The organism is Ciceribacter sp. RN22, assembly GCF_024054295.1.
GTDB lineage: Bacteria > Pseudomonadota > Alphaproteobacteria > Rhizobiales > Rhizobiaceae > Allorhizobium > Allorhizobium lividum.
The window spans coordinates 120,204-176,586 of sequence record NZ_JAMXLD010000001.1; the positions used below are offsets into that span (position 1 = coordinate 120,204).

Sequence of the window (56,383 nt, forward strand, 5' to 3'; positions counted from 1 at the left end):
ATGTCGCCGACCTTGAAGACCGCGTCCTGCATGTGCGCCGAGATCACGGCGAGGTCGTCACTGTCGAGAGCGAGAAGCTTGAGATCCGTCATAGCACCGATTCCCGAATGGGCCGGAGACGATCCGGCCCTGCCATCTTCCCTTCCGACATAGGAAGCCGCAATGCAAGAGGCAACGCCCGGAGCGCTGCCGGCAGGCGGTTTTTCAAGGCGTTAATCGCTGATGCGCTCGACGATGGCGCCGCACCGGCCGAGCTTTTCCTCCAGCCGTTCGAAACCGCGATCGAGATGGTAGACGCGGGAGACGAACGTCTCGCCCTCGGCGGCCAGGCCAGCGATGACCAGCGACACCGAGGCACGCAGGTCGGTCGCCATGACCGGTGCGCCACGCAGGCGGTTGACGCCCTCGATCCTGGCCGTCTGGCCCGAAAGCGTGATCTTGGCGCCGAGACGGGCGAGTTCCTGCACATGCATGAAGCGGTTCTCGAAGATGGTCTCGGTGACGTGGGAGACGCCGTCCGCCCGCGTCATCAGCCCCATGAACTGCGCCTGCAGGTCGGTCGGGAAGCCGGGGAAAGGTTCGGTGACGATGTCAACCGGGCGGATGTCGCTGCCGTTGCGCACCACCCGGATACCGTTCTCCACCGGCGTGACGGTCGCACCGGCCCGGCGAATGGCCTCAAGCGCCGTGTCGAGGAGGGCCGCGTCGGTGCCCTCCAGAACGACATCACCGCCGGTCATGGCAACCGCCATGGCGTAGGTTCCGGTCTCGATACGGTCCGGGAGCACACGGTGACGGGCGCCCGAAAGGGCCTCCACGCCTTCGATAACGATGGTCGAGGTGCCGGCGCCGGAGATCTTCGCACCCATGGCATTCAGACAGGCGGCGAGGTCGACGATTTCAGGCTCGCGGGCGGCGTTGTTGATGACGGTCTTGCCGCGGGCGAGCGAAGCCGCCATCAGCATGACGTGCGTCGCACCGACCGACACCTTCGGGAAGGTGTAGGTGCCGCCGACGAGGCCGCCCTTCGGCGCCCGCGCTTCCACATAACCGCCGTCGATCTCGATCATCGCCCCGAGCGCCGTCAGCCCCTCGATGAAGAGGTCGACGGGGCGTGTGCCGATCGCGCAACCGCCGGGCAGCGAGACGCGCGCCCGACCCTCGCGGGCGAGCAGCGGGCCGATGACCCAGAAGCTTGCGCGCATTTTCGAGACCAGCTCGTAGGGAGCCGTCGTGTCAACGATCGTGCGGCAGGTGAAATGGATGGTGCGGGAATAGGAGCCGTTCTGGTGCTCGCGGCGGCCGTTCACGGAGACATCGACGCCATGATTGCCGAGAATGCGCAGAAGAAGCTCGACGTCGGCAAGATGCGGCACGTTTTCGAGCGTCAGCGTGTCGCTCGTCAGCAGCGAGGCGATGATCAGCGGCAGTGCGGCATTTTTCGCGCCGGAAATCGGGATGACCCCATTGAGCGCGTTTCCGCCGACAATCCTGATACGATCCATATGATCCTACGGGCCCCGCCCGCCTTTCTCTCGTTATTCCCGTTCCCGCCTTCGCGAGAGCGTCGCTCTTTAGACGAAAAGAAGACCGCGTTCAATTCGGTCGGGCGGCCGACGCGGTCCGGAACGCACTAAACATCGTCTTTGGTCGATTTTGCGGCAGGCAATCCCTCCGCCTCGTCGGCCGCCCCGGCCCGACGGGCGCGAAGCTGCTGCTTGCGACGACGCAGGTTTTCCTTGAGCTTTTCGGCGGCCCGCGCCTTGCGTTCGTCGGCCCTCGTCGCGGAGGTGCCCTTCGGCCCGGCGTGCCCCTGCGATAATTCGCCGGCGACCGGCGCCTCGCCTCGTGCCCTCGATTCGGTGGTTTCCTTCATCATTGCCGCTTGATAGCGGAAAACCAGGCATTCCAAAAGGGTTCGCGAGACACGGCCCGAAATCTTGCACGCAAGTTCGAATTTGCGGCTTGCGCTCATCGAAAACCTGTGGCAATAGGCCCGCACGCTTCGAACGGCGCACCGCGCCCGACACTGCAAGCTGCTATAGCTCAGGGGTAGAGCACTCCCTTGGTAAGGGAGAGGCCGAGAGTTCAAATCTCTCTAGCAGCACCAGTTTTTCAATTTGATCCCAAGACTTTCCCCCGCATCGCCGTTTCTGCAGGCCTGCCGAAATGCCGCAGGCCAAATGCGCTTGCTCCGTTGGCGAACAGTGCAGCAGCACCTACATTTAGGACGACTGCGCTGAGGCTGCATCGCCTCTTGACGATCTCCGGCCGTTCAGTGGAAAACAGCGTGGTCCCGCGGTCCCGGTTTGCCGGCTGCCGCGGCCGAACCTCTGGTGCCGGGCCCCTCTGGCGAGAGTTTACGGCGCTCTCGTGATGTCGGTACCGCCAGCAAGATGAGCCGGCGGATACAAAAATCATGTCGATTTCGACCATGCCTCACCCGCATGCCTGCGTCGCCAGTGCATGCCTTGGGCAATCCATATTTGATATTCACGGCGGGAGGGCGAGCCGATGAACGCGACCCCTGCCCAAAAGGGAATGCTCGACTACTTCAAGTGGGCCTTCATCATGACGGCTGTCGGCCTGGTGCTCGGCGGCTGGCTCGGCTGGCAATCCAGCGGCACGATCGGCGGAATGGCCACCGTCTTCTTCATCTGCGCCGTGCTCGCCGTGCTCGAAATATCACTTTCCTTCGACAACGCGATCGTCAACGCCAACAAACTCAAGGACATGACGCCCGCCTGGCAGCACCGCTTCCTGACCTGGGGCATCGTGATCGCGGTGTTCGGCATGCGCGTCGTCTTCCCGCTGGCGATCGTGGTGATCGCCGCCGATCTCGGGCCGGTCGAAGCCTTCCTTCTCGCCGCCCGTGAGCCGGCCGAATATGCGCGCATCATGAACGACGCGCATCTGCCGATCGCTGCCTTCGGTGGCACCTTCCTGATGATGGTCGGCCTCACCTACTTCTTCGACCACGAGAAGAACGTGCACTGGATCGACGTCATCGAGAAGCACATGGCGCGCTCGGCGACGATCAAGGGCATCGAAATCGGCCTGGTGCTGCTGATGATCCTGCTCTTCTCCTATCTGCTCGAAGGAGCGGAGGCGGTAACCTTCGTCTACTCGGCGATCTACGGCCTCGTCACCTTCCTCGCCGTCGAGGTGATCGGCGGCCTCCTCGACGCCTCGCAAAGAACGATGGTGGAAGCGGCGAAGGGCGGCCTCGGCGCATTCATCTATCTGGAGGTACTGGACGCGAGTTTCTCGTTCGACGGCGTTATCGGCGCCTTCGCACTGTCGCAGAACCTCTTCGTCATCGCGATCGGGCTCGGCATCGGCGCCATGTATGTCCGCTCGATGACGATCATGCTCGTCGAAAAGGGGACGCTCGCCGAATACCGCTACCTGGAGCACGGTGCCTTCTACGCGATCCTGATCCTCTCGGTGATCATGTATTGCCAGACAATGCTGCACATCCCGGAGGTAATCACCGGGCTCGGCGGCGCAGGACTGATCGGCATCTCGCTATGGTCATCGATCCGCTACAACCGGATGGAACAGCTGCGCGGGCGCGAGGCGGTGGTGGAGAACATCTGAGTCCTGAGATTGCAGGACGGCCGCGCGCGCAGCGGCCGTCCTGTCGCTGATTTCCAATCAGGCCATTCTCAACCGCAGGCGTTGCGGGCATAGACCTTGCGGTCGTCCTGCTTCAGCACCCAGCCGCGGTAGGTCTTCATCTTGACCTCGCACCAGACGGTCGTGCCGTTTTGCTCGACGCAGCCGACGATGTCGACGCATTGCCCTGCCTCGACGCGCCCGAGAACGGCGCCCTCGGTGCCCGGCATGGCGCGAACGTTCATGCGCATCACCATATGGATCGAAGTGATGCCGGCGGCAACGTCAGGCGCGCCGATGTCGTTCGGCTGGGCACAGTCGCCTCCCGCATAAGGCAGGCACCCGGCCCTACCGGCAGCGGGCTCCGGCTTGAGCTCCGGCTGCGGTTCGGCCACATCGGAGTGCACGATCTGCAGCGTCTCCCCGTCCAGCGTCATGCCGACATAGATGCCGGGCTCTTCCTTGTCGGCACGCGCAATCTGTTCGAGACCGGATGCGGTAGAATAGAAGATGATGGTGCCGTCGCCATTGTTCATCGAGTAACCGGAGATCGTCTTCAGGTTTTCCGGGCAGGTGAAATCGTGCTGCGTGACGGCAAAGATGCCCTCGGCTACAGGATCCTGATCAAACGAGATGTGGCAGGATCCTTTCGAAGAGGTCACACTCCACAGGTCGGAAGCGGCGACCGGGGCGGCCATGGCGAGGCAAAGGAGACTGGCGAGAGTCGGGAAGAGGCGCGACATGGGCATCGAGACAATCCTTCTTGAGGCTGCGATCCCGGTTGCCTATGGGGCGCGTCTCCGCCGGTCAACGACGGATGCCGGCGGCGGGCGTATTGGCCCAAACTTGGCCGTTCGCCCAAGGGTGGACGATCGCCGCGGGCACCCTCAACGCGAGGCTGCAGGATGGATATAGGCCACGCGCCCGGTTCCATGCCATAAACGGCCCGATACCGAAGACAGAAGACCCGCATGCCGAATCGCACAAGACGACGAACAAGCCGGAAGGAAGTGGGCGTGAAGCCCGCCCGACCGAAGAGGAGCAGCCATCTCCTTTTCGGTGTCCTCGTCGTCGTCATTCTTTCGGCGATCGCCGCGACCTTCCTGCTGGCCAACGACATGCATCATCTGAGATCGCTGGCACGGCGCTACGGACTGGAGCGCCTGTTTGCGGAGCCGTCAGGGACGGACGCACCCGTTGCCCTCAAGGGCCGGCGACTCGAACCCGTGCCGGTCGACGTTCCCCGATACTTCTTCACTGATTTCATCGAACCCTCGGCCGGCACCTTCGTCCGCGACATCCGCCTCAAGGGGCCGACGCTCTGCAGCGAACTGAGCCGGGCAGGTCTGAAGAATCCCGGCTGGCAGCCGAGTGAGTACGACCGCCGAACCTCCGAATGCCTGTCGGAAACGCGGTTTGCGGCTCCCGACGCCAATGGCGGGGAGACCTCGCTGTTCTTCATTGCCAAAGGCACGCCCGAAGGGGAAGTCCGTTCGATCCGCATGAAGCTCGTCGCCCCCGCCGGCATGCCGGGCGAAACGGCGCAGGCGTGGCTCGTCGAAGCGTTGTCGGAGATCATCGACCGCACGACCTGGCGCGACTTTGCACCCGCAGTCGACGCAGCCCGAAAGCTCACCGACTATTCCGCGATACGCTTCGGGATATCGGTCGAGTTCAGCCGCGACTTCGTGATTACCAACGGTTACAATTTCATCCTCGCCCCAGACGGCCGAAGTCCACTCGTCAGGAGGACCCGCGCCTATTTTTCTCCGGACGGATGGCTGCCGCTCAAACCCGGTGAACCGCGGCTGCCGGCGGCTGCCATCCGTCATTGGCAGATGCCGGCGGCGAGCCCCGCAAAGACGGGACGCCCTGCAGCATCACCACCGTAAGCGCCGGCATTTTGCCGCAACGGCCTCGCTTCCACTTGAATACATATAGATGCAGCTATATTTGTGCTGCGAGACAGCGGACGGGCGCTCTTTCGAGCCAGTTCTCCCGCCGCAACGAATTGAAAGGAAGCCGTATCGTGCATATCCGCCCCCTTACTCAGAATTTTCACGTCTCGGGCCAGCTGAAGCCGAGCGACATCGCCAAGGTCGCGGAAGCCGGCTATGCCGCGGTGATCTGCATGCGCCCTGACGGCGAGGGCTGGGGCCAGCCGAAGTTCTCCGCAATCGAGGAGGCAGCCAAGGCGAGCAACCTTCCCGCCTATTACCTGCCGGTCGGCGGCGGCGTGCCGATGGAGCAGGCAAAGAAACTGCGTTCTCTGCTCAAAGAAACCGGGGGTCCGATTCTTGCCTTCTGCGCATCCGGCGCACGGTGCGCCGGGCTCTACCAGATGGCGCAGCAGATCGGCGGCTGATCTCGCATGGTCGGCCCGTGGCCGGCCTCAGGCGCGTTCGGTCAGCACACGCTGCTGGACTTCACCTCGATCCAGGCGCCGCTCCCAGTCGAGTGCGGTGCGGACAATGAAATCGAGATCGTCGTGGCGCGGCGTCCAGCCGAGAGCCGTGCGCGCAAGCGTCGGATCGGCGACGATGAAGGCGGCGTCGCCGGGGCGCCGCGGCCCATAGGCGACATCGAGCGGTCCGCCATTGCTGCTGCCGGGTTCGCTGCGAACCCGACCGACGGCTTCCAGCACCTCGAGGACCGAGTAGCCTCGTCCGTAGCCGCAATTGGCGGTGAGGGACTCGCCGCCGTTCCTCAGATATTCCAAGGCCTTCAGATGGGCATCGACCAGATCGCTCACATGGATGTAGTCACGGACACCTGTGCCGTCAGGCGTGGGATAATCAGTTCCATAGACGTCGACCTTCTCGCGCTTTCCGAGTGCGGCCTCGCAGGCGACCTTGATCAGGTGGGTCGCCTTGCGAGTCGACTGGCCGGAGCGGCCCGCGGGATCGGCGCCGGCGACGTTGAAATACCGCAGCACCGCGTATTTCAACCCGTGCGCCCGTGCGGTATCGCGCAGCATGATCTCGCTCATCAGCTTTGACTGGCCATAGGGGTTCTCGGGCCGAAGCGGCGCAATCTCGAGAACCGGATCCGGCTTGTCGGGTGTACCGTAAACCGCTGCCGTCGAGGAGAAGACGAAGTGTGGCACGGAAGCCTTGACTGCGGCGGACAGCAGCGCGCGGGTGTTGCCGGTGTTGTTCTCGTAGTAGGAAAGCGGATCGGCGACGGATTCCGGGACGACGATCGAGGCTGCAAAATGAATAATCGCTTCGACCGCATTTTCCGAGAAGATCCGGTCGAGCAGCATCGCATCGCCGACACTGCCTTCGTAAAAGCGGACCTGAGGCGGAATGGCCCAGCGGAAACCCGTCGACAGCCGGTCGATCACCACGACCTCGTAGCCTGCGTCGAGCAGTGCCCAGACCATGTGGCTGCCGATATATCCCGCACCGCCGGTCACCAGTATCGCCATCGTTCCTCTCCCCTCTTGATTCGCAGGAAAACGCTACACGTGGCGGCGACGGCCGCACAAGCACCCGCACCGGACGATGTCCGTTCGTAGAGGCAATTCTGTACCTAACTTTGACGAAGGCGACGTTCTTTCCGCAGCCGCAAAAGCGGAGTAGGTCCCCGCGGCAATCAACGACCGAGAATGTAGTCGCAGAGCCTGCCGGCTGCATCCTCGATCTGGCGCGGATCACGCAGGAAACAGGCCCGGAGGAAGGCTTCGCCGCCTTTGCCGAAAGCGGTTCCGGGTGCAAGGCCGACTCCGGTCTTGTCGACGATGTCGAGCGCCGCAGCGCGGCTGTCGCTCACCCCGTCGATCTTCAGGAAGGCGTAGAGCGCCCCTTCCGGCTTCAGGGTCTCGACCCGGTTGGTGGCGATCAGGGCATCGCAGAGCAGGTCGCGCGAGCGGGCCGCACGCTCGAAATTGGCGCGGACGAAGTCGTGACCGTGGTCGAGCGCGGCGACTGCGCCGCGCTGTATGAACTGGGCGACACCGGATGTCGAATACTGGATGAGGTTTTCGAAGACCTGCCCCGTCTCCGGAGGCGCGACGATCCAGCCGACACGCCAGCCGGTCATCGACCAGTTCTTCGAGAATGAATTCACGAAGATGATGCGGTCGTCGGCATCCTTGACGTCGAGAAACGAGGGGGCACGCACGGCCGCGCCATAGTAGTAGAGCGCGTAGATTTCATCGGCGAGGATCCAGATACCGTGCTTGCGGGCAAGGTGGAGGATTACCGTCAGATCCTCTCTATTGGCTGTCCAGCCCGTGGGGTTCGACGGGGTGTTGATGAAGATCGCCTTGGTCTTCGGCGTGATCGCGGCTTCCAGCCGTTCGAGATCGAGCGACCAGCTTCCGTGACCGAAAGAGAGCTCGACGCCCACGGCACGGGCGCCGGCGAGCTCGATCGCCGAGACGATGTTCGGCCAGGCCGGCGTCAGGAAGACCATCTCGTCGCCGGGCGAGGTGAGCGCCTGAACCGAAAGGACGATCGATTGCATGCCGGACGCCGTGACATAGAAGTGTTCCGGCGAAAGCGAGACGGCGAAATGACGGGCGTAGTAGCGCGACAGAGCCTCACGCAATTCGGGAATGCCGCGCTGCCAGGTATAGAAGGTCTCACCGGCGAGCAGAGCCTCGCTGGCCGCCCGGTTGATGAAATCCGGGCTCGGCAGGTCTCCCTCCCCCACCCACAGCGGCAGCAGGTTTTCGCGTCCGCGGGCGTAGTTCAAGATCTCGACGATCCCGCTTTCCGGGGCGGATACGGCACGCGGGCTGAGGCTGGCGACAAAAGACATGCTTCGGCTTCTCCGTTTTGGCCGTTCATAGCCGATCACAGATCGAAAATCCCATGACAATGCGTGAGCCTGGGATCGATTTCGGTGATGGATCCTACGCTCCAGCGACTATTCCCGATCGCCCGGGTCGTCGTCAGCTTGCCCTCGTCTTCAGCAGGTCGCGGATCTCGGTGAGCAACTGGATGTCGGCCGGCGGCGGCGCAGCTTCGGCCTTGGCTTCCGGCTTCTTTTCCAGCGATTCACGCATCGTGTTCACGGCCTTCACCATCAGGAAGATGACCCAGGCGAGAATCAGGAAGTTGAGGATGACCGATATGAAGTTGCCGTAGGCGATCACCGGCCCCTGCTCGCGGGCGGCGGCAAGCGTCGTCGCCGTGACCTTGCTGCTCAACGACAGGAAGTAATTGGAGAAATCTAGCCCGCCGAAAGCACCGACGATCGGCATGATGATGTCGTTGACGAGCGAGTTCACAATGAGGCCGAAGGCGCCGCCGACAATGACACCGACGGCCAGATCCATGACGTTGCCACGGGCTATGAATGTCTTGAACTCGTTGAGCATTGTTATCTCCCTGACGTTTCGTGAAAGAATCTGCACGTCTCGACCAACCCGGATGCACGACAATGCTAATGAAAGTCTCGGCTGTCGGAAACCGGCAATCGTCGTCACTCCCCATCTTCGACTTAAGATCAATTTTCCCACGATTTAAAAAGGCTTGCACTTCCCGTAAGCTTTGTCGAATGGATGTAGGACGCTCGTGACGAGGAGAAAGCGTGCTTCCAGGGTGGATCATCTTCGTATCGGCCTTCGCCTATCTGCTGCTGCTCTTCGCGGTGGCGAGCTATGGCGACCGGAAGAGCCGGCTCTTCGGCGTGCCCGCGGGCGGACGCCCGGTGGTCTATGCGCTGAGCCTTGCTGTCTATTGCACCTCCTGGACCTATTTCGGCGGCGTCGGGCTCGCGGCTGAGCGCGGGCTCGAATTCACGGGCATCTATATCGGACCGATCCTCATGTTCACGCTCGGCATGCCGATCATCCGTCGGATCACCGAGCTTGCAAAGGCGGAGAAGCTGACCTCCGGGGCCGACTTCATCGCCGCGCGTTACGGCAAGAACCCGATCGTCGGCATGCTCGTGACGGGAATCTCACTGGTCGGAACCATTCCGTATATCGCCCTGCAGCTGAAGGCGGTTTCGAACTCTGTCGCGGCGATGGTCGATCCGTCCGATTATGGTATCGGCACCGGCAACCTCTATTTCGTCGATCTGCCGCTGCTGGTCGCGATCTCGCTTGCCTGCTTCGCGGTGATCTTCGGCACGCGCCACACCGACGCGACCGAGCATCAGGACGGCCTGATCCTGGCGATCGCCATGGAATCGGTGGTCAAGCTCGTCGCCTTCTGGACGCTCGGGATATCGGTCGTTTTCTTCCTCTTCGACGGGCCGGCCGATCTCTGGCGAACCGCCAGCCAGGCGCCGGCGGTCATGGAGGCACTCTCCTACCAGACGCCGATCAGCCGCTGGCTGCTGCTGATCGGGCTTTCGGCCTTCGCGATCATCATGCTGCCGCGCCAGTTCCACGTGACGGTCGTGGAGAACCGCACGGCCCGCGAACTCAAGACGGCCGGCATCCTGCTGCCGCTCTACCTTGTCGCGATCAATCTCTTCGTGCTGCCGGCAGCCGTGGGCGGTATCCTGACGTTTGGGGGCACGGGCGATGCCGATCTCTACGTGCTGTCGCTGCCGCTCCACAACGAGATGGAACTCGTCTCCCTGATCACCTTCCTCGGGGGGTTCTCGGCGGCGACTGCGATGGTCATCGTCGCTTCGGTCGCGCTGGCGATCATGGTCTCCAACGACATCGTGCTGCCAATCTTCCTGCGTCAGAAAGTGCTCGCACGACCGAGCCAGCGCGCCGACTTCGCGAAGACCCTGTTGCACATCCGGCGACTGTCGATCCTCGGCGTCGTGCTCCTCGGTTACCTCTATTATCACTCCGCCGACAACACGAGCGGCCTCGCCTCGATCGGCCTCCTGTCCTTTGCCGCGATCGCACAGATCGCCCCCTCGCTCTTCGGTGGGCTGATCTGGCGCCGCGCCAATGCCCGCGGCGCGATCCTCGGCCTGAGCATCGGCATCTTCGTCTGGGCCTATCTCCTGTTTCTGCCGAGCTTCGGCGTCGGCGACAACGCAGAACTTGCCTCGACCATCCTGAGCTTTCTCTTCCCGGGGGTCGCGACCTTCAGCGGTCCCGAGACTGACCCTCTCGTCAACGCGACCATCCTCAGCCTGCTCCTCAACACTACCGCGTTCATCCTCGGTTCGGTCAGCCGCAACCTGAAGCCGGTCGAGCGCATCCAGTCTGGCATCTTCGTCAGACGGCATCCACGTTCACAGTTCGCCACGCGCGGCTGGAAGACCCGCGTCAGCGTCGGCGACCTCAAGGCGGCGATCGCCCGCTATCTCGGCGAGGAGCGGATGGAGCGGTCGTTCCGCAGCTACGAGCAGGCGGCGGGACGCCACCTCGATGACGACAGCCCGGCCGATATGGCCTTTATCCACTTTTCCGAGCAATTGCTCGGCAGTGCGATCGGCTCGTCGTCGGCACGGCTCGTCCTGTCTCTGATGCTGCAGAAGGCCGAGGACACCTCAGCCGATACCGCCTGGCTCCTCGACCAGGCGAGCGAAGCCCTGCAATACAATCAGGACATGCTGCAGACGGCGCTCTCGCAGATGGACCAGGGTATCGCCGTTTTCGACAGCACCAATCGGCTGACGATCTGGAACCGGCGCTTCCGTACCCTTCTCGACCTGCCGGAACACGTGGGTCAGGTCGGTTACCCGCTGACCGACATCATCGCCATCCTCTCCGGTCGCGGCGATGTGCCGGTGGGTGAGCAGACGCAGGTGGTCCGCAACTTCCAGCGTTTCGACAAGCCGTTCCAACTGGTGCTGCAGGGCGGCGAGCGGATCATCGAAGTCCGGTGCAATCCGATGCCTGACAAGGGCATCGTCGCGACATTCAGTGATATCACCAGCCAGGTGGCGGCCGACAAGGCTCTGAAGCAGGCAAACGAAACGCTCGAACAGAGGGTGAGCGAGCGAACCGCCGAACTCACCCGCGTCAACCATGCGCTTGCCGAAGCGCGCGCCGCGGCGGACGACGCGAATATCGGCAAGACCCGCTTCTTCGCCGCCGCGGGCCACGACATCCTGCAACCGCTGAACGCTGCACGGCTCTATTCGTCCTCGCTCGTCGAAAGGCTGGGCGAGTCGGAAAACAGCACGCTGGTGCGCAATATCGACTCCGCCCTGGAGTCGGTCGAGAACATCCTCGGCGCCGTTCTCGACATCTCGCGCCTCGACACCGGCGCGATGAAGCCGCGGCTGACGGCCGTTCCGCTGCAGGAATTGCTGGAGCGGATCGAAACCGACTTCCAGCCTATGGCGCGGGAAAAGAACCTGAAACTCGTCGTGATGCCGACCTCGCTCAAGGTGCATTCCGATCCCAACCTGCTGCGACGCCTCGTACAAAATCTCGTTTCCAACGCCATCAAGTATACACCCTCCGGCAAAGTGCTGGTTGGCGCACGTCGCAGCGGCAAGGACGTCGTCATCCAGGTGATGGACTCGGGTATCGGCATTCCGACCTCCAAGTTCCGGACCGTGTTCAAGGAGTTTGCGCGCCTCGACGAGGGCGCCAAGACCGCCTCCGGGCTCGGCCTCGGGCTTTCGATCGTGGACCGCATCGCCAAGGTCCTGAACCACCCCGTGCAACTGTCCTCGAAAAAGGGCAAGGGCACGACCTTCAAGATCGTGGTGCCGCGGGAGCGTGACGTGCAGGGTGCCGTCAGATCTGCGGTCACACAGGGTGCACGAGAGGTGGTGCAACCCTTGAGCGGCCTGAGGGTTCTTTGCATCGACAACGAGCCGAACATCCTCGACGGCATGGCGGTGCTGATGTCCGGCTGGGGATGTGAGGTCGAGTGTGCCGGGTCGATCGCGGACCTCGATCCGATCGTCGCCAGGAGCCCGGTGCCGCCGGACATCATCATCGCCGACTACCATCTCGGGGACGGCAGCGGCATCGGGGCGATCCTGCGCCTGCGGACCCTCTACGGCGCCGAGGTGCCGGCACTGCTGATTACCGCCGACCGGACGATCGAGGTCCGCACCGAAGCCGAACGCCACAATATCGGCCTCCAGCACAAGCCCGTGAAGCCGGCGGCGCTTCGCGCCTTCATCACCCACATTTCCGGACTGAAGCGCGCTGCCGCGGAATGACGGCGTTTCCGGAAGCGCCATAGGACTTGACCCAGGTCAAGGATATTTGCCGCCGATGTGCTAATTTAGATCTTGTTGAACTTGGTGGATTCCGCCGATGGCGCGTTTTCCTGCAAGCGCGGAGGCTCGTCTCTGCCGTGTCTGCGACTGTGACTGCCCTGTTCCGCATCGTCGAGAAGGTCTATGACATGTTTCGGCATCCACTGCGTTTACTGACAATCGGGATGACGTGCCTCGCCATTGCTACGTCTAGTGTGGCCGCTGCGACCCTTCCCGCCGCTCCCGCAGCGCCGGCAACCGCCAGCGATCTCGATCTCGTCCAGTGGCCACCGCCACCGTGGTATCGTCCACCTCCGCCATGGTACTACCGCCCAGCGCCGCCGCCCATATGGTACCGTCCTGCGCCGCCGGTCTACAGACGTCTTCCTCCACCGGTGTACTATCTGCCATCGGCTCATGTGCGATGGTGCATGAACCGCTACCGGTCGTACAACCCGCGGACGGACACCTATTTCGGTTTCGACGGGCGCTTCCATCGCTGCAGGAGCCCGTATCGCTGAGGCGACCGGAAGGAATGGTGAGACGGCCACGCGGCCGTTTGCGCGTTGTTGCCTGACACCTGCCGACCCGCGGCATTTCGAGCGCGGTCCGAGGTATGGACGGTATTCCCTTATTCTGCCCCATGCTTCTTCCGGCCAATAGCGCGACGGACGAACGCACCCCAAATTGGTGCTGAAGTTCCAAATGCGCCAGGGAGGGGCCATGCGGATTGCCATTCTTTCGGATATCCATGCCAACCGGCAGGCGTTCGAAGCGGTCCTTGCAGCAGCCGAGACGCAGGGTGCACAGCGCTACGTCATCCTCGGCGACATCGTCGGCTATGGCGGCGATCCCGGCTGGTGCGTGCAAAAGACGATAGAGCTTTCGGAGAAGGGCGCCGTGGTGATCCGTGGCAACCACGATCAGGCGGTCTCCGATCCGGGCGTGTCGATGAACGAGACGGCGCGGGCCGCCATGGAATGGACGCGCACGCAGCTCACCGCCGACGAAAAGGCCTACCTCGCAACGCTGCCGTATGAAGCGACCGATGAATGCCGGCTCTACGTCCATGCGGACGCCTCCTCGCCGCAGCGCTTCCGCTACGTGACCGACACCGAAGCCGCCGACAACCACTTCGCCGCCTGCACCGCACGGATCAGCTTCTGCGGCCACGTGCACCGGCCGGCGCTCTACGCGCTTGCTCCGAGCGGCAAGATCACCAGCTTCTCTCCCTACACGGCCACCGGCATTCCGCTCCAGCAGCAGCAGCGCTGGCTCGCCGTCATGGGCGCGGTCGGTCAGCCGCGTGACGGCAATCCGTCGGCAGCGTTCGGCCTCTACGACAGCGAGACGCGCGAACTGGAATTCCGCCGGGCAGGTTACGACATCGAGACGGCAGCCGCGAGGATAAGGGCGGCGGGGCTGCCCGAGAGCCTGGCCACCCGGCTCTTCAGGGGCAGGTGACGACATGATTGCGAAGGCTCGCCGAGAACAGGGGCAGAGAACCCGTCAGAGCCGCAGCGACCAGACCGTGGCATGGGCGACATTCTCGGTCCCCGCCGCAAACCTGGCGGCTCGGACCGGCTCGAGCCCGGCAATCCGCTTGGTGCCGACAAACCGGCCGTGATCCGCAAAGACCTCGATCGAACCATAGTCGAGAAAGATGCGCAGCCGCCGCACTTTCGCGCCCGGCGCGATGAAATTCGGCGACGGTCCATCCCCGACACGATGGCGGATCGAAAGGCCGGCCTCATCCTGGACGAGGGCGAGGTCCACGTTCGCATGATCGAACTGGAGATCGAAGGGCGCACCCGGCTCCTTGAGCTCGAAGAGGATTTCGACCGCACCGCGGAGGAACGACACGCCCTGTCCGGCGGCCAGGCGCGTGCGGTCGAGAATGTAGCCTCTGAGGCTCTCGGCCGCACCGATCGGCGGTGTCAGAAGCCCGTTGCCGCCGAGCTTCAAGGTGCGCGGGAGCGTCATGGCCGTCGGGAAGTCGATGGTCGGCGAGGCTTCCGCCCAATTGGCGAGCCAGCCCATCCCGACCGGCGCATCACCGTCGAGAAACGCCTGGAAGGCATAATTGTCGGCGCCGAAGTCCAGTTCCTGGATGAACTCGCGCGAAAAGTCTCGCCCGTCGAACCAGCCGACCTCCGCCATGGTGAGATTGCGCCGTCCGGTCGCCGCGTCGACGCTGTTCATCAGCCCGTAGATCAGCACCCAGCGAGTTGCAGGGTCGGTCAGGACGCCGTCGAGCGGCAACATGCAAGGACATTCGATGGCCGTCGTCGCATGACGCTTCTCGACCAGGAGCTTGCCGAGATAGGTCCAGCCTCCCGCGGCGGTCACGTCCAGCGTCTCGTAGAGCAGGATAACCCCACCCTCCGCGCTCTGGCTGCCGAGAAGCATCTTCCAGTGTCCGTCCGGGCCTTTGAACACGTAAGGATCACGGAAATCAAATGTGAGGCCCTCGCCCTCCGGACGACTGGGCAGGATGACCTCCGCCTGTCCGGCACTGAAGAGGTCCGACGAGGTCGCCGTCATCTGGATCTCCTGCTCCGGTGCGCGATCCTGCACCTTCTCGGTGAAAAAGACGCGGATGCCCGGTGCGTTCGGCAAGGCGATCGCCGACCCGGAAAAGGCGCCTCCCCGCCGGTCCGGCCGTGCCATTAGATCCTCCGACGGGAAGAGAAAGATCGGCAGATGCCGCCAGCGCAGATAGTCGGAGGAGACGGCATGGCCCCAGTGCATGTTGTTCCACCGCAGGCCGTGCGAATAGTGCTGGTAAAAGAGATGTGGCCTGCCGCCGAAACGGCCGAAACCGTTCGGATCATTCATCCAGCCGAAGGGCGGGCGAAAATGATAGGACTCAGGCAGGTCCGGCGGTGCATTGGCCGGGTTGGTGTGCACGACGGTTATTCCCGTCTCCAGCACCTCCTGGGCGGTGAACCAGTAGGCGACTGAGACGGAGGTGGTGTCCGTGTCGTAGCTTATCTCGACCGGACCGCCGCCGAAGACGTGGTAGATGCGGAAAGAATATTCCTCGGCGTTGCTGGCGATCACCTCGCCGAACTTGCCGTTCGCATTGGAAAAGGAAAGGGCGCCCTGGATGCCGGGCACCATGGCCTTCAGCCAGATATGCCACACCGCATTGACGGGCAGATCCGCCTGGATCGTGCGCAACGTGGTCCTGGCCGGCGCTTTTGCTCTGTCGTCCATCGCAGCTCCTTTCCCTTCATAGAAGCCTAGGGCAGCGCCGAAACAAGTAAAGGGACGATCGTGAGCATAGCGTGGCAAGTCCGTCGCAAACAAAAAAAGGCCGGGCGAACCCGACCTTCCCTTGATCTCGACAAAGCGCGCCGGCACATCCGTGCTCGCGCTCCGGAGAACAATTCCGATTAGAGAGCCTGCAGGTTGTCCGCAGAGGTCTTGCCAGAGCGCTTGTCGCGAGCCAACTCGAAGGAGAGCTTCTGGCCTTCCTTGAGCTCGCGCATGCCGGCGCGTTCAACGGCAGAGATGTGGACGAAGACATCCGCAGAACCGTCGTCCGGCTGAATGAAGCCGTAGCCCTTGGTGGCGTTGAACCATTTTACGATACCAGTGTTCATGACGATTTCCTTTTCAATCGCGTCGAAAGTTGTGCAGCATGCGGGTGCTGCGGTGGTGTAACCGATTTTGAAGGGAAGTTCGCCAGAACGGCACCAACGGCCGGGACAGAGTTCGTCTAGCAAGATCGATGGCGATACAACTAAGTGCGGATTTCGTCTTTTGCAAGACGTTTCCGGCGAAATCCGCGACATCGGCATCGAGCTCCCACACTGTCATCGAAGATTCACCGATCCGTCACGCCTTTGTGACCGAGCCCGCCTATCCGCTCTCCTGACGAAACAGGATGGAGGATTGACCGATGCGCCGCCTCGCCCCAATGCTTGCCGCCGTTCTTCTTGTGGCGCCGACGATTGCCACAGATGCCTCCATGCCGGCCGGTGGGCGTAGTTCCCAGATCCGCGAACGCCTGAGCGACGCCAACCGCTGGCGCGACCATGTGATGGTGGTGGCGCACCGGGCGGGATGGAAGGAAAGCGGGCAGACCATGCGCCCCGAGAATTCGAAGGCGGCGATCGACAATTCCGTTTCGCTCGGGGTTGAGCTGGTCGAACTCGACGTCCGCCGTTCGCGCGACGGCGCGCTCGTGGTCATGCACGACCCGACGCTGGAGCGCACCACCACCTGCGTCGGCGCGGTGAGCGACCACACGCTCGAGGAGCTTCGCCGGTGCCGGCTGAAAGTCGAGGCAAGCGGCGCAGTGAGTGCCGAACCCGTCCCGACCTTCGAGGAGATGCTGACCCACGCCCGCGGTCGGATCCTCGTCAACGTCGACAACAAGCTGGAGCCGGAAGACCTGCCGGACATCGTCGCGGTCGCACGTCGCCTCGGGATGGCTGACGGCATCGTCGTCAAGGCGCCGATCTGGAACGAGGAACGGCTCGCCCGAACGAAGGCGGTGCTCGATCGCATCGGGGGTGACGTGCTGTTCATGCCGATTCTCGCCGATGATGCGGTCCGCGACGCGAGCTTCATCGAGAAGGTCGACAGACAGGTGGCGGCTCCGGCCGCCGAACTGGTGGTCTGGCACAAGGATGGCACGCCCGGCCCGACATCGGACGGCGGCCCGCTGTTCTCCGCCCAGGCGCGTGCGGTTGCGATCCGCAACAACACCCATCTCTGGATAAATACCTATCCGATTACCGACCGGCCCGAGGGAATGGTCGCCGGCGGGCGTGGCGACGGGCTCGCAATGTCCAGCGGACGTCCGGACGATGTCTACGGCTTCTGGATCGACCGCGGTGTCACCGTCATCCAGACCGACGAGCCGAAGGCGCTGATCGGCTGGCTCGAGCGGCAGGGGTTGCGGAGGCCCTATTCGACCGGATCGTGAGACGTCGGGCACCGAGGCCGTCAAAAGAGAAAGGCGGCCGGAGCCGCCTTCCAAATTCATTTCCTCGCTCTCTCGCGAAAGAATGGTGCAACGTTACGCTGCCTTTTCCACCTGGCCGTAGGGATTGAAGCGACCGTAGAAAGTCTCGCCCTTGGCGGCCATGTCGAGAAGCAGCGGCGTCGGCTTGAAGTGGTCGCCGTAGGAGGCTGCGAGCTTCTCGCAGAGTTCCACGAAGGTCTTTACGCCCATGCCGTCGATGTAGGAGAGCGTGCCGCCGGTATAGGGGGCGAAGCCGAAGCCGAGGATAGAGCCGACATCGGCCTCGCGCGGATCGGTGACGATGCCCTCTTCCATGGTACGGGCCGCTTCCAGCGCGATGGTGACGAGCAGACGCTCCTGCAGGGTCTTGACGCTGACGTTCTCCGGCTTCTGCTGCGGATAGAGCTCCTTGAGGCCGGGCCACAGGAACTTCTTGGCGGGCTTCGCCGGATACTCGTAGAAGCCCTTGCCGTTCTTGCGGCCGCGACGGTCGAGTTCGTCCACCATCTTGTCGATGAGCTTCATGTGCTCGGGCTTGACCGAGGCCTCGCCCAGATCGGCAATCGAGGCGCGCATGATCTTCTGCGAGAGGTCGACGGCAACCTCGTCGTTCAGAGACAGCGGACCGACCGGCATGCCGGCGAACTTCGCCGCATTCTCGATCATCACCGCGGGCACGCCCTCGGCCAGCATGTCATAGGCTTCGTTGATGTAGCGGAAGACGCAGCGGTTGACATAGAAGCCGCGGGTATCATTGACCACGATCGGCGTCTTCTTTATCGCCGCGACGTAGTCGAGCGCGACGGCAAGCGCCTTATCGCCGGTTTCCTTGCCGAGGATCACTTCGGTCAGCATCATCTTCTCGACCGGCGAGAAGAAATGCACGCCGATAAACTGGGCCGGACGCTTCGAATTCTTGGCGAGACCGGTGATCGGCAGCGTAGAGGTATTGGAGGCGAAGATCGCGCCCTCCGGCAGAACGGCCTCGACGGCCTCGATGACGGCCTTCTTCACGTCGCGGTCCTCGAATACGGCCTCGACGACGAGGTTCGCATCGGAGAGCGAGGCGTAGTCGGCAGACGGGGTGATGAGAGAGAGCAGCTTTTCGCCGTCTTCCTTCGACATCCGGCCCTTGCCGACCGCGCCGGCGACGAGGCCTTCGGACACGGACTTGCCCTTGTTCGCCGCCTCGATGTCGCGGTCGATCAGCACCACCGGGATGCCTGCCGCTGCCGTCACATAGGCGATGGACGCGCCCATGAAGCCGGCGCCGACGACGCCGACCTTGTTGAGTTCGGTCTTCTCGACGCCTGCCGGGCGACGGGCGCCCTTGCCGAGCTCCTGCATGGAGACAAAGAGCGAACGGATCATGCCGAACGCTTCCTTGGTCTGTACGATCTGCGTGAAGTAGCGCTGCTCGATCCGGAGACCGGTGTCGAACGGCACCTGCAGACCTTCGTAGACGCACTTCAGGATGGCGAGCGCGGCCGGATAGTTGCCGGCGGTCTCGCGGCGCAGGATGGCGGAGGCGGCCGGCCAGAGCTGGGCCGACGCCGGAGTCCAGATGCCGCCGCCGGGCACCTTGAAGCCCTTTTCGTCCCACGGGGCGACGGGTTTCAGACCATCCTTGATCATCTGCTTGGCGGCCGAGATCAACTGATCCGGCTCGACGACCTGATGGACGAGGTTCATCGCCTTGGCGCGGGCGGCGGTCAGGCTCGAACCCGTGGTCATCATCTGCAGGGCGTCCTGCGTATTGGCCAGACGCGCAACACGCTGGGTTCCACCGGCGCCCGGGAAGATGCCGACCTTGACTTCCGGCAGCCCGATCTTGAGCGACTTGGCGTTCGAAGCAACCCGACCGTGGCAGGCCAGCGACAGCTCCGTCGCGCCGCCCATGCAGGTACCGTTGATCGCCGCGACCCACGGCTTGCCGCAGGTCTCGATCTTGCGCCACAGCCAGGTCATGCGGCCGGCGGCGTCGAAGAGCTTGCGGACCGCCCCGGCGGGATCTTTCGCCTTCTCTTCCTCGAGCATGGAGAACATGCCCTTGATCATGGTGAGATCGGCGCCGCCGGAGAAGGTCTTCTTGCCGGAGGTGAAGACCACGCCCTTGACGTTTGCGTCCGCAACCGTCTGGTCGACGATCTTCTCGATCTCGTCCATCACCTCGACGGTGAAAACGTTCATCGACTTGTCGGGCATGTCCCAGGTGACCAGGGCAATGCCGTCGGCGTCGGTTTCAATGGTGAAGTTCTTGTAGGTCATATTCTTCCTCCCCGGATCAGACGCGTTCGATGACGGTCGCGGTACCCATCCCGGCACCGATGCAGAGCGTGACGAGCGCGGTGTTGAGATCACGGCGCTCCAGCTCGTCGAGAACCGTGCCGAGGATCATGGCGCCGGTCGCGCCGAGCGGATGCCCCATGGCGATCGCGCCACCGGCAACGTTCATCTTCGAGTGGTCGACTTCGAAATGCTGCATGAAGCGCAGCACCACGGCGGCGAAGGCCTCATTGAGTTCGAAGAGGTCGAAGTCCGAGATCTTCATTCCGGTCCTCTTCAGGAGCTTTTCGGTGACGTCGACCGGACCGGTCAGCATCAGTGCCGGGTCCGAGCCGATATTGGTGAACGCGCGAACGCGGGCGCGGGGCTTGAGGCCCATCGATTCACCGCCCTCCTTGGAGCCGATCAGAACGGCGGCGGCACCGTCGACGATGCCCGAAGAATTGCCGGCGTGGTGAATATAGTTGATGCGCTCGACTTCCGGATGGGCCTGGATGGCCACGGCCTCGAAGCCGCCCATTTCACCCGGCATCTGGAAGGAGGGCTGCAGCTGCGCCAACGCCTGCATGTCGGTGCCGGGACGCATATGCTCGTCGCGGTCGAGAATGACGAGGCCGTTGGCATCCTTCACCGGGATCACCGACTTGGCGAAATGGCCCTTCGCCCAGGATTCGGCCGAACGTCGCTGGCTTTCGACGGCATAGGCATCCACGTCGTCGCGGGAGATGCCGTACTTCGTGGCGATGAGGTCGGCCGACACGCCCTGCGGCATGAAATAGGCCGGGAAGTTGACCGAGGGGTCCATGTACCAGGCACCGCCCGACATGCCCATGCCGATACGGGACATCGATTCGACGCCGCCGGCGATCACGATGTCGTCCGAGCCGGACTTGACCTTGCCGGCGGCGAGGTTGACCGCGTCGAGACCAGAGGCGCAGAAGCGCGAAATCTGGATACCGGGCGCGCTGAAAGCATAGCCGGCCTCGAAGGCGGCTGCCTTCGGGATCACGGCACCGGCTTCCATCACCGGATCGACGCAGCCGAAGATGATGTCGTCGACGGTCGAGGTGTCGAGGCCGTTGCGGTCACGCAAGGCCTCCAGAGCCTTCGCCGCGAGGCGAGGCGTCGGTACTTCATGCAGCGCACCGTCCTTCTTGCCGCGGCCGCGCGGCGTGCGCACGTGGTCATAGATATAGACTTCGGTCATGGTTTCTCTCCCTTGGGCGCCTGGGCGCCGGAAATTCATTGTCCCTCTCCTCCCCAGCGGGGAGAAGGTGAAAATCAGAAGGCCTCCGCGGCCATCTCCATGATGGTGTCGGCGCCTGTCTCGATGCGGCTCTTGCGCAGCGCGGTTTCCGGCATGATCCGCTCCATGTAGAAGCGACCGGTGATCAGCTTGTTCTTGTAGTAGTCGGCGTCGCCGGTGCCGGCGGCGAGATTGTCCTTGGCGGCCTTCGCCATCTTGGCCCACATGTAGCCGAGAACGACCAGACCGAAGAGATGCATGTAATCGGTGGAGCCGGCGCCCGCGTTGTCGGGCTTGGCCATGGCATTCTGCATGAACCACATGGTGGCCGCCTGCAGGTCGTTCAACCCCTTCTTCAGGCCCTTGGTATAGACCACCATCGCCTCGTCGCTGCGATGTTCCTCGCAGAAGTCGCCGACTTCCTTGAACAGCGCCATGACGGCGCGGCCACCGTTCATGCCGAGCTTGCGACCGACGAGATCGAGTGCCTGGATGCCGTTCGCACCTTCGTAGATCATGGCGATGCGGGCATCGCGGACATACTGGCTCATGCCGTGCTCCTCGATGTAGCCGTGGCCACCGAAGATCTGCTGGGCCATGACGGCGTGATCAAAGCCCTTGTCGGTGAGGACGCCCTTCAGGATCGGCGTCATCAGGCCGAGGATATCGTCGGCTGCCTGGCGTTCGGCAGCGTCGCCCGAACGGTGGGCGATGTCCGACTTCAGCGCCGTCCACAGGGTGAATGCGCGGCCGGCCTCGGTGAACGCCCTGATGGTCAAGAGAGCGCGGCGGACATCGGGGTGTACGATGATCGGATCGGCTTTCTTGTCGGGCGCTTTGACACCGGAGAGCGAACGACCCTGGATGCGTTCGCGGGCGTAACTGGCGGCGTTCTGGTAGGCCACCTCGGCAATGGAGAGGCCCTGCAGACCGACACCGAGACGCGCCTCGTTCATCATCACGAACATGGCGGCGAGACCCTTGTTCTCCGCGCCGATCAGGTAGCCGGTCGCCTCGTCATAATTCATGACGCAGGTGGCGTTGCCATGAATGCCCATCTTGTGCTCGATCGCGCCACAGGAAACCGTGTTGCGGGCGCCGACGGAGCCGTCTTCGTTGACCATGAACTTCGGCACGATGAAGAGCGAGATGCCTTTCGTGCCTTCCGGTGCGCCCTCGATGCGGGCGAGCACCAGATGGATGATGTTCTCGGTCATCCCGTGTTCGCCGGCCGAGATGAAGATCTTCTGACCCGAGATCTTGTAGCTGCCGTCGGACTGAGGAACAGCCTTGGTGCGCAACAGGCCAAGGTCGGTGCCGCAGTGCGGCTCGGTGAGGTTCATGGTGCCGGACCAGGTGCCTTCGACCATCTTCGGCAGATAGGTCTGCTTCTGGGCGTCGGAACCGTGAACGAGGATCGCCGCGATCGCGCCCTGTGTCAGGCCCGGGTACATCATCAACGCCATGTTGGCGGACGACATGTACTCGCCGACGGCCGCATGCAGGGTATAGGGCAACCCCTGCCCGCCAAATTCCTGCGGAACGGCAAGACCGATCCAGCCACTCTGGCAATAGGCGTCATAGGCCTCCTTGAAACCCTTCGGCACGCTGACGTTGCCGCTGTCGTCGCGCTTGCAGCCTTCCTGGTCGCCGGAAAGGTTGAGCGGGAACAGCTCCTCTTCCGCCAGCTTTGCGGCTTCGCCGACGATCGCCTCGACCATGTCCGGGCTTGCCTCCTCGAAGCCGGGCAGGTTGTGGTAACGTTCGAGGCCAAGCACGTCGTTGAGCACGAAAAGCGTATCGTTAACCGGGGCCTTGTAGACAGGCATGTGTCATCTTCCTCCGAGACTGATCCTGACAGCGGGTGTGGTCGCTATAATATTGACGTTTGCGTAAACGTCAATTCGTCGCGACCGCAAATTTCGCCGCCCTTCCCCGGGAGCGGAATATCGATCCACGATAGCGCCGGAGTGCCGCAGAAATCTTACAAATCGTTAAAAAAGAAACGCCAGGTTAACGGCTTGTTTACCACGTTTCGCGAAATGTAGGCGGTGAAGCGTGATGATCCGGGGGTGCACTGCCGAGCAACTGGGTGTCAGGAAACTGCACAACAGGGACTTCGGAGCCAAGAGAAAACCAGCGCCGACGCCACCACCGTCAGCCACGCCGAGGAGCAAAGCTCGCCTGATGCGGGCCAATTTCGAAGCGAGCACGAACATGAACGGATCGCGATCCAACCCTTCCCGTCCCGGCGGCTCATCCTCCCTGGATGCGTTGAGCCGTACCATCGAGGGGCTGGAGGCACGCATCGAAGGGCTCATGAACAACAATCAGCGGAGCGCACGGCTTTCGCAGGATCCCCGCCGCGACTTTGCCCCCGAGAGCCGCGATCTTCGTGATCGCGACCCGCTCGCCGAAATCCGGCAGCGCCAGCGTGCCCTCGAGGAAGGGAGGGGACGCGCGTCCGAGCCGCGTTCGCAGGAACGCTACGATGACCGCAATGCACCGGTCCAGCGGTTTGCCCCGCAGCAGCCGGCAGCCCGTACCCAGCCCGACGCCGCCCGGGAGATCAGCCAGGCACTGCTCGGACTGCGCCAGGAGCTGAAGCACGACATCGCCGAAAGCCTCGCCGCAGAGATCGGCTCTCTTCGCTCGGAGATGCGCAGCATCCGTACACTTGCGGAAGATCGCCGTCCCTCCGAAGACATGCGCCAGGACATCGCGCGCCTTGCCGACGGGATCACCGAGCTCGGTCGCTATCGGGCTCCGGGCACCGAGCGGCTGCAGGCGGAATTCGAGGAACTGCGCTCGCTCATGGACGGGCTCGCACGGGAGGATTCCGTGCGCCATATCGAGCGGCGCTGGGACGACCTCGAAGAGCGCCTCGACGGCCTCGATGCCGGCGCGCTGCGCTCGGAACTCCTCTCGCTCGCCGACCGGCTCGACGACATCAAACGCCATATCGGCAATATCGGCGACCACGGTGCGATTCGCGCCCTCGAAGACAAGCTGGTAACCGTCGCGACTGCGCTCGAACACATCGGCGCCCATATTGATCCCAGCGAACGCATGCTGATGGAGCAGTTTGCCGGCATCGACATGCGGCTCGACGAAATCACCCGGGCCATCGCAGCTGGAAGTCGCCACAGCGGTTCCGGCTCCGATGCGGTCTCGATCAGCCGCATCGAGGATCGCATCGCAGGCATCGCCGAGCAGATCGAAGCGATTGCGGGACGGGCCTTCGAACAGCAAGATCCGGCGATCGATCTCGGCCATCGGCTGGAGACGCTCACTGCCCGCATCGAGGAACTCGGGACGCAACGAACCGCACGCCGGCTCGAGGAACGGCTCGACCAGCTCTCCGAGCTGCTCGAGCGCGGCCAGCCGAGTGGTCCCCAACCCGAGCTCACGGGCTATCTCGCCGACATCTCCCGCAAGATCGACGCGCTCGACCAGGGCGCGGTCAGCGATCGGCTGGCCGATCGCCTCGACGTACTTGCCGAGCGCATCAGCTCCCTTGCGGTCCCCGCCCCGACAGGCTCAGCCGGCGATCCTGCGTTCCGCGAACTCGAACAGCGGCTCAACACGATCGTCGACCGGCTGGAAGAGACGGCTGCGGCCCCTGTCCAGGACACGTCCGCACTGCGCGGCCTCGAAGAACAGATCGCCCATCTCTCGACGCTGATCAGCAGCGCGCCATCGGATGCCGGCGCCGGCAACGAGGCCATGACCGGCCGCGTCGCGGCGCTTGAGGACTACATCGCCACCAGCGATGAATACATCATCGAAGCGGCTCGCCAGGCGGCAGAGACCGTGATGGAAAGCTATGCGCAGACGCAAGGGGGCCGCGGAGACGCCTCGGGCGCCGACCTTAGCGCGCTTTCGGCACTGGCCGAGCACCTCAAGGACCTGGAAGCGGTCAGCCGGAATTCGGAGGAGCGGACCCACCGCACGTTCGAGGCCCTGCACGACACTCTGGTCCAGATCGCCGAAAAGCTCGACCAGATCGACAACCGCGTCGGCTCGCGAGACAGCATCGGTGCCGAGAGCCCCGCTCCGGCTCGCACCGCGGAAGCGGCGGCAAGCCGACCTGCACGTGCCGAGATGCAGGCTGTGGCCGTGGCCGACGACATTCCGGCGCCCGCCGATATCCCGGAAGCGGAATATGTGCTCGATGCACCGGAGCCGGCGCACAATTCGAAGGCCTCTTCAAAGAAGGCGGCAAAGCCAAGCCTGCTCGCCGGGCTCGGCAAGCGTTTGCGTCCCGGTCAGAAGAAGGAAGGCAGCGGACCCGTACAGCGCACTCTGGTCGATCCGAGCCCGTCGATCGACCCTTCGGAGATGCTGCCTCCCGAGGACGCCAACGAATTGCTCGAACCCGGCTCGGGCGCGCCGGACGTGCGCAAGATCCTGGAGCGGGTCCGTGCGACCCAGGCAGCACAACGCGAGGCCGGTGCCGGAAACGGCGCCGCATCGGACGGCGATCGCACCGACTATATCGCCGCCGCCCGCCGTGCCGCCCAGGCTGCCGCAAGCGAGATGGACCGCGCCTATCGCGCCGGATCCCCCAAGACGGAAGCCGGCAAGTCGACGGGTTCGGCACTTTCGCGCTATCGCCGGCCGATCCTGATGGCTGTCGGCGCCGTGCTGCTCGTCGCGATGGCAATGCCGCTCGTCAACACGTTGCTGCGTGACGATAGCACGCCGCTGGTGTCGGCCGAGGCTCCGGCCGCCTCCGGCGAGGCCAGCGACGCACAGACGACCACAGGCATGTCGGTCACGGAGGAAGCACCCGCAACCGCGAAGATCGACGGTGAGACACCGCCGGCGAATTCGGATGCCACGCGCGCTCCGTCCGGACCTTCAGCACTCACTGCTCCCGTTCCGCTCGACGAAAGCGGCAAGCTCACGCCTTTGGCTCCCGCGGATGCCGCAAGTGCGCAGAGCGCCGCGGCCACCCCGCTGCAGACGGCGACCGAAGGGCAAGCTCCCGTCGCCACAGCCGTTGCGGCACCGGTGGAATCGATCGCCGTACCGGACGCCATCAAACCCGCCTCGCTGGTCATTGCCGCCAAGCAGGGTGATCCGCTCGCGCTCTTCGAGGTCGCAGCACGCTACTCCGAAGGCCGCGGCGTCGACGGTGACTTCGCGGAAGCCGCGAAGTGGTACAAGATGGCTGCGGACAAGGGCTTCGCACCGGCGATGTACAGATTGGCGAACCTTTACGAAAACGGCAGCGGCGTCGAACGCAACGTCGAGACGGCCAGACACTATTACGAGCTCGCCGCCGAAAAGGGCAATGCGAGCGCCATGCACAACCTCGCCGTCATGCACGCTTCGGGCGCCACCGGCACGCAGGATTATCCGACCGCGGCCAAGTGGTTCGGCAAGGCGGCGGAACTCGGCGTTTCCGACAGCCAATTCAACCTGGCCATCCTGAACGCGCGCGGCAACGGCGTTCCGCAGAACCTCGTGGAGTCGTACAAGTGGTTTGCGATCGCCGCCAAGGCGGGCGACAAGGACGCCGCCAAGAAGCGCGACGAGGTTGCCAACGTCATGGCTCCGGATCAGCTCGAAAAGGCGCGCGCCGCGGTCGATCTCTGGAAGCCGCAGCCTTTGGACCCGCAGGCCAACTCGACCGATGTTCCCGACGAGTGGGCCGGCAAGGGCGTGAAGACCGCCAGCGTCGACATGAAGAAGGCAATCCGCAACATCCAGGGTATTCTGAACAACAACGGCTTCGACGCCGGCGTACCGGACGGGATGCTCGGTGAAAAGACGGTGGCAGCGATCAAGGCCTTCCAGGCGTCGGTCGGCATGGAACCGACGGGAAAAGTCACCGACAAACTGGTCAAGGAACTGCTGGCGCGCAACAAATGACGCGCCCTGTCACAAAACCGGAAAAATGGGCGCGTAAAGCCTTGCCGCATAATTGACAGGTCTGGCCGGCGGGCGCATGAAAACATGACGGAGGTCAAGCTCTGCCAATGACTTGACCCGGTTTCATCCCTCTTCGGAGCCGCCGGCAACAACCGACGCTTTCCATTCCCCCGCTTCTGCGGGGCGTTCGCATTTCGAGGCTGCCCGTGACAATCTACCTGCCGATCGCAGAATTGTCGGTGAACATCTTCATCATTCTCGGCATGGGCGCGGCCGTCGGTTTTCTGTCCGGCATGTTCGGCGTCGGCGGCGGCTTTCTCATCACGCCTCTCCTGATCTTCTACAACATCCCTCCGGTCGTGGCGGTCGCGACCGGCGCCAACCAGGTCGTCGCCTCTTCCGTTTCCGGCGCGATCACCCATTTCCGACGCGGCACGCTGGACGTGAAGCTCGGAATCGTGCTGCTGGTCGGCGGTCTTGCGGGAGCGACGGCAGGTATCTACATCTTCTCCTGGCTGCGCAGCGCCGGGCAGCTCGACCTCTTCATCTCGCTACTCTACGTCGTGTTTCTCGGGACGATCGGCAGCCTGATGCTGATGGAGAGCCTGAACGCGATGCGGCGGGCCGCGCGCAACGAACCCGCAACCCTGCGGCGACCGGGCCAGCACATCTGGGTGCACCGCCTGCCCTTCAAGGTGCGTTTCAAGAAGTCGAAGATCTACTTGAGCATCCTGCCGGTCATCGCGCTCGGCTTCGCCATCGGCGTGCTCACGTCGATCATGGGCGTCGGCGGCGGTTTCATCATGGTGCCGGCGATGATCTATCTTCTGCGCATCCCCACGAATGTCGTCGTCGGAACATCGCTCTTTCAGATCATTTTCGTCACCGCGTACACGACTGTCGTACAGGCGACGACCAACTACTCGGTCGATATCGTGCTGGCATTCCTGCTGATGGTCGCCGGTGTCATCGGTGCACAATACGGTGTCCGCGTCGGCCAAAGACTGCGCGGCGAACAGCTCCGCGCGCTGCTGGGGCTACTCGTGCTTGCCGTCGGCGTGCGCCTCGCAATCGACCTGGTGGTGACGCCTGAGGATCTCTATTCGATCGCGACCGGCGGAATGGGGGGCTGATGCCGATGCGCGCGAAGCTCCTTGCCGTCGTCACAGTCCTTTCGGCGTTTTTCGCGAGCGAGGCCGCCGGCCAGGTGCCGTTCCAGCCGACCACTCCCGACATGGAAAGCCTCGACATCGGCACCTCGACCAGCGAAATCGCCATCACGTCAGATTTTCGCGGAGCCGATCTCACGATCTTCGGGGCGCTCACGAACACCGACGCGCTGCTTCTCGCCATCGGCCAGTACGATGTGGTGGTAACTCTCGAGGGGCCACGCGACGAGGCGACGGTCCGTCACAAGGAGCGGCTCTTCGGCATCTGGGTCAACCGCAATTCGATGACGTTCGAGAGGATGCCGCAGTCCTATTCGCTGGCGAGCACGCGACCGCTCGACGAGATCACCGCGCAACAGGCGCTCGTCGATCTCGGCCTCGGCGTCGACCACATGCCGCTCACGCCGACCGGCTATTTTCAGAGCGCGGCCAATCTTGCCGAATTCCGGGAAGCCTTCCGCCGCCTGAAGCAGACCAACGGGCTCTACCAGAGCGACACCGGGGGCGTGCGCTTCGTCAGCGCTAGCCTGTTCAAGGCAACGCTGAAGCTTCCCGCCAACATTCCGGACGGCGTTCATATGGTCCGGGCCTATCTCTTCAAGAGCGGCGAATTCCTCGCCCAACGTGAACTGCCGCTGCGGGTCATCAAAACGGGGATCGAAGACTCCATCACCCGCGCCGCGCATGACCAGCCCCTGTCCTATGGCGTTCTGGCTGTGCTGCTGGCATTGATCACCGGCTGGAGCGCCAGTCTGATGTTCCGCCGCGACTGAGCCCGATCACTCTTCGGCGGCCTCCATCCTCGCCTTCGTCGCCAGATAGGCCTCCGTCAGCCTCGACAAGGCCGAAGGCGTGCCTTCGGGCATTGGAACGCCGAGGTGGAGAAAACGCAATTCGTCCATGAAGTCCCGCCATAAAGGCCGCCCGCCCTGCTCGAGCAACTCCGCTCGAATTGCCAGATCTTCGGAAACGGCGAGATACCGCCTTCCCCATGCACCCATTTCGGCAAACAGCGGTACTAGCTCGATCGACATTTCGGTGAGGCTGTAGATCGCCTTCTGCTTGTGGCTCGGATCGTCGGTCCGCGTCAGCAGCCCCCTTTCCACCAGCCTCTTCAGCCGGTCCGCAAGGATGTTCGAGGCGATCCCCTCCTCCGAATTCTGCAGCAGCTCTCGGAAGTGCCGGCGATTGCCGAACATCACGTCACGTATGACGATCAAGCTCCAGCGATCCCCGAGGATCTCCAGCGTCAGATTGATCGGGCAACCGGAACGGTGCGTCAGGTCCATTTTCCTCTCCATGAAACCACTTGCATTCTAAAATCAGTTTGACTAGCCTTCAACCGCTTGCATTTTGCAATCGGTTTTGAAACGGAGGAGACGATGCGCAAACTGATCATCTGGAACCTGATGACGCTGGACGGCCATTTCGAAGGAAAGACGCCCTGGGATCTGGGCTTTCACGAGCTCGTCTGGGGCAACGAACTGCGTGACTATTCGCTCGAAATCGGCCGGCAGACGGACTTGCTGGTTTTCGGCCGAAAGACCTATGAAGGCATGGCCGCCTACTGGCCTGATGCGACCAATGAACTGGAGATCAAGGCCTACATGAATTCGGTCGCGAAGATCGTCGTGAGCCGAAGTCTCGACAGGGCAGACTGGAACAACACGCGCATCGTTCGCGATCTCGTTTCGGAATTGAAGGCGCTGAAGCAGCAGCCGGGCAAGGACATCTTCATCTTCGGTAGCGCCGAACTCTGCGACAGTCTGCTGAAAGCGGACCTGATCGACGAAATCCGGCTCTGCCTGGTGCCGGTCGTGCTGGGTGGTGGCAATCCGCATTTCAAGCCGGCCGAGACACCGAGGCCGTTTACGCTGCTCGAAAGCAGGCCCATCAAGACTGGCGCCGTGATCCTGCGTTACGCGCCAGTCGACAGGGCGTGAGGCGTCCGGCTCAAGCCGAGCGGCCGTCCATCGCCGCGGCGACCAGCGTCGCGGCGGCGGCACCGGCCGTCTCGATGTAACCCGGATCACGATTGAGGAGCACGACGGCGAATGCACCGTCGATGAGGAGGACCACCTGTCTTGCGAGGGTCCGCGGCTGCTGCACGCCTTCCGCCTCGAAGAGGTCCGCCAACCAATCCTCCAGGCGCCGTTTGTGGGCGGCGCCAATCTTCATCGCCGGATGCCCCGGCATGTTGGCCAGCTCGGCCGAGGTTCGCAGGAAGCCGCAGCCCTTCCACTTCGGGTGGCGCGCCGACCTCGCGAGACCCGCGAAAACGGCCTTGATCCGCTCCGGCAACGGCCCCTCACTTTCCCGGTACCAGTGCTGGAACTTTGAAAAGCTCGGCTGGTCGCGTCCCGCCAGGTAGGCGGCCACCAGATCGTCCTTGCTCGCGAAATGGTAATAGAGCGTCCGCTTGGTGACGCCTGCCTCCTCGGCGACGGCGTCAACGCTCACGCGCCGGATGCCCTCGTCGTAGAAAAGCCTGGCTGCGGCGGAAACGATACGGTCGCGGGTCGGTATCTCGGAGATCGCCATGGAGAAACATGTATACCGACCAGTGAGTGTGCACAAGCCATGCCCGCTGCTAGCCTTGGCCGCATCGACAGCGACAGAGGAGGCGGCGATGGCAGAATACAGTCAAACGCAGGAACGCTCCGGGCATCGTGCACATGATGGGCTACAGCCCGTCAAAGGACGGGAGATCACGTTACGGTGCAGGGACGGCGTGACACTCCGTGGCCATGTCTGGAGCGGTCGCGCTGATCCTCTCTGCGGGACGGTGATCGTCAATCCTGCGACCGGCGTTCGCGCGCGCTATTACCACTACTTCGCCCGGTTTCTCGCCGAACACGGCTTTGTGGTCCTGACCTATGACTACCGCGGCATCGGGCTGTCGCGGCCCAACCGCCTTGCCGGCTGCGGCTTTCGCTGGCGCGATTGGGGCGAACGCGATTTCGACGCGGCGCTCGACTTCGCCGATAAGATCGGCGGTGGCCCCGTCTTGGTCGTCGGCCACAGCATCGGCGGATTTCTGCCGGGCTTTGCCACAAATGCCAAGCGGATCGACCGGATGCTCACCGTCGGCGCGCAATATGCCTACTGGCGGGACTATGCGGCCCGCGAGAGGCTGCGTCTCTTTCTCAAGTGGCATCTGGCGATGCCGGCCTTGACGGCACTCTTCGGCTATTTTCCCGGAGAACGTCTCGGCTGGCTAGAGGATCTGCCGGCGGGTGTCGCGAACGAATGGAGCTTTCGGCGCGCGCGCATGGAGCTCAGCTATCCCGCGCGGGAACGGCAGGCGATCCTGAATAACTTTTCCGCCGTGACTGCGCCAATCCTGGCGATCACCGTGGCGGACGACGAGTTCGCAACGGTGGCGGCAATCAGACGAGCACTTCGATACTATCGACACGCGCCGACGACGGAGGTCCTGCTTTCGCCCGCCAACCTCGGCGTGGACCGGCTGGGACATTTCGACCTCTTCCATGCCCGTCACGCCACCGGTTTCTGGATCGACGCGCTGCTATGGCTGCGCGACGGCATCAATCCCTGGCCGGACAAGGCACCTCTTTAACCGAGCAGACTGCCGAAGCGCACGGAATAGATCCTGTCCCGTCCGAGAAGATGCGCAATCAGCGCCGTCTGGTCGAAGAGGCCGGAAAAGGCACGGTGGCGCAGATCGAGGCCGCCGGTCAGGACGCCGAAGGCCGGCATCAAGAGGCGAATGCCGTCGGTCGCGAAACAGGCACGGCGGACCGACTTTTCCCGCCGGCGGACGGTTGCCGAGGGGTGCAGATGGCCGGCGATTTCACCTCGTCCGTCGATCAGCGAGGGTTCGTGGCGGAAGACGAGATTGCCGAAGCGCAACTCGTCGGCGGATCGTCCCGGCAATTCGACCACGCCGTCGGGATCGTGGTTGCCGTTGATCCAGATCCACTCACGACCGCGCGCCATCGCCGCGATCATCGCGCGGAAGTCCGGCGGCATCAGCGACGAACCAACGCGGTCATGGAAATTGTCGCCGAGACTGACGACGATCGCCGGATTATACCGTGTGACGACCGTTTCGAGGCGCCGCAATGTCGAGAGCGTATCGTAAGGCGGCAGCAATTGCCCGCGGCGGGCGAAAGCCGCTCCCTTCTCGAGATGCAGATCGGAGACGACGAGAAGGTCGAGGTCGGGGAGATAAAGCGCTCCGGCAGGATCGCAAACCGCGCCGACGCCGGCGACGGAAAATTCGGCCGTCAATTCGGCGCTTCCCGAAAGCGTGCTTCTCAGTGCCGCGAGCCGGTTCATCCGCTTGTCTTTTCTTTCCGGGCCGTTGCCCTTCGATGGCAGGTCGGCCCCGCTTCTAGGCCATTGCCTCGGCGATCAATTCGTCCGCGGCTTCCGCCAGCACGTGTTCCTGGGCCTCACCCGCTACCGGCTCGCGACCGATTTCCAGCATTACCGGCACGGCGAGCGGCGAGACGTGATCGAGCCGGCGATGGGTGATGCGACCCTTGATTCTCTTTAGCATATCGCCGAGGCGGGCAATATCCAGAAGCCCGGCCGCGGCATCCTGCCTCGTCGCCAGCAGGAGAATGTGGTCCGGCTCGTGGGTACGCAGCACGTCGTAGATCAGATCGGCCGATACCGTGACCTGCCGGCCGGTCTTCTCCTTGCCCGGATGCCGCTTCTCGATCAACCCCGCGATCACCGCGCAGGTACGGAAGGTGCGCTTCAGCATCCATGATTCGGCCAGCCAGGCCTCGAGATCGTCGCCGAGCATGTCTTCGTCGAAGAGTTCGCCGAGCGCCAGTCTCCCCGACTGCACCATCGCGCCGATATCCTCGAGGCCCCAGACGGCAAGCGAATAGTCGGTGGCAACGAAGCCGAGCGGTTTTGCGCCCATCCGCTCCAGTCTCCGGGTGATGAGCATGCCGAGCGTCTGATGCGCAAGCCGCCCTTCGAAGGGATAGGCCACCATGTAGAAGCGGCTGGCACGCGGAAAGGTCTCGATCAGCAGCTCGCCCCGCTTCGGCAACACCGATTTCTCGCGCTGGATTTCCAGCCAGTCGCGAACCTGGTCCGGTAACGCTCGCCAGCGCGCCGGATCGTCGAGCATGGCGCGGACCTGGTCGGCGAGATAGGTGGAAAGCGGGAACTTGCCGCCGGCATAGGCGGGAATCTTCGGATCCTGCGAAAACGCGTTGGAGACGAGGCACTCGTTCTCACGGATGCCCTCGAAGCGGACGGTCTTGCCGGAGAAGAGGAAGGTATCGCCCGGAGAAAGACTTTCCAGGAAATACTCCTCGACCTGCCCGAGCGCCGTGCCGCCACGCATCGGCCCGCCGCGGCCGAGGGAGCCGAGATGGTTGCGCTTCACCAGCCGCACGTTCAGCATCGGCATCTCGACGATCGTTCCGAGATTGAGGCGGTATTGCTGGGCGACCTGCGGATTGGAGACGCGCCAGCGCCCCTCCTTGTTGCGTCGGATGCGGGCGTAGCGCTCGTAGGTGCGCAGCGCATAGCCGCCAGTCGCCACGAAATCGACAATCCGGTCGAAGGTCTCGCGCGGCAGGCGGGCATAGGGTGCTGCGGTCGTAACCTCCGCATGGAGCGCGTCGGCATCGAAGGGCTCGGCGCAGGCCATACCAAGTACGTGCTGGGCAAGGACGTCGAGCGAACCCTCTCCGACGGGCGGCGTATCCTGCGCGCCGAGATAGTTCGCGTCGAGCGCCGCCTGGCACTCCATGACCTCGAAGCGGTTGGCGGGAACCAGGATCGCGCGGCTCGGCTCGTCCATCCGGTGATTGGCGCGACCAATGCGCTGGGCGAGCCGCGAGGCGCCCTTCGGCGCGCCGACATGGACGACGAGGTCGACATCGCCCCAGTCGATACCGAGATCGAGTGTCGAGGTGGCGACGACCGCACGCAGCCGGTTTTCCGCCATCGCCGCCTCGACCTTGCGGCGCTGTCCGACGTCGAGGGAGCCGTGATGCAGCGCAATCGGCAGGTTGTCGTCGTTGACCGTCCAGAGCTCCTGAAAGAGAAGCTCGGCCTGAGAACGGGTGTTGACGAAGACCAGCGTCGTCCGAAACCGTTTCAGGATCGCGTAGAGATCGGGGATAGCATAGCGGGCCGAATGACCGGACCAGGGGATCCGATCCTCCGTGTGCAGGATCGAGATGTCGGGCTTGGCGCCACCTTCGACGGTAACGAGACCTGCTTCGCACACTCTCCCCGGTGTCTGCGCCACCAGCCAGCGCATCAGATCGGGGGGATCGGCAACCGTCGCCGAGAGCCCGATGGTCTGCAGGCGCGGCGCGAGACGTCTCAGTCTCGCAAGCCCGAGCGAAAGCAGGTGGCCGCGCTTCGATGTCACCAGCGAGTGCAGCTCGTCGAAGATGACGTAGCGGAGATCCTTGAAAAAGCGCGTCGCCTCGCCATTGGCGATCAGCAGCGCGACCTGTTCCGGCGTTGTGAGCAGGATGTCGGGTGGATTGAGTTTCTGGCGCTGCCGCTTCGACTGCGGCGTGTCACCGGTACGGTTCTCGATCGTGATCGGCAGGCCCATCTCGGCAACGGGCTTCATCAGGTTGCGCTCGATATCGACGGCAAGGGCCTTCAACGGAGAGACATAGAGCGTGTGGATTCCGGTGAAGGCGGTTCCCGGCTTGCGCCTGCCCCTTCGCGCGAGATCGGTGAGCGACGGCAGAAAGCCGGCAAGCGTCTTGCCGGCACCGGTCGGGGCGATCAGCAGCGTGCTCTCCCCCCGTTCGGCGCGCGCCAACAGCTCCAGCTGATGGGCGCGCGGCTGCCAACCCTTGTCCGCGAACCAGCGGTGAAAGGCATCCGGAAGAGAGACGGAGGAACCCGTGATGGTGGAATCGGTCGCGCTCACGCGGAAAAGGTAGTGAAGCCGGACCGGAATTGGAAAAGAAAATCGCGATTGCGGCGCCGGCCGGCGAATTGACAGAGGTGCAGAATCATGGATATTTATTATCCGTAATAGGATTTTGAGAGATGAGACTCAGCGAAGGCATAGAACAGGCGATCCATTGCGTGACGATGCTGGCGGGGCTCGATCAGGGTCAGGTGCTCTCGGCCGCCGCCCTTGCCGAGTATCACGGCGTTTCGGCCAGCTACCTTCTGAAGCATCTTCAGGCGCTCTCGGGTGCCGGAATTCTCGCCACGGTGCCGGGGCCAAAGGGCGGTTACCGACTGGCGCTCGCGCCGAAGGACATCTCGTTGCTTGACATCGTTCTGGCGATCGAGGGGCCGGCCCCGGCATTCCGCTGCGCCGAAATCCGCCAGCGTGGTCCGAAGCCGCTTCCCGGCCGCTACTTCCAGGCGCCCTGCCGCATCGCGAGCGCCATGCATGCCGCCGAGCGCGTCTACCGCAGTGAACTTGCCAAGACGAACATCGCCGACATTGTGGCCGGCGTTCACGCCGTGGACGAGGACGGTGCGATTGCTGGCCGCGGCACCGATTTCATCACCTGCCACGCACGCCAGACCGGCCGTTGAGCAGCCGGTGCATGGACCTTGCCTATCAACCAAGGAGAAGCGCAATGCAGCCACGTTTCGATTTCGCCAAAGCCTCGCCCGAATCCTACAAGGCAGTTTTCGCCCTCGAACAATACATCCGCAGCTGTGGCCTGGAGCCCCGGCATATCCATCTCTTGAAGCTCCGCGCGTCGCAGATCAACGGCTGTGCCTACTGCGTCGACACGCATGTCAAGGAGGCGCGGCACGACGGCCTGAGCGAACAATGGATCAATCTCGTCTGCGCCTGGCGGGAATCGCCGCTCTATGATGCCCGCGAGCGGGCGCTGCTGGAATGGACGGAAGCCGTGACCAACGTGGCACAGACCGGAGTGCCTGATGCACCGTTTGCGGAGATCCGCAAACACTTTTCAGAGGAAGAGATCGTCAAGATTACGACGGCGATCGGCACGATCAATGTGTGGAACCGGCTCAGTGTCAGCTTCCGGTCACAGCATCCGATCGACGAGCGCGAGCAAGCCGCCTGACTTGACCGACGTCAGACGCCCGTCGTCGCTCACATCGCGATGTAGCGATCCTTACGATGGTTGATCGCAAGCGTCAGGTTGAGCACGACGGCGCCGACGACCGAGCAGAAGATGATGTAGTAGCTGGCGATGAAGAAGGAAAAGACCAGCACGGTGCCGTCGAAGGCGAGTTGTACCAGCCCCGCCCGCCAGCCGAAGCGATCTTGCAGGTAGAGTGCAAGGATCCCGAAGCCGCCGAGGCTTGCGCGATGGCGGAAGAGAGCGAGCAGGCCGGCGCCGATGAGCAGGCCGCCGAAGGCGGCCGCAACCAGCGGGTCGAGGTTCGAGAAGCCAATGTAATGGGGGACGGTCTCCGTGAGCACCGAGGTCAGCACGACCGCCGCAAAGGTCTTCAGCGTGAAGGCCAATCCGAACCGCTTCAGCGCCAGGTAATAGAATGGCAGGTTGACGGCAAAGAACATGGCACCGAAGCTGAAACCCGTCGTGTAATGAAGGAGGAAGGCAACGCCCGCCGTGCCGCCCGTCAGCAGGCCCGCACCGGAGAGCAGCATCACGCCCAGCGTCGCCAGCATGCCGCCGGCCGCAAGCCCCTGCGCATCTTCGATGACGGAGTGGCGCTCCGCCGACGACGCCATCATCTCCCGCAGCTTCGGCCTCACGTCGCTCATCGCCATGTCCGATGTCCTCTCACCCGTTCCAGCCCCCTTTGTTGTTTACGCGGTAACGCGGCGTCCTGCCAAGCTCAAGGGACTTCCGCTCTCTGCAATTATCGCAGCACGACATAACGGTCGGAGCGGTGGTTGATCGCCACGAACAGATTGAGCACCACCGCACCGACGACCGAGCAGATCACGATCGCCGGGCTCACCACGCCGAAGGCAAAGACCATCACGGTGAGATCGAAGGCGAGCTGTACCAGACCGGCGCGGACGCCGAAACGCTCCTGCAGGTAGACGGCAAGGATGCCGACACCACCAAGGCTCGCACGGTGGCGATAGAGAGCCAGCACGCCGTAGCCGAGGAGAAGACCGCCGAGGATTGCGCCCCAGACCGGCTCGATGGCGCTGATATCGATCAGGCGTCCTTCGAACTCGACGATCAGCGAGGTCAGGGCAATCGCAGCGAAGGTCTTCAGCGTGAAGTCGAGCCCGACGCGACGAAGCGAGAGGATGTAGAACGGCAGGTTGAGCAAGAAGAAGATCAGCCCGAAGCTGACGCCGCTTGCGTAGTGGAGCAGGAAGGCGACGCCGGCCATGCCGCCGGTGAGGAGCCCGACCTTGGCGAGAAGATAAAGGCCGAGCGCCGACACCATGCTTCCGGTGACGATGCCCTGAACGTCCTCGGCGATCGTGTGCCGGTTCGGGCTGGTATTCAGAATACCCCACATGCTGCTCACCTGCGCCATGATCGCGACCTCCGGAATGTCTGAGAACGGGCATATTGTGCACCGCAACATTCCGGTTCGCAAGCACGATATGTCAGCAATGCTGACCTACCGGCAAGTTCGCAACTTTCGTTCCTTCAGAAGCGCCGTTCGGCAAGAAACAGAATGCCGTGAACAGGTTTCCCGGAATCCATGCGAATGACCGAGCGTTTAACCTGCCGTGTGCCGAAGCCGGCATCGGCCAGCGCCTGCCGGACATAGGCCTCCGAATGGCGGTAACGCAACGAAGGCGCAAGTTCGAAGCCCTGCTCCACTTCGGCCTCCTCCACGGAGAAAGCGAAGAACGCGCCGGGTGCTGCAAGGGTCGCGGCCTGCACAAAGGCGTTCTCCAGGCTACCGAGATACATCAGCACATCCGCAGCGGCGACGAGGTCGGCGCGTCCCTCGGGGAGTCCCGCGCCAAGAAGGCCAGACCGTTCGGCCGGCAAGGACAGATCGGCCTCTCCGAGATGATCGTAAATCTGTTTGGCGGACGCCTTCGCGAGCATGTTGGCCGAGAGGTCGAAGCCTTCGAGCCGGTCCGCACGGTCGTGGATCTCCACCCCGAAGAGACCCGTGCCGCAGCCGAGGTCGATTGCGAGATGGAAGCGGCGCTCTCCGGCGACCTCCCGGAGAAGGGTGGCCAGTGTGCCCGGCACACTGTAGCCGAGCTTCTCGACGAGCGAGGTTTCGAAGCGATCGGCATAGTCGTCGAAGAGGGCCTCGACGTAACGGCTCGACGGCTGCTCCGGCATCGGCTCGGCGCCGAGCACGGCGAGCTTCAGCCGGGCGGCGAACAGGTCCTGTGGGTCGAGGGTGGCGACACGCCTCAACGCCGTAATCGCTGCCTCAATATTGCCCGCCTTTTCGCTGTATTCCGCGAGCCGGAGCCAGCCGGCCGCCCAATCGGGTGCAAGCTCCAGCGCCTGTTCCATGAGCTCGGCAGCAGCCGCGGGATCGCCGCCTTCACTCAGCATCTTCGCGTAGTCGGCGCGACGGTCTGCGGTGAGGTTTCCGGACGAGAACTGGATCTGTTGCATGGCGGGTTTCCAGGAAAGGCGCGCGGTCTTGACCGAAAGCTGGAAAAAACACAAGAGCTATTTCCGCGGCACCTGCAAGAGCAGGCGCTTGCAGGCCGGCAGATGCCCGCCTATGTGATGGAAGAACAGGAGACCGGACATGTCGGATGGGGTGAACAGATTTCTCGGGGATACGCCGGGCCGCACCGCGATCAAGCTCCTGGTCGTGTCGCTGATCGTCGGCTTCGTGATGACCGTTTTCGGCATCTACCCGATCGACATCCTGGAAGGCGTCCGGCATTTCATCCTCGAACTCTGGTACCGGGGCTTCGCCGCGCTTGGCCGGGTGGGCGACTACCTGCTTCTCGGCGCGACGATCGTCATTCCCGTCTTCATCGTCCTGAGATTGTTGAGTTACCGACGCTGACATGCCCGTGACCGTGCTTCCATACCTGCCGCGGCGACGCTTCCTCATGCTGGCAGGTATCGGTCTGGCCGGTGGTCTGACCGCCTGCAAGACGACGGATATCGTGCCGACCACGGACGATACGGCGCGCGCCGAGACGGAGGGCGCGCTGCCGCTCGTCAATACCCTTCGGAACAGCAAAGGGCTCCCCACCCTCGAATACAGCAGGATCGCAGAGGCTGCCGCTCTCTCGCAGGCGCGGCGGATGGCGCGGGCAGGCGAGATGTCGCATTTGCTCGGGAGGGGCGACGACTTTCTTCTCAGGATGAAGTCGATGGGCGTGCCTTTGCCGGCCTCCGAAAATATCGCCGCAGGTCAATCGCAGGTGGCGGACGCGGTCGACGCCTGGGTCCGATCCGAAAAGCACCTGCACAACATGCTCGGCGCTTATCGCGGGCTTGGTGTTGCCGTGGCGCACAATCCCTCTTCCGCAAACCGTCCCTATTGGGCCATGGTGCTCGCGAGCTAGGCGATTCCCTGGCAATAGGGCTGGAGACGGGCGCGTGGATATCGCGACAAGAGCAAGGGACAGCTTCGACGTCACCCATAGGACGGTGCTTTCGATCGCGGTGCCGATGACACTCGGCTTTCTGACGACCCCGCTGCTCGGCCTTACCGATACCGCGGTGGTCGGGCGGACCGGCGACGCGGCAGCGCTTGCCGGTCTTGCGATTGGTGCGGTTCTCTTCGACCTCATCTTCTCGAGCGTCAGCTTCCTGCGGGCCTCGACAACGGCCCTGGTGGCGCAGGCCCTCGGCCGTGGGGACAGACACGAGCAGCAGGCCGTCTTCTGGCGGGCTCTCGTTCTTTCCATCGGGCTCGGCCTCGTCATTCTCGCCGCCTCGCCGTGGCTGCTTTCCGTCGGCTTGCGGATGATGGGTCCGGTCGGCACGACCGCCACGGCAACGGCGACCTACTTCTCGATCCGCATTCTCGCCGGACCGCTGACACTTACCAATTATACCATCCTCGGCTTCGTCCTGGGACTCGGCCGCGGCACGACCGGACTTCTGCTGCAGACGATCCTCAACGGCACCAACATCGTCCTTTCGATCTATCTCGGCCTCGTCCTCGGCTGGGGTGTGGCGGGCGTCGCCTGGGGCACACTGATCGGTGAGGGGATGGCCGCCGCCGTCGGGCTAGCACTCATCATTCCGCGTTTTGACCGGAAGGACGGACCGAAAGTCGCCGAAATATTCGATCGCGCCAAGCTGTCGGCGCTCTTCGCGATCAACCGAGACCTGATGATCCGGACCTTCACGTTGCTTGCCGCCTTCACGCTTCTGACACGCATCGGCACGAGCTTCGGCGCCGTCGTCTTGGCGGCAAACGCTGTACTGATGAACTTCTTCATGATTGCGAGCTTCTATCTCGACGGTATGGCGAATGCCGCCGAGCAGATCGTCGGACGAGCGATCGGCGCCCGCTTCCGCGAAGGTTTCGACCGGGCGATCCGGCTCACCGCGCTCTGGTCCTTCGGGCTGGCGCTGGTCTCCTGCCTCTTCTTCCTGGCCTTCGGCAGCGCCATCATCGCCTTCATGACGACGGCGGCCGACGTCCGGGCGATCGCGGCGGACTATCTGCCCTGGGCCGCCGTGACGGCACTGACCGGTGCGTTGGCCTTCCAGATGGACGGCGTCTACATCGGTGCGACCTGGTCACGCGAGATGCGCAACATGATGCTGCTCGCGTTCGCCGGCTATTGCCTTTCGCTGGCACTCTTCGTGCCGCTTTTCGGCAACCACGGCCTCTGGCTGTCGCTCAACCTGTTCCTGGCCTTGCGCGGCCTTCTGCTGCTTGCCCGTCTGCCGGCGCGGGTGGCTCAAAGCTTCACCGAAAGCCACTGATCGAGGCCGCTGTCGCGCAGGTCACGGATCGACGCGACGCCTTCGCGGTCGAGCAGCGCCGACAGGCCGCGGAGGATGCGGCCCGGCAATCCCGGACCTTCATAGACCATGCAGGAATAGAGCTGCACGAGATCAGCCCCGGCGCGCACCTTCTCGATCACCGTTTCCGCCGAGGAGACCCCGCCGACGCCGATGATCGGCAAGGCCGGACCGACGCGCTTGCGCATGCGGGCGAGCACCGCCGTCGAGCGCGTAAAAAGCGGCTTTCCGGAAAGACCGCCCGCCTCCGCGGCCAGACGCGGATCGCTCAGGCCGTCACGCGACAAGGTCGTGTTCGAGACGATGAGGCCGTCGAGGCTATGGCTCATCACCTCCGCCGCAATGTCGTCCATTCCCTCCTCGGTGAGATCCGGCGCGATTTTCAGGAAGACGGAAAGCCGCTTGCCGGTCCTCGCCGCCTCGTCGTCGCGGGCAGCAAGCACGGCCGACAACAGCGCGGCTAGGCTTTCGCGGGCCTGCAGATCGCGCAGTCCCGGCGTGTTCGGAGAGGAGATGTTGACGGTGAAATAGCTCGCCACGGAATAGAAGCGGCGGATGCCGGCGACGTAGTCCGCAATGCGGTCGGCGCTGTCCTTGTTGGCCCCGATGTTGACACCGACGATGCCGTTCGTACGGCGCGCGCTAAGCCGCGTGAAGGCGGCGTCATGGCCCTCGTTGTTGAAACCGAGGCGGTTGATAACCGCTTCGTCTTTCTCCAGACGGAAGATGCGCGGCCGCGGGTTGCCGGGCTGCGGCTTCGGCGTGACGGTCCCGACCTCGGTGAAGCCGAAGCCGAGGCGGAGGATGGCATCCGGCACCTCGGCATTCTTGTCGTAGCCGGCGGCGAGGCCGAGCGGGTTGGGGAAGACGATCCCCGCAACCGTCTGCTTCAGGCGGGTATCGGCAGGCACGCGGCAGCCGGGGATGAGCCCTGTCTTCAGGGCGGCGATGGAAAGGCCGTGCGCCGTCTCCCCGTCGAAGAGAAAGAGGCCGCGGCGGGCGAGCGTCTTGAAAGGTCCGGTCATGGGATGAGCTCCGGGAAGATGTGGAGGCCGTCCGGCCCGAGCGGCAGTGGCTTCTGCCAGGCGATCAGCGAAACCGGCAGATCGCCGTAGAGATGCGGGAAGAGGTCGCCGCCGCGGGAAGGCTCGAACTTCAACCTGTCACCGAGCGCGGAGACTGGAACTGCGACCAGGAGAAGCCCATCAGTCCCGGCGAAGTGCAGCCGAGCCGTCTCACGCACCTGGGCGCCGGTCGAGAAGTGAATATAGCCGTCCTTGAGGTCAATCGCCGCACCGGAGAAAATACCGTCGGCTTCCGCCTTTTGCCACAGGTCGCGCGGTACTATCTTGTATATGAGGCTATGCACGAGCTCATCCTTCCGTGGCCGACGCTGGGAGCGATTTGCCGCAAACCGGGCACTTTGTCCACGGCAGCGATACGGGAATGTCCGCTGGCACACGTAATTTTTGGAGAAAAACGATGAAATTCCAGCTTGTCGTTCCAGCCGTCCTGTTGGCCTTGACCGGACCGCTGCCTGCCAGCGCCGAGGAGGCGGCGGACGGACGCTTCCGGCTCGAGAAGTCGGGAGACGCCTTCGTGCGACTGGACACCCGGACCGGTGCCATGACGCTCTGTCGCGAACAGGATGGCGCACTGGTCTGCCGGATGGCAGCCGACGAGCGCGCGGCCTACGAAGAGGATCTCGGCCGGCTGGAAAAGCGGGTCGAGGCGCTTGAGGCGGCCCTGGCCGCGGGGCAGCCGCTCACCGGCCGTCAGCGGGAAGAGCTGCCTTCCGACGAGGAAGTCGAACGATCGATTGGCATCATGGAACGCTTCATGCGCAGTTTCTTCGGCCTGGTTGAGGAGTTCAAGAGTAAGGAAGAAAAGACCGGGCGAGCGCCCGATCACACCTGACGCTAGACTATTGTATATATTGTCAGGTGTCGCTAAAAGACAAATGACCGCCCAACAGGCGTATCGGGCGCTCTTGGGAGGGAGCGAGCAAATGACAGCACTCACCATCATCATCGCAGACGATCATCCGCTTTTCCGAGGAGCCCTTCGGCAGGCCGTCGACGGCATGGAAGGGAAGAAGACGGTCATCGAGGCGGGTGATTTTGAGGCGGCTCGCAAGGCCGCGTCGCAGCATCCGGACGCCGATCTGCTGCTGCTCGACCTCGCCATGCCGGGTGTCAGCGGTTTTTCCGGACTGATGGCGCTCAGGGCCGAATTCCCCAATCTTCCGATCGTCATCGTATCGGCGAGCGACGACCAGACCACCATCCGCCGATCGCTGGAACTCGGCGCTTCCGGTTTCATCTCCAAGTCTTCGGGCATCGACGATATCCGCACCGCCATCCAGGCCGTGCTCAGGGGTGATATCTGGACGCCGGCCTTCTATGAAGGCGGGCAGGAGGATCCGGACGTCGCCGACCTCATCGCCCGGCTCCGCACGCTGACGCCACAACAGAGCCGCGTGCTCGGCATGCTCGCAGAAGGCCTGCTCAACAAGCAGATCGCCTACGAACTCGGAGTCTCCGAGGCAACCATCAAGGCCCATGTCTCGGCAATCCTGCTGAAGCTCAAGGTCGACAGCCGCACGCAGGCCGTGATTCAGCTCGGCAAGATCAATATGGCCATGGTCGCCTGACACACAAAACGTCTACGTCCGGCGCATACTCGCCAGGATCGTAGTCGCAGGAGAGGATTTTATTCCTCTTTTGCTCTTTACTCCGACGGTCAGCTTGAATAAAATCCGGACCGAACGGAAGGTCCGTTTTTGTCCGTTTCCCCTCTGGAGCATGAGCGACGATGCTATCGCATGACAGTATCTGGAGCGCGATCGACAAGCTGGCGGAGCGCAATCAACTGACGCCCTCCGGCCTCGCCAGACGGGCGGGCCTCGACCCCACATCGTTCAACAAATCGAAACGTGTCGCCGCCGACGGACGCATGCGCTGGCCATCGACCGAATCCATCGCGAAGGTGCTTGAGGCGACCGGAGCCAGCATCGACCAGTTCATGAGCTACATGCAACCGAACGACGGGCGCGTGAGCGTGGCCCAGGGTGCACTGCCGGCGACACCCGGCGCCATTCCGCTGATCGGCTTTGCACAGGCCGGCGCAGGCGGCTTTTTCGACGACGGCGGATTTCCGGCAGGCCAAGGCTGGGACCTCGTCGAGTTCCCCGCGTCACCGGATCGCAAGGCAGGCGTTTACGCCCTCGAAATCCAGGGTGACAGCATGTTGCCGCTCTACCGGGACGGCGACGTGTTGATTGTCGAACCGGGCGCCCAAGTACGCCGGGGCGATCGCGTGGTGGTCAAGACCCGCGAAGGCGAGGTCATGGCCAAGGTGCTGGCACGCCAGACGGCAAAATCGATCGAACTTCTTTCGCTCAACCCCGAACACCCCAATCGCAGCTTCGACATGGCCGACGTCGAATGGATCGCCCGGATCATCTGGGCTAGCCAGTGAGACCGTTTCAGGTATGCGTCGTGCGGCGGTGATTGCAAGCGGTGTCGTGATCCTCGCCTGGGGCTCGGCCCTGGTGATTGCCGGCGCCCGCCTGCGACCCGTCCTTCCGCCGCCGGAAACGGAAACCGCCGTCACCCGGCCAAAGGCGCCCGCGCCCGTCGTCGAGCGCCGGCGCGTCCGGGCGATCAGCCCCGGACAATTCGCTTCCCCGACAGAGGGACCCGGTGAGGCGCTGGAACGCATAGCGCCCCGGCCACCCCTCGGCGGAGAAGACGAGGAAAAGGTGGAAGTTGTCCTCCTGCAACGCCCTTGGTCAGGCGCCGCGGGCTTGCTCGCGGCGCGCGGCCGGCGCGTGAGACTGGCAGGAGTCATGCCAACCGCGGTCGGACGGCGCTGTCCCTCCGGAGGCGGCGCACCCTGGCCGTGCGGTGTAGTGGCACGCACGCAGCAGCGCATGCTGATCCGCAACCGTACCGTCGCCTGCGATCAGACTGGGGCGAATGAGAAGGACATGCTGGTGACCGTTTGCCGCGTCGGCGGGACAGACATCGGCGCCTGGCTCGTGCGCAACGGCTGGGCGGAAGCCGAACCCGGATCGGTCCTCGCGGAACTGAGCTCCGCTGCCCGGACGGACCGGCGCGGCATTTTCGGCGACGATCCGCGCGAAGGGCCGAACGACCAGCCTTGAATCCCATCCATGGCGCGCCTACTCTACGGAAAAACAACGAGGTTTCTTCCGCACATGAGCAAGCGCCTGACCACCCAGGAAGCCCTGATTTTCGTCATGGTAATGGCTTCCGCCGTCGACAATGCGATGAACGACAAAGAGCTCGGCCGCATCGGTCAGTTGATCGATGTACTGCCTATCTTCAAGGATTTCGACAAGGAACGGCTGATCGAGGTGTCGCAACGTTGCGCCGATATCCTCGCAGGGCCAGAAGGGCTGGATATCGCGCTGGAAGTGGTCAGGGATACCGTTCCGCCGCGCAGCTATGATACCGCCTATGCACTCGCCGTCGAAATCATGGCGGTCGACCTCTGCATCCGCCCGGAAGAAATCCGGCTGCTCCAAATGCTGCGTGACCGGCTGACGCTGGACAAGCTCACCTGCGCGGCGATCGAGCACAGCGCGATCGCCCGTTATCGCCCCGCCTGAGGATCCGCTGCCGCCGTCAGTAGAGGCTGTTGGGGAAATAGCGCAGATAGATTTCCTGCAACCGTCCGTCGCGAGAAATCGCGGCAAGCGCGCTATCTATGGCGGCGGTCAACGCCCCCTCGTCCTGCCTCAGCATGATCGTTAGCCCCTCGCCGAGGAATTTTTCCGAGACGTAGGCGCCGTTCATCATCGTGCAGCAATGGCCGGAAGCCTCACCCGCCGTCCAGAAGGACAGTTGCAGCGCATCGGCAAAGACGGCGTCCACCTTCTTTTCCTTCAGTGCCTGCAACATCGCACCGCGATCGGCAAAGCCGGTCGAACGGACGTCAGGGAAGAAAGCCTTCAGCATGGCCTCGTGTCCCGTTCCCTGCACCACGCCGACCGGGCGACCGGCAAGGCCCGCAACCTCGTTGCCGGGAATATCAACGCCGGCGTTGCGAACGAACCGTGCGGGCAGTTGCATGAAGGGGCGCGAAAACGAGAAGCTCCTCCTGAGCTCCGTCGTGACCCCGACACCCGCGATAACCGCCTCCCCCTGCCCTTCCGAGAGAGCTTTCTCCAGATCGGCATACGGCAGCGCCTGAATCTGGCACTTGGCCTCGATGGCGAGTTCCGAGCAGATTTCACGGGCGAGCTCTACGTGGAAACCGGCAAGACGTCCCGTCTGGTCGGCAAAGTTGAACGGCGGAAAATCTGTGGTGGTCAGGAAGCGCAGCCGCAGCAATGTCGACAGATCAGGACGCGGTAGCCGCTCGTTGGCATCGAACAGTACCGGCAGCTGTTGCGCAGCAACCCTCGCGGGCACGATGGCCGAGGATAGCAGAACACAACCCGATACAAGGAATGCGAGCACACCCTTCAAATCCAGGGATGAAACTTTTGCGTGTACCATTATGATCCATTCCGGGACAGGCTGGGACGTCATCGGTCGATGACGGTTTATCAGAAGCATGCAGGCCGGGGAATACCGAGGGGAGCCGAACGGCGCCACCCGTCGGGTGGCGACTGCGCGTCCAGACGGCGGCAAGGCCGCTGCTGACGCCGGTGTTTCGCATGCCTTCCAGACCGAGGCGCGGGCACTGTGCCAACTCGGCTTCTCCAAGCCTTTCATCAAAAGCATGGCACGGCGGGCACACGCAAACGGAAGCACCATAGAGCAGGAACTGCTCGCCGACGGCAGCGTCGATGAGCAGACCTATTACGCGGCGATCGCACGGCTTCTTGGCCTGCCGTTCCTGGAGGAAATACCGCCCGACCAAGTCATGGATCGCCCGGCGCTGGATGCGCTCCTGCAGCGTCCGACCCTCCTGCGCCTGCATTCCCCGGACAAAGCGCCGTTGACCGCCATCGCGCCGGAGGCCCGTCACCTTGCAGACCTCGCCGAGAGGTTCGTCCACCATCCGACCCTCAGGGCAGCGCTGACTGTCGCATCGGCCTCCTCTATTCGCCGAGCCGTCTGGCATGCGGGCGCAGCACGTAGGGTCGCGACCGTTTCGAACGCGCTGTTCGAAGAGAACCCGCAACATTCGGCCCGTATCGTCATGACCGGTCGACAGGGCTTCGTCGCCGGCGCATTCCTGACCGGCGGCGTGGCCGCGCTGCTGCTCGCCTCCGGACCGGTCGCACTGGCGCTTCACGTGCTGCTGTCGTCTCTCTACTTCGCAGCAATGGTTTTGCGACTGGGAGCACTCTTCCATCCTCGTGGTCGCGATATCCTGCCCGAAGCCCTGATCGCGGACGGCCCGCTACCGATCTACTCGATCCTGGTGGCGCTCTATCGCGAAGCGCCGGTCGCAGGCCAATTGATCGCTGCCCTGGAGCGACTCGACTGGCCTCCCTCCCGGCTGGATATCAAGCTCGTTTGCGAGGCGGACGACCACGAGACCATCGAGGCGATCCGCAAGCTGCGGCCGGGATCGCATATGGAAATCGTCGTCGTACCACCAGGCGGACCGCGTACCAAGCCCAAGGCGCTTCTCTATGCCCTCGCCGGCACGCGCGGCGACTATCTCGCAATCTACGATGCCGAAGATCGTCCGCATCCGGGTCAGTTGAAGGAGGCCTATGCCCGTTTTCGGACGGCTGCCCCCGAGGTAACCTGCCTGCAGGCGCCGCTCATCATCACCAACATGCGTGAATCCTGCATCAGCACGGTCTTCGCGCTCGAATACGCGGCACTCTTTCGTGGCTTGCTGCCGCTTCTCGCCCGCTATCGCATGCCATTGCCACTCGGCGGCACGTCCAATCATTTCCGCACAGCCGCACTGCGTGCCGCAGGCGGTTGGGACCCATACAATGTCACCGAGGACGCCGACCTCGGCATGCGGCTCTACCGCCTCGGCTACCGGTCCGAGACGATCCGCCGGCACACGTTCGAAGATGCGCCGATCAGAGCGCGGGTCTGGCTCGGACAAAGGACACGTTGGTTCAAGGGCTGGCTGCAAACGTGGCTGGTGGTGATGCGCGATCCCGGACGTGCCCGCCGCGAGATGGGAACCGGGGCGTTCGTCGTCTTTCAACTGCTGATCGGAGGCATGCTGGTCTCATCGCTTGGACACCCTGCAATCCTCATCTTCTTCACCACTTCGGCGATCGCAATGCTTCAGAGCCCCGCCGAACACATCCATCCGCTGAAAAACCTGCTTTTCGGCATCGATGCGATGAACATCTTCGGCAGCTACAGCATTTTTCTCGGGCTCGGCGTCTCCGCAATGATCGAATACGAGCGACGCCTTCTCGGCTGGCGCTGGCTTGCGATACCTTTCTATTGGATGATGGTCTCCTATGCGGCCTGGCGTGCCGCCTTCGAACTGAGGGAGAGACCTTTCTTCTGGAACAAGACGCCACATGAGCCGCGCCCTGTCACGATGCCGGCGGCCACCCCTCCCCCGGCTGCAGCCGACTGCACCGGTGCTAGCCCCGAAAGCGGGCAGGCTTGACTGTCAGAGACACAGCCACACAGGATGCGCGAATGCTGGGCGTGATCTGCGACATACCGGCTACCAGGGGGCGGCATGAGTGAAGAACAGGCAAAATCCGGCTGGGGAACGTGGAAGCGCGTGCCCGGTGCCGTTTGGACGATCGGTTTCGTATCGCTCTTCATGGATGTCTCCTCGGAGATGATCCACGCGCTGCTGCCCCTCTATCTTGTCGGCGCGCTCGGAGCATCGACCCTCACCGTCGGCGTCATCGAAGGGATCGCCGAGGCGACTGCTTCCGTTACCAAGGTGTTTTCCGGCGCTCTCAGCGACTGGTTCGGAAAACGCAAGCTGCTCGCTGCCTTCGGGTACACCCTCGCGGCGGTGACCAAACCCATTTTCCCGCTTGCGCCGAGTATCGGATGGCTGGTTGCTGCGCGCTTTATCGACCGGATCGGCAAGGGCATCCGCGGGGCACCGCGCGACGCGCTGGTTGCCGACATCGCATCTCCGGAACTCCGGGGCGCAAGCTTCGGCCTCAGGCAGTCGCTGGACACCCTGGGCGCGCTGCTGGGGCCGCTCTTCGCCATCCTCTTCATGTGGCTCTTCGCCGACAACTTCACGGCGGTCTTCTGGATCGCCGTCGTTCCGGCCTTCGTCTCGGCCAGCCTCATCACGTTCGCCGTGAAAGAGCCGCCAAACATTGCGGCACGGCGGACCGCACGCATGCCGCTTCGCCGGACCGAACTCGTTCGGCTCGGAGCAGCCTACTGGAAAATCGTCGCGGTCGCGACGGCCTTCACTCTGGCGCGCTTCAGCGAAGCCTTCCTGGTGCTCAAGGGGCAGGACATCGGCCTTCCCATTGCATTCGTTCCGCTGGTGATGGTGATCATGAACATTGCCTACGCGCTTTCCGCCTATCCTGTCGGCGCACTGTCGGACCGGGTCAACCGCATGACGCTGCTGGTGGCCGGGCTTTTCCTGCTGCTTATTGCAGACATTGTCCTGGCATTCAGCTCCGGCTTTGCCGGACTGGCCGCCGGGGCGACGCTCTGGGGCTTGCATATGGGGTTTACCCAGGGGCTGCTCTCGGCGATGGTTGCCGATACCGCGCCAGCCGAGCTGCGCGGTACGGCGTTCGGCATGTTCAACCTGATCACCGGGATGGCGCTGCTTGCCGCGAGCATGATCGCCGGTGGCCTATGGGACGTCGCCGGCGCCGAGGGCACGTTCCTGGGCGGTGCCGTATTCACGCTCTGCACGCTGTTCGGCCTCGCCGCCTTGCGGATCCGGCAGCGCGGAAGACGCCCGGAACAAAGGAACGATGCCGGATAAGGGAGAAGCTGGAGCGGGTGAAGGGAATCGAACCCTCGTATTCAGCTTGGGAAGCTGCTGCTCTACCATTGAGCTACACCCGCGACAGGGGCACAAATCCAACAGATCCCCCGGTCTGTCAAGTGTGAAGAACCTGCACAGCGACGCTTTGCCTATCACGCGCCAAAGCCACCAAGTTTTTACTTTCACGGGGCAATGTGGCGGCGATTGCCAGACATCCGGATTGCCACCATGCCCTTCTTCCGCCGCCTTCTCGAATCGAACCGTTTCGAAACGGCCATCACCGTCCTGATCCTGTTGAACGCCCTTACCTTGGGGCTCGAGACCTCGCCCGTCCTCTGGGCTCGCTACGGATCCCTGCTCTACACGATCGACCACACCCTTCTTGCGATCTTCGTCCTCGAGATCCTGGCACGACTTGCCGTTTACCGCAGCCGCTTCTTCCACGCCCCCTGGCGGGTCTTCGACCTCCTCGTCATCGCCATCTCGATCGTTCCGGCAACGGAAACGGTCTCGATCCTGCGAGCCATGCGCGTCCTGCGCCTCTTCCGGCTGATCTCCGTCGTGCCCTCGATGCGGCGCGTCGTCGGCGGGCTCTTCTCGGCACTCCCGGGCATGGGGTCGATCTTCCTCCTGCTGGGGCTCGTCTTCTACGTCTCCTCGGTCGCCGCAACGAAGCTGTTCGCCACGGATTTTCCTGAGCTTTTCGGCAATATCGGCAAGTCCGCCTTCACGCTTTTCCAGGTCATGACGCTCGAAGGCTGGACCGGCGACGTCGTGCGTCCGGTGATGGCGCTTCACCCACTCGCTTGGGTCTTCTTCATCCCGTTCATCGTCGCGACGTCCTTCACGGTCCTCAATCTCTTCATCGGGATCATCGTCTCATCCATGCAGGCCGAGCATGAGATTCCGAGCGCAGGGGACCAGGAAGACCTCAAGGAGAGCCAGGATCTCATCCTTGCGGAACTGAGAGAACTGCGAAGTGAAGTCGCGGCGTTACGGCGCGCGTCAGCCAACCCGGAAATGCTTGGACAGCTTTAGTCCCTGCGCCTGGTAGCTGGAGCCAAGGCCGGTGCCATACAGGCCTGCCGGACGCTCCTGCATGTGCTCGTAAACCAACCGCCCGATCACCTGTCCATGTTCCAGGATGAACGGCACCTCGTGGCTGCGGACTTCGAGCACGGCGCGGCTGCCGGCACCGCCTGCACCGGCATGACCAAAGCCCGGATCGAAAAAGCCCGCATAGTGCACGCGGAATTCACCGACGAGAGGATCATAGGGCGTCATCTCCGCCGCGAAGAGCGGCGGCACGTGGACGGCCTCCCGAGAAACCAGGATGTAGAACTCGTCCGGATCGAGGATCAGTTCGTCGCGCCCGCGGCTGTAGAGCGGCTCCCAGAAATCGAGCACATCATGGGCCGCCTTGCGGTCGACGTCGATCACGGACGTATGATGCTTGCCGCGATAGCCGATCAAGCCGTCGGGACCACTGCCCTCCAGATCGATCGACAGCGCGATGCCACCACCCGAGACATTCGGGACCTCACTCGCAACGAGCGTCTCCGCCTTGTGCAGATCGAGCAGTTCGGTGTCGCTCAGCAGCGAGTGGCCAACGCGGAACCTGATCTGAGACAGGCGCGATCCGCGCCGGACGATGACCGGGAACGTCCGCGGGCTGATCTCGAGATAGAGAGGCCCGCGGTAGCCGGCGAGAATCTTGTCGAACTCCTGGGCGTGATCGACCATCACGCGGGTGAAGATGTCGAGCCGTCCGGTCGAGCTCTTGGGATTGGCCGAGGCCGACATGTCCTGCGGCAGGTCGAGGCTTTCCATCAGCGGCACGATGTAGACGCAACCCGTCTCCAGTACTGCCCCGTCTTCGAGATCGATCTCATGCAGCGTCAGCCGTTCGAGCTTGTCGGCGACCTTGTGCTCGCGACCGGGCATGAAGCTCGCGCGGACACGCATTGCCTTTGAGCCGAGGCGCAGGTCGAGGCTTGCCGGTTGCACCTGGTCGGCGTCGAGGGGCGCCTCGCTTTTCAGCCGGCCTTCAGCGAACAGCGCGTCGATGGCGCGATCCGCCAGGATACCCGTGGTCCTTGTCATCTTGTCCCATCCCGTTTGACCCGACAAAACCAAAGTCGAGGAATTGACGCAAGCCCGTGATCGGCGTATGGCAGGCTTATCCCGTGGTGATTTGGCCGGTCGGCTTGCAGCCACGTTAAACAAATGGCTAAAGAGACCGGGTGCTAGAAACCGGTCCGATGTCGCGACCGGTTTTTTTGTGTTTGAAAGGCTGAAAGGCATGAGCAAGAACTGGCGTCCGGCAACCCAACTCGTCCATGGTGGAACTCTTCGCTCGCCCTATGGCGAAACGTCGGAAGCAATCTTCCTGACCCAGGGCTTCGTCTACGAAAGCTCGGAGGCGGCCGAAGCCCGCTTCAAGGGCGAGGACGACGGCTACATCTACGCTCGCTACGGCAGCCCGACCAACGACATGTTCGAGAAGCGCATGTGCTTGCTGGAAGGCGCCGAAGACGCCCGCGCCATGGCCTCGGGCATGGCCGCCATTGCGGCCGCCGTGCTGTGCCAGGTGAAGGCCGGTGACCATATCGTCGCCGCCCGCGCCCTGTTCGGTTCGTGTCGCTATGTCGTCGACACACTTGCGCCGCGCTATGGCGTGGAATGCACGCTGGTGGACGGTCGGGACCTGAAGAACTGGGAGGCGGCGATCCGCCCGAACACCAGGGTCATGTTCCTCGAAAGCCCGACCAACCCGACGCTCGAAGTGGTCGACATCGCCGGCGTGGCCAAGCTCGCCGACCAAGTCGGCGCCACGCTCATCGTCGACAATGTCTTCGCCACCCCCCTCTTCCAGAAGCCGCTCGAACTCGGCGCCCATGTCGTCGTCTATTCGGCCACCAAGCATATCGACGGACAGGGCCGCTGCCTCGGCGGCGTCGTGCTCTCGTCGAAGGACTGGATCACCGAGAACCTGCAGGACTATTTCCGCCACACCGGCCCAGCCATGTCGCCGTTCAATGCCTGGACGCTGCTGAAAGGCGTCGAGACACTGCCGCTGCGCGTCAAGCAGCAGACGGCGAATGCCGCGGCGATCGCCGACTTCCTGGCCGAGCAGCCGCAGATCGCCAAGGTGATCTATCCGGGCCGTGCCGACCATCCGCAGGCCGACATCGTCGCCAAGCAGATGACCGGCGGCTCGACGCTGGTCGCCTTCGAAATGAAGGGTGGCAAGGACGCGGCCTTCAAGCTGCAAAACGCGCTGGACATCGTCAAGATTTCCAACAATCTCGGCGACGCCAAGAGCCTGATCACCCATCCGGCCACCACGACGCACAAGAACCTGACCGACGAGGCACGCGCCGAACTCGGCATGTCCGGGGGCACGGTGCGCCTTTCCTGCGGCATCGAGGACACCCAGGACCTGCTGGAAGATTTTGCGCAGGCGCTCCGCAAGGTTCCGGCCTGAACCACCTTTCACGCCCTGCTGCCCGGCGCCGCGCGCGTCGGGCAACCGTATCGACGCAACGGATGTCACGGCCTCCCCGTTAGGACTAATTTGACAAAGTCGCGACACTTTGCCTGCTCGGCGCATCCGCATTCCTTGACCGGTGCGGCGAGCTGATAGATATGGTTAGCAAGACATAAAGAAGGTCAACCCTATGTATCGAGCCCTGACGCGGGATATCGAAGTCAGTGTCGAGCCTTACTATCTGGAGGAGCAATCCGATCCGGACGACGGACGATATGTCTGGGGTTATCGGGTGGCAATCACCAATCACTCCGACAGGTCGGTTCGACTGGTGAATCGCTACTGGCACATCACCGATCAAAACGGCCAGGTCGACGAAGTTACCGGGCCGGGCGTCGTCGGCGAGCAACCGCACCTGCAGCCAGGCGATACCTACGAATATTCCTCGGGCTGCCCTCTCGACACACCGTCAGGCGTCATGTTCGGCCACTACCAGATGGAAACTGAGGAGGGTGACCTCTTCGAGGTCGCGATCCCGGCCTTCTCTCTGGACGCGCCGGGCATGTTGCGGGTCCTCAACTGAGGCCGGGCGGACCCAGTACCCAACCGCAATGAAAAACGGCACCGCCAGTCTGGACGGTGCCGTCATCAATTTCAGCCTTCGCGAACCTCGGCCGCTTCATAGCGATAGGTGGTCGAGCAAAATTCGCACGTGACGGTGATCGCGCCGTCTTCCTGGCTCTGCTCGATCTCCTCATCGGAAAAGCTCTTCAGGACGCCCTTCACCTTCTCCCGCGAGCAGCTGCACCGGTCGAAAACCGGCTGCGGCTTGTAAACCCGCACACCGCGTTCATGGAAGAGGCGAAACAGCAGCCGCTCTATGCCGATCTGCGGATCGGTAAGCTCATCCGTGTCGACCGTGTCGACCAGCACCTGCGCTTCCGACCAGGCATCATCCTCAGAGAAGACATGCCCGCCTTCGTCTCCGTCACCGCCGTGCAGATCCCGCTGACGCATCCGCTCCGGCGCTTCCGGCAGGAACTGGGCCATGAGCCCCCCGGCCCGCCAACCGCGGCGGGGATGTCCGTCCTCGTCGCGATCGAAGAACTCGGCGACGCCGAGACGCACCCGCGTCGGAATCTGTTCCGACTGACGGAAGTAGACCCCGGCGATTTCCTCGAGCGAGGTACCGTCGAGGGGCACGATCCCCTGATAAGGCTGCATGAAGCTGCCCTGATCGATGGTGAATGCGAGCACGCCTTCGCCGAGCAGGGCCTCGGGGGACGTCCTGCCCTCCTCGACCGCGGCCTTCAGCGCATCCTCGTCGAAGCGAGCATAGGCGCGCACGTCCTGCGGCGTCGAGAAGTCGACGACCAGCAGATCCACCGGCCCGTTACCCTTCGTCTGGACGGTAAACTTGCCCTCGAACTTGAGCGAAGTACCGATCAGCACGGTGAGGACCATCGCCTCTGCCAGAAGGCGGGCGACGGGAGCCGGATAGTCGTGCCGGGCGAGAATGGTATTGACCAGCGGGCCGAGTTGCACGGCCCGGCCGCGCACGTCGAGCCCTTCCACCTGGAACGGAACAACGCGGTCATCGCCGGCGAAACCGAATTCGCCGAGTTCAGTGGCCCTGTCTGCCATTATTGTACTCCTTGCGCCGCAGGCGCTTGACTTCCGGGGGGGTGCATAGGCCCCCAATTTACCGCTCACATGGGGTCGCTTGGCGAGAAGATCAAGCCGGAGGCTGCAAACCCGGGCAAGCGACGTCAGATCGCACCAAGGCACCAGGCGAGGATCGACTTCTGTGCGTGCAGCCGGTTTTCCGCCTCGTCGAACACGACGGACTGCGGGCCGTCAATCACCTCGTCGGTGACCTCCTCGCCGCGATGCGCGGGCAGGCAATGCATGAAGAGGGCGTCGGGCTTTGCGTGCGCCATCAGCGCCCCGTTCACCTGATAGGGCTGGAAGACGTTGTGCCCCCTGGCCTTGTGCTCCTGGTTCATCGAAATCCAGGTATCGGTAATGACGGCGTCAGCACCTTCCACGGCACGCTCCGCCTCGTGGCAAAGCATGACTTCGCCGCCGTTGTCGCGGGCCCAGTTGAGGTACTTGTCGTCCGGCTCGGACCCGAGCGGCACGGCCATGTTCATGCGGTAACCGAAGCGGGCGGCGCCCTCGACGAGAGAATGCAGGACATTGTTGCCGTCGCCGGTCCAGGCGAGCGTCTTGCCCTTCACCGGACCGCGATGCTCCTCGAAGGTCATGACGTCGGCCATGATCTGGCAGGGGTGCGTGCTGTCGGTCAGCGCGTTGATGACGGGAACAGTTGCATGCTCCGCCATCTCCAGGAGACGCGAATGATCGGTCGTGCGGATCATGATCGCATCCACGTAACGCGAAAGGACCTTTGCGGTGTCACCGATCGTTTCCGCACGGCCGAGCTGCATTTCCGTGCCGGAAAGGAAGAGTGTCTCACCACCGAGCTGGCGCATCCCGACGTCGAAGGACACGCGCGTGCGCGTCGACGGTTTCTCGAAGATCATCGCAAGCATCTTGCCGGCAAGCGGCTTGTCCGCCGTCCCAGCCTTTGTCGCCTGCTTTCGAGCGCGGGCGTCATCCATGATGGTACGCAAGTCGGCGGACGAAACGGCCGAGAGGTCGAGGAAATGCTTCGGAGATGCCATTGGGAAACCTGTCTGAATTTCTGCTGCTTAGGCTTGCGCCGCCTGCTTTTCGTGGGCGCCATGGACCCGCTCGGCCGCGCGTTCGATCCGCGAGAGGCCCTCGCGCGCTTCTTCGGCGGTCGTAATGAGCGGCGGCAGAAGACGAATGACGTTCTCACCGGCCGGGACACCGAGAATGTGCTCGGCGCGCATCGCCTGCAGCAACTCCGCGTTCGGTACCTTCGCCTTG

General features: G+C 63.4%; 53 protein-coding genes, 2 tRNA genes and 1 riboswitch (2 of these 56 only partly in view). Of the genes, 28 read left to right on the plus strand and 27 right to left on the minus strand.

The features are described from left to right. The 3 genes from NHF53_RS00610 to NHF53_RS00620 all read right to left on the minus strand — a co-directional run. On the minus strand, positions 1–92 hold the 5' end (the start) of the coding sequence (locus NHF53_RS00610) for a DUF2948 family protein (protein WP_252832679.1). Its footprint begins 343 nt before the window's first position; the window shows 92 of its 435 coding nt (coding positions 1–92); its start codon is at positions 90–92; the stop codon falls past the left edge of the window. Positions 93–212: 120 nt separating this feature from the next. Then, on the minus strand, positions 213–1,505 hold the full coding sequence (murA, locus tag NHF53_RS00615; RefSeq protein ID WP_252832680.1) for a UDP-N-acetylglucosamine 1-carboxyvinyltransferase: 1,293 nt from the start codon (positions 1,503–1,505) through the stop codon (positions 213–215). A gap of 128 nt (positions 1,506–1,633) precedes the next feature. Continuing rightward, positions 1,634–1,876 (minus strand): hypothetical protein, encoded by a 243-nt coding sequence (locus NHF53_RS00620; RefSeq protein WP_147273515.1) that lies wholly within the window; start codon positions 1,874–1,876, stop codon positions 1,634–1,636. Positions 1,877–2,035: 159 nt separating this feature from the next. Between NHF53_RS00620 and NHF53_RS00625 the strand changes: the two genes are divergently transcribed. Then, a tRNA-Thr gene (locus NHF53_RS00625) sits at positions 2,036–2,110 on the plus strand. 404 nt (positions 2,111–2,514) lie between these two features. Continuing rightward, positions 2,515–3,600 (plus strand): DUF475 domain-containing protein, encoded by a 1,086-nt coding sequence (locus tag NHF53_RS00630; RefSeq protein ID WP_114362477.1) that lies wholly within the window; start codon positions 2,515–2,517, stop codon positions 3,598–3,600. Between the two features lie 68 nt (positions 3,601–3,668). Here the strand turns inward: NHF53_RS00630 and NHF53_RS00635 are convergent, their stop codons facing one another. Further along, positions 3,669–4,367: an SH3 domain-containing protein gene (locus tag NHF53_RS00635; protein WP_252832681.1), complete on the minus strand. Its 699-nt coding sequence runs from the start codon at positions 4,365–4,367 to the stop codon at positions 3,669–3,671. A 267-nt stretch (positions 4,368–4,634) separates the two neighbouring features. Here NHF53_RS00635 and NHF53_RS00640 point away from each other — a divergent pair, with 267 nt between their 5' ends. Both NHF53_RS00640 and NHF53_RS00645 read left to right on the plus strand, forming a co-directional pair. Beyond that, a complete protein-coding gene (locus NHF53_RS00640) occupies positions 4,635–5,510 on the plus strand; it encodes a DUF6030 family protein (protein WP_252832682.1) in 876 nt (291 codons plus the stop codon). 137 nt (positions 5,511–5,647) lie between these two features. Then, entirely contained in the window at positions 5,648–5,983 is a 336-nt protein-coding gene (locus NHF53_RS00645; RefSeq protein WP_252832683.1) for a TIGR01244 family sulfur transferase, read from the plus strand. Between the two features lie 27 nt (positions 5,984–6,010). Here NHF53_RS00645 and galE read toward each other — a convergent pair whose 3' ends face one another. From galE to mscL, 3 genes are all read right to left on the minus strand, one after another. Next, positions 6,011–7,048 carry a UDP-glucose 4-epimerase GalE gene (gene galE, locus NHF53_RS00650; protein WP_252832684.1) on the minus strand — a complete coding sequence of 346 codons (1,038 nt, stop codon included), beginning with the start codon at positions 7,046–7,048 and terminating at the stop codon, positions 6,011–6,013. Positions 7,049–7,215: 167 nt separating this feature from the next. After that, positions 7,216–8,385 (minus strand): pyridoxal phosphate-dependent aminotransferase, encoded by a 1,170-nt coding sequence (locus NHF53_RS00655; RefSeq protein ID WP_252832686.1) that lies wholly within the window; start codon positions 8,383–8,385, stop codon positions 7,216–7,218. A 133-nt stretch (positions 8,386–8,518) separates the two neighbouring features. Next, positions 8,519–8,947, minus strand: coding sequence for a large conductance mechanosensitive channel protein MscL (gene mscL, locus NHF53_RS00660; RefSeq protein WP_114362471.1), 429 nt, complete (start codon positions 8,945–8,947; stop codon positions 8,519–8,521). A gap of 212 nt (positions 8,948–9,159) precedes the next feature. Here mscL and NHF53_RS00665 point away from each other — a divergent pair, with 212 nt between their 5' ends. The 3 genes from NHF53_RS00665 to NHF53_RS00670 all read left to right on the plus strand — a co-directional run bounded on the left by NHF53_RS00665 (position 9,160) and on the right by NHF53_RS00670 (position 14,172). Next, entirely contained in the window at positions 9,160–12,669 is a 3,510-nt protein-coding gene (locus NHF53_RS00665; protein ID WP_252832688.1) for a hybrid sensor histidine kinase/response regulator, read from the plus strand. 224 nt (positions 12,670–12,893) lie between these two features. Beyond that, positions 12,894–13,229, plus strand: a complete 336-nt coding sequence (locus NHF53_RS24240; protein ID WP_374591130.1) for a BA14K family protein — start codon at positions 12,894–12,896, stop codon at positions 13,227–13,229. Positions 13,230–13,431: 202 nt separating this feature from the next. Beyond that, positions 13,432–14,172, plus strand: coding sequence for a metallophosphoesterase (locus NHF53_RS00670; protein ID WP_252832689.1), 741 nt, complete (start codon positions 13,432–13,434; stop codon positions 14,170–14,172). 45 nt (positions 14,173–14,217) lie between these two features. On the opposite strand, the gene NHF53_RS00675 is transcribed toward NHF53_RS00670, so the two are convergent. Both NHF53_RS00675 and NHF53_RS00680 read right to left on the minus strand, forming a co-directional pair. Next, entirely contained in the window at positions 14,218–15,927 is a 1,710-nt protein-coding gene (locus tag NHF53_RS00675; protein ID WP_252832691.1) for a GH32 C-terminal domain-containing protein, read from the minus strand. 179 nt (positions 15,928–16,106) lie between these two features. Next, positions 16,107–16,316: a cold-shock protein gene (locus NHF53_RS00680; protein ID WP_114362466.1), complete on the minus strand. Its 210-nt coding sequence runs from the start codon at positions 16,314–16,316 to the stop codon at positions 16,107–16,109. A 299-nt stretch (positions 16,317–16,615) separates the two neighbouring features. Here NHF53_RS00680 and NHF53_RS00685 point away from each other — a divergent pair, with 299 nt between their 5' ends. Then, positions 16,616–17,647, plus strand: coding sequence for a glycerophosphodiester phosphodiesterase family protein (locus NHF53_RS00685; RefSeq protein WP_252832693.1), 1,032 nt, complete (start codon positions 16,616–16,618; stop codon positions 17,645–17,647). Between the two features lie 93 nt (positions 17,648–17,740). Here NHF53_RS00685 and NHF53_RS00690 read toward each other — a convergent pair whose 3' ends face one another. From NHF53_RS00690 to NHF53_RS00700, 3 genes are all read right to left on the minus strand, one after another. Continuing rightward, entirely contained in the window at positions 17,741–19,954 is a 2,214-nt protein-coding gene (locus NHF53_RS00690) for an FAD-dependent oxidoreductase (RefSeq protein WP_252832695.1), read from the minus strand. A 16-nt stretch (positions 19,955–19,970) separates the two neighbouring features. Beyond that, the gene (locus NHF53_RS00695; protein WP_252832696.1) at positions 19,971–21,179 is read right to left on the minus strand and encodes an acetyl-CoA C-acetyltransferase; all 1,209 of its coding nucleotides are present in this window, start codon (positions 21,177–21,179) and stop codon (positions 19,971–19,973) included. 74 nt (positions 21,180–21,253) lie between these two features. After that, the gene (locus NHF53_RS00700) at positions 21,254–23,047 is read right to left on the minus strand and encodes an acyl-CoA dehydrogenase C-terminal domain-containing protein (protein ID WP_252832697.1); all 1,794 of its coding nucleotides are present in this window, start codon (positions 23,045–23,047) and stop codon (positions 21,254–21,256) included. Positions 23,048–23,435: 388 nt separating this feature from the next. On the opposite strand from NHF53_RS00700, the gene NHF53_RS00705 reads away from it, so the two are divergent. The 3 genes from NHF53_RS00705 (at position 23,436) to NHF53_RS00715 (ending at position 29,040) form a co-directional block, all read left to right on the plus strand. Next, positions 23,436–27,098, plus strand: a complete 3,663-nt coding sequence (locus NHF53_RS00705; protein ID WP_252832698.1) for a peptidoglycan-binding protein — start codon at positions 23,436–23,438, stop codon at positions 27,096–27,098. Positions 27,099–27,304: 206 nt separating this feature from the next. After that, positions 27,305–28,231 carry a sulfite exporter TauE/SafE family protein gene (locus tag NHF53_RS00710; RefSeq protein ID WP_252832699.1) on the plus strand — a complete coding sequence of 309 codons (927 nt, stop codon included), beginning with the start codon at positions 27,305–27,307 and terminating at the stop codon, positions 28,229–28,231. A gap of 5 nt (positions 28,232–28,236) precedes the next feature. Next, positions 28,237–29,040 carry a TIGR02186 family protein gene (locus NHF53_RS00715; protein WP_252832701.1) on the plus strand — a complete coding sequence of 268 codons (804 nt, stop codon included), beginning with the start codon at positions 28,237–28,239 and terminating at the stop codon, positions 29,038–29,040. A gap of 6 nt (positions 29,041–29,046) precedes the next feature. Here NHF53_RS00715 and NHF53_RS00720 read toward each other — a convergent pair whose 3' ends face one another. After that, positions 29,047–29,556: a helix-turn-helix domain-containing protein gene (locus tag NHF53_RS00720; RefSeq protein WP_252832702.1), complete on the minus strand. Its 510-nt coding sequence runs from the start codon at positions 29,554–29,556 to the stop codon at positions 29,047–29,049. Positions 29,557–29,649: 93 nt separating this feature from the next. Here NHF53_RS00720 and NHF53_RS00725 point away from each other — a divergent pair, with 93 nt between their 5' ends. Beyond that, positions 29,650–30,210: a dihydrofolate reductase family protein gene (locus NHF53_RS00725; RefSeq protein WP_252832703.1), complete on the plus strand. Its 561-nt coding sequence runs from the start codon at positions 29,650–29,652 to the stop codon at positions 30,208–30,210. 10 nt (positions 30,211–30,220) lie between these two features. On the opposite strand, the gene NHF53_RS00730 is transcribed toward NHF53_RS00725, so the two are convergent. Then, complete coding sequence (locus NHF53_RS00730; protein ID WP_254007812.1) at positions 30,221–30,808, minus strand: TetR/AcrR family transcriptional regulator; 588 nt, start codon at positions 30,806–30,808, stop codon at positions 30,221–30,223. Positions 30,809–30,896: 88 nt separating this feature from the next. On the opposite strand from NHF53_RS00730, the gene NHF53_RS00735 reads away from it, so the two are divergent. Then, entirely contained in the window at positions 30,897–31,847 is a 951-nt protein-coding gene (locus NHF53_RS00735; RefSeq protein WP_252832704.1) for an alpha/beta fold hydrolase, read from the plus strand. On the opposite strand, the gene pdeM is transcribed toward NHF53_RS00735, so the two are convergent. Then, complete coding sequence (pdeM, locus tag NHF53_RS00740) at positions 31,844–32,569, minus strand: ligase-associated DNA damage response endonuclease PdeM (protein ID WP_252832705.1); 726 nt, start codon at positions 32,567–32,569, stop codon at positions 31,844–31,846. The two genes, NHF53_RS00735 and pdeM, sit on opposite strands and share 4 nt — an antisense overlap. Before the next feature lie 55 nt (positions 32,570–32,624). Then, positions 32,625–35,159, minus strand: coding sequence for a ligase-associated DNA damage response DEXH box helicase (locus tag NHF53_RS00745; protein WP_252832706.1), 2,535 nt, complete (start codon positions 35,157–35,159; stop codon positions 32,625–32,627). Positions 35,160–35,281: 122 nt separating this feature from the next. On the opposite strand from NHF53_RS00745, the gene NHF53_RS00750 reads away from it, so the two are divergent. Continuing rightward, entirely contained in the window at positions 35,282–35,785 is a 504-nt protein-coding gene (locus NHF53_RS00750; RefSeq protein WP_252832707.1) for an Rrf2 family transcriptional regulator, read from the plus strand. A 44-nt stretch (positions 35,786–35,829) separates the two neighbouring features. Further along, positions 35,830–36,291, plus strand: a complete 462-nt coding sequence (locus tag NHF53_RS00755) for a carboxymuconolactone decarboxylase family protein (RefSeq protein ID WP_252832708.1) — start codon at positions 35,830–35,832, stop codon at positions 36,289–36,291. Positions 36,292–36,320: 29 nt separating this feature from the next. On the opposite strand, the gene NHF53_RS00760 is transcribed toward NHF53_RS00755, so the two are convergent. From NHF53_RS00760 to NHF53_RS00770, 3 genes are all read right to left on the minus strand, one after another. Further along, complete coding sequence (locus NHF53_RS00760) at positions 36,321–36,959, minus strand: YitT family protein (protein ID WP_252832710.1); 639 nt, start codon at positions 36,957–36,959, stop codon at positions 36,321–36,323. Between the two features lie 98 nt (positions 36,960–37,057). Beyond that, complete coding sequence (locus NHF53_RS00765) at positions 37,058–37,696, minus strand: YitT family protein (protein ID WP_252832712.1); 639 nt, start codon at positions 37,694–37,696, stop codon at positions 37,058–37,060. A gap of 116 nt (positions 37,697–37,812) precedes the next feature. Next, positions 37,813–38,754 carry a class I SAM-dependent methyltransferase gene (locus tag NHF53_RS00770; protein WP_252832714.1) on the minus strand — a complete coding sequence of 314 codons (942 nt, stop codon included), beginning with the start codon at positions 38,752–38,754 and terminating at the stop codon, positions 37,813–37,815. 139 nt (positions 38,755–38,893) lie between these two features. On the opposite strand from NHF53_RS00770, the gene NHF53_RS00775 reads away from it, so the two are divergent. From NHF53_RS00775 to NHF53_RS00785, 3 genes are read left to right on the plus strand one after another with little or no spacing between them, the layout of a single operon-like run. Continuing rightward, the gene (locus NHF53_RS00775; RefSeq protein ID WP_112685462.1) at positions 38,894–39,160 is read left to right on the plus strand and encodes a DUF6460 domain-containing protein; all 267 of its coding nucleotides are present in this window, start codon (positions 38,894–38,896) and stop codon (positions 39,158–39,160) included. Between the two features lie 46 nt (positions 39,161–39,206). Then, positions 39,207–39,668, plus strand: coding sequence for a CAP domain-containing protein (locus NHF53_RS00780; protein ID WP_374591133.1), 462 nt, complete (start codon positions 39,207–39,209; stop codon positions 39,666–39,668). 34 nt (positions 39,669–39,702) lie between these two features. Next, positions 39,703–41,046 carry an MATE family efflux transporter gene (locus NHF53_RS00785; RefSeq protein ID WP_252832717.1) on the plus strand — a complete coding sequence of 448 codons (1,344 nt, stop codon included), beginning with the start codon at positions 39,703–39,705 and terminating at the stop codon, positions 41,044–41,046. Here NHF53_RS00785 and NHF53_RS00790 read toward each other — a convergent pair. Continuing rightward, the gene (locus NHF53_RS00790; protein WP_252832718.1) at positions 41,022–42,110 is read right to left on the minus strand and encodes a quinone-dependent dihydroorotate dehydrogenase; all 1,089 of its coding nucleotides are present in this window, start codon (positions 42,108–42,110) and stop codon (positions 41,022–41,024) included. The two genes, NHF53_RS00785 and NHF53_RS00790, sit on opposite strands and share 25 nt — an antisense overlap. Continuing rightward, on the minus strand, positions 42,107–42,454 hold the full coding sequence (locus tag NHF53_RS00795) for a DUF952 domain-containing protein (RefSeq protein ID WP_252832719.1): 348 nt from the start codon (positions 42,452–42,454) through the stop codon (positions 42,107–42,109). Before NHF53_RS00795 ends, NHF53_RS00790 begins: the two co-directional genes overlap by 4 nt. 113 nt (positions 42,455–42,567) lie before the next feature. Here NHF53_RS00795 and NHF53_RS00800 point away from each other — a divergent pair, with 113 nt between their 5' ends. The 5 genes from NHF53_RS00800 (at position 42,568) to NHF53_RS00820 (ending at position 45,721) form a co-directional block, all read left to right on the plus strand. Beyond that, the gene (locus NHF53_RS00800; protein WP_252832720.1) at positions 42,568–43,002 is read left to right on the plus strand and encodes a hypothetical protein; all 435 of its coding nucleotides are present in this window, start codon (positions 42,568–42,570) and stop codon (positions 43,000–43,002) included. A gap of 91 nt (positions 43,003–43,093) precedes the next feature. Further along, on the plus strand, positions 43,094–43,738 hold the full coding sequence (locus NHF53_RS00805) for a response regulator transcription factor (protein ID WP_252832721.1): 645 nt from the start codon (positions 43,094–43,096) through the stop codon (positions 43,736–43,738). A 161-nt stretch (positions 43,739–43,899) separates the two neighbouring features. Continuing rightward, positions 43,900–44,565, plus strand: a complete 666-nt coding sequence (locus NHF53_RS00810) for a helix-turn-helix transcriptional regulator (protein ID WP_112685474.1) — start codon at positions 43,900–43,902, stop codon at positions 44,563–44,565. A gap of 13 nt (positions 44,566–44,578) precedes the next feature. Next, positions 44,579–45,253, plus strand: coding sequence for a thermonuclease family protein (locus tag NHF53_RS00815; protein WP_252832722.1), 675 nt, complete (start codon positions 44,579–44,581; stop codon positions 45,251–45,253). A gap of 54 nt (positions 45,254–45,307) precedes the next feature. Next, on the plus strand, positions 45,308–45,721 hold the full coding sequence (locus NHF53_RS00820; protein ID WP_114362442.1) for a tellurite resistance TerB family protein: 414 nt from the start codon (positions 45,308–45,310) through the stop codon (positions 45,719–45,721). Positions 45,722–45,737: 16 nt separating this feature from the next. Here the strand turns inward: NHF53_RS00820 and NHF53_RS00825 are convergent, their stop codons facing one another. Then, the gene (locus NHF53_RS00825) at positions 45,738–46,613 is read right to left on the minus strand and encodes a transporter substrate-binding domain-containing protein (RefSeq protein WP_252832723.1); all 876 of its coding nucleotides are present in this window, start codon (positions 46,611–46,613) and stop codon (positions 45,738–45,740) included. A 58-nt stretch (positions 46,614–46,671) separates the two neighbouring features. Here NHF53_RS00825 and NHF53_RS00830 point away from each other — a divergent pair, with 58 nt between their 5' ends. Then, on the plus strand, positions 46,672–48,660 hold the full coding sequence (locus NHF53_RS00830) for a glycosyltransferase family 2 protein (protein ID WP_252832725.1): 1,989 nt from the start codon (positions 46,672–46,674) through the stop codon (positions 48,658–48,660). Between the two features lie 75 nt (positions 48,661–48,735). After that, on the plus strand, positions 48,736–49,974 hold the full coding sequence (locus NHF53_RS00835; protein WP_252832726.1) for an MFS transporter: 1,239 nt from the start codon (positions 48,736–48,738) through the stop codon (positions 49,972–49,974). Between the two features lie 9 nt (positions 49,975–49,983). On the opposite strand, the gene NHF53_RS00840 is transcribed toward NHF53_RS00835, so the two are convergent. Then, a tRNA-Gly gene (locus tag NHF53_RS00840) sits at positions 49,984–50,057 on the minus strand. A gap of 148 nt (positions 50,058–50,205) precedes the next feature. Here NHF53_RS00840 and NHF53_RS00845 point away from each other — a divergent pair. After that, positions 50,206–51,015 carry an ion transporter gene (locus NHF53_RS00845; protein ID WP_252832728.1) on the plus strand — a complete coding sequence of 270 codons (810 nt, stop codon included), beginning with the start codon at positions 50,206–50,208 and terminating at the stop codon, positions 51,013–51,015. Here the strand turns inward: NHF53_RS00845 and NHF53_RS00850 are convergent. Then, positions 50,983–52,080 (minus strand): 2'-deoxycytidine 5'-triphosphate deaminase, encoded by a 1,098-nt coding sequence (locus NHF53_RS00850; protein WP_252832730.1) that lies wholly within the window; start codon positions 52,078–52,080, stop codon positions 50,983–50,985. The genes NHF53_RS00845 and NHF53_RS00850 overlap by 33 nt on opposite strands. A gap of 73 nt (positions 52,081–52,153) precedes the next feature. Next, a riboswitch (SAM riboswitch) is annotated at positions 52,154–52,232 on the plus strand. A gap of 47 nt (positions 52,233–52,279) precedes the next feature. Here NHF53_RS00850 and NHF53_RS00855 point away from each other — a divergent pair. Together NHF53_RS00855 and apaG are read left to right on the plus strand one after the other, a co-directional pair. Then, complete coding sequence (locus tag NHF53_RS00855; RefSeq protein ID WP_252832731.1) at positions 52,280–53,464, plus strand: O-succinylhomoserine sulfhydrylase; 1,185 nt, start codon at positions 52,280–52,282, stop codon at positions 53,462–53,464. A 193-nt stretch (positions 53,465–53,657) separates the two neighbouring features. Beyond that, positions 53,658–54,050 carry a Co2+/Mg2+ efflux protein ApaG gene (apaG, locus tag NHF53_RS00860; protein ID WP_112685492.1) on the plus strand — a complete coding sequence of 131 codons (393 nt, stop codon included), beginning with the start codon at positions 53,658–53,660 and terminating at the stop codon, positions 54,048–54,050. A gap of 71 nt (positions 54,051–54,121) precedes the next feature. On the opposite strand, the gene NHF53_RS00865 is transcribed toward apaG, so the two are convergent. The 3 genes from NHF53_RS00865 to NHF53_RS00875 form a co-directional block, all read right to left on the minus strand. Further along, positions 54,122–55,111 (minus strand): Hsp33 family molecular chaperone, encoded by a 990-nt coding sequence (locus tag NHF53_RS00865; RefSeq protein ID WP_114362435.1) that lies wholly within the window; start codon positions 55,109–55,111, stop codon positions 54,122–54,124. 125 nt (positions 55,112–55,236) lie between these two features. Further along, on the minus strand, positions 55,237–56,154 hold the full coding sequence (gene argF, locus NHF53_RS00870; protein ID WP_114362434.1) for an ornithine carbamoyltransferase: 918 nt from the start codon (positions 56,152–56,154) through the stop codon (positions 55,237–55,239). Between the two features lie 27 nt (positions 56,155–56,181). After that, positions 56,182–56,383: the end of an aspartate aminotransferase family protein gene (locus tag NHF53_RS00875; RefSeq protein ID WP_252832733.1), read on the minus strand. The gene runs 1,004 nt beyond the window's last position; only the last 202 of its 1,206 coding nucleotides appear in the window; the start codon falls outside the window, past its right edge — the gene reads right to left on this strand; its stop codon occupies positions 56,182–56,184.

Coding starts and splice junctions, on each gene's coding strand:
- murA (WP_252832680.1), bottom strand. CDS start 1,505: ATGGATCGTATCAGGATTGTCGGCGGAAACGCGCTCAATGGGGTCATC.
- NHF53_RS00620 (WP_147273515.1), bottom strand. CDS start 1,876: ATGAAGGAAACCACCGAATCGAGGGCACGAGGCGAGGCGCCGGTCGCC.
- NHF53_RS00630 (WP_114362477.1), top strand. CDS start 2,515: ATGAACGCGACCCCTGCCCAAAAGGGAATGCTCGACTACTTCAAGTGG.
- NHF53_RS00635 (WP_252832681.1), bottom strand. CDS start 4,367: ATGCCCATGTCGCGCCTCTTCCCGACTCTCGCCAGTCTCCTTTGCCTC.
- galE (WP_252832684.1), bottom strand. CDS start 7,048: ATGGCGATACTGGTGACCGGCGGTGCGGGATATATCGGCAGCCACATG.
- NHF53_RS00655 (WP_252832686.1), bottom strand. CDS start 8,385: ATGTCTTTTGTCGCCAGCCTCAGCCCGCGTGCCGTATCCGCCCCGGAA.
- mscL (WP_114362471.1), bottom strand. CDS start 8,947: ATGCTCAACGAGTTCAAGACATTCATAGCCCGTGGCAACGTCATGGAT.
- NHF53_RS24240 (WP_374591130.1), top strand. CDS start 12,894: ATGACGTGCCTCGCCATTGCTACGTCTAGTGTGGCCGCTGCGACCCTT.
- NHF53_RS00670 (WP_252832689.1), top strand. CDS start 13,432: ATGCGGATTGCCATTCTTTCGGATATCCATGCCAACCGGCAGGCGTTC.
- NHF53_RS00675 (WP_252832691.1), bottom strand. CDS start 15,927: ATGGACGACAGAGCAAAAGCGCCGGCCAGGACCACGTTGCGCACGATC.
- NHF53_RS00680 (WP_114362466.1), bottom strand. CDS start 16,316: ATGAACACTGGTATCGTAAAATGGTTCAACGCCACCAAGGGCTACGGC.
- NHF53_RS00685 (WP_252832693.1), top strand. CDS start 16,616: ATGCGCCGCCTCGCCCCAATGCTTGCCGCCGTTCTTCTTGTGGCGCCG.
- NHF53_RS00690 (WP_252832695.1), bottom strand. CDS start 19,954: ATGACCTACAAGAACTTCACCATTGAAACCGACGCCGACGGCATTGCC.
- NHF53_RS00695 (WP_252832696.1), bottom strand. CDS start 21,179: ATGACCGAAGTCTATATCTATGACCACGTGCGCACGCCGCGCGGCCGC.
- NHF53_RS00700 (WP_252832697.1), bottom strand. CDS start 23,047: ATGCCTGTCTACAAGGCCCCGGTTAACGATACGCTTTTCGTGCTCAAC.
- NHF53_RS00705 (WP_252832698.1), top strand. CDS start 23,436: ATGAACGGATCGCGATCCAACCCTTCCCGTCCCGGCGGCTCATCCTCC.
- NHF53_RS00715 (WP_252832701.1), top strand. CDS start 28,237: ATGCGCGCGAAGCTCCTTGCCGTCGTCACAGTCCTTTCGGCGTTTTTC.
- NHF53_RS00720 (WP_252832702.1), bottom strand. CDS start 29,556: ATGGACCTGACGCACCGTTCCGGTTGCCCGATCAATCTGACGCTGGAG.
- NHF53_RS00725 (WP_252832703.1), top strand. CDS start 29,650: ATGCGCAAACTGATCATCTGGAACCTGATGACGCTGGACGGCCATTTC.
- NHF53_RS00730 (WP_254007812.1), bottom strand. CDS start 30,808: ATGGCGATCTCCGAGATACCGACCCGCGACCGTATCGTTTCCGCCGCA.
- NHF53_RS00735 (WP_252832704.1), top strand. CDS start 30,897: ATGGCAGAATACAGTCAAACGCAGGAACGCTCCGGGCATCGTGCACAT.
- pdeM (WP_252832705.1), bottom strand. CDS start 32,569: ATGAACCGGCTCGCGGCACTGAGAAGCACGCTTTCGGGAAGCGCCGAA.
- NHF53_RS00750 (WP_252832707.1), top strand. CDS start 35,282: ATGAGACTCAGCGAAGGCATAGAACAGGCGATCCATTGCGTGACGATG.
- NHF53_RS00755 (WP_252832708.1), top strand. CDS start 35,830: ATGCAGCCACGTTTCGATTTCGCCAAAGCCTCGCCCGAATCCTACAAG.
- NHF53_RS00760 (WP_252832710.1), bottom strand. CDS start 36,959: ATGAGCGACGTGAGGCCGAAGCTGCGGGAGATGATGGCGTCGTCGGCG.
- NHF53_RS00765 (WP_252832712.1), bottom strand. CDS start 37,696: ATGGCGCAGGTGAGCAGCATGTGGGGTATTCTGAATACCAGCCCGAAC.
- NHF53_RS00770 (WP_252832714.1), bottom strand. CDS start 38,754: ATGCAACAGATCCAGTTCTCGTCCGGAAACCTCACCGCAGACCGTCGC.
- NHF53_RS00775 (WP_112685462.1), top strand. CDS start 38,894: ATGTCGGATGGGGTGAACAGATTTCTCGGGGATACGCCGGGCCGCACC.
- NHF53_RS00780 (WP_374591133.1), top strand. CDS start 39,207: ATGCTGGCAGGTATCGGTCTGGCCGGTGGTCTGACCGCCTGCAAGACG.
- NHF53_RS00790 (WP_252832718.1), bottom strand. CDS start 42,110: ATGACCGGACCTTTCAAGACGCTCGCCCGCCGCGGCCTCTTTCTCTTC.
- NHF53_RS00800 (WP_252832720.1), top strand. CDS start 42,568: ATGAAATTCCAGCTTGTCGTTCCAGCCGTCCTGTTGGCCTTGACCGGA.
- NHF53_RS00805 (WP_252832721.1), top strand. CDS start 43,094: ATGACAGCACTCACCATCATCATCGCAGACGATCATCCGCTTTTCCGA.
- NHF53_RS00810 (WP_112685474.1), top strand. CDS start 43,900: ATGCTATCGCATGACAGTATCTGGAGCGCGATCGACAAGCTGGCGGAG.
- NHF53_RS00815 (WP_252832722.1), top strand. CDS start 44,579: ATGCGTCGTGCGGCGGTGATTGCAAGCGGTGTCGTGATCCTCGCCTGG.
- NHF53_RS00820 (WP_114362442.1), top strand. CDS start 45,308: ATGAGCAAGCGCCTGACCACCCAGGAAGCCCTGATTTTCGTCATGGTA.
- NHF53_RS00825 (WP_252832723.1), bottom strand. CDS start 46,613: ATGGTACACGCAAAAGTTTCATCCCTGGATTTGAAGGGTGTGCTCGCA.
- NHF53_RS00830 (WP_252832725.1), top strand. CDS start 46,672: ATGCAGGCCGGGGAATACCGAGGGGAGCCGAACGGCGCCACCCGTCGG.
- NHF53_RS00835 (WP_252832726.1), top strand. CDS start 48,736: ATGAGTGAAGAACAGGCAAAATCCGGCTGGGGAACGTGGAAGCGCGTG.
- NHF53_RS00845 (WP_252832728.1), top strand. CDS start 50,206: ATGCCCTTCTTCCGCCGCCTTCTCGAATCGAACCGTTTCGAAACGGCC.
- NHF53_RS00850 (WP_252832730.1), bottom strand. CDS start 52,080: ATGACAAGGACCACGGGTATCCTGGCGGATCGCGCCATCGACGCGCTG.
- NHF53_RS00855 (WP_252832731.1), top strand. CDS start 52,280: ATGAGCAAGAACTGGCGTCCGGCAACCCAACTCGTCCATGGTGGAACT.
- apaG (WP_112685492.1), top strand. CDS start 53,658: ATGTATCGAGCCCTGACGCGGGATATCGAAGTCAGTGTCGAGCCTTAC.
- NHF53_RS00865 (WP_114362435.1), bottom strand. CDS start 55,111: ATGGCAGACAGGGCCACTGAACTCGGCGAATTCGGTTTCGCCGGCGAT.
- argF (WP_114362434.1), bottom strand. CDS start 56,154: ATGGCATCTCCGAAGCATTTCCTCGACCTCTCGGCCGTTTCGTCCGCC.